Here is a 57671-nt window from a genome sequence, read left to right on the forward strand (position 1 = left end):
AGTCCGGCGATGCGCCCATGTTTCCGCACCTGATGGATCACCTGAAGGTCTCCCGGCCAGGGTCGGGACCGGCCCGCGCCCGACCGGAGAAAGTCCGCGGCGATAAGGCCTACTCATCACGGGCCATCCGGACCAGCCTGCGAAACCGCAACATCAAAGCCGTCATAGCCGAACCGGCCGATCAGGCCGGCCACCGCCGCCGTAAAGGCCGCAAAGGAGGTCGACCTCCCGCCTTCGATGCCGAGGACTACAAGCGCCGCAACGTCGTCGAACGAGCCTTCAACGTCTACAAACAATGGCGCGGATTAGCCACTCGCTACGACAAACTCGCCCTGACCTACCGCGGCGGCACCATACTCAGAGCCATCACCATGTGGACCAACTTATTGGGAGACACGCCCTAGCGCCGGCTTGCTCGCCTGCTGCCGAGAGGCCTTGCAACAACCGGCACAAGACGAGCAGCACTGGTGCCCACCAGCCAATGACATCAAAGCTGGGCAGGCAACCAATCAGGAACGTGGACCCGCCCATCATGACCAGGGTGAGCATCAGAATCTTCTGCCGGCCAATGCGGTCGCCGAAATGTCCCAGGATCACCGCGCCAACCGGCCGGGCCACGTAGGCAAAGCCGAACGTCGCCAGCGACATGACGCTGGCCTGGGCGCCGGCCGACGGAAAGAAGATGTGGGGAAAGATCAGCGCGGCGGCAGAACCGAAAATGAAGAAGTCATAATACTCCACGGCGCTGCCCATGAAGCTGGCCAGGGCGGCTCCTGTGGGTCTTTGAAGGTCATGACTTCCCGTCAAAGGCCCAACAGGAGGAATTCGGAAAACGCTGTGCACTATGCGTACATATGTGCATAAAACGAACGACTGGAGTAACGTAGCTCAGGTCACAAGCTATTCGCAACATGAGGGCTGCCCTGAAAGACACAATTCGCCGCCGGTGGCCGGCTGAAAGGAAGCTGACCTTTGAGTACCGTTTCCGAATCACATCTGGTGGGCCTCATCGGCGAGGGGATCACCCGGTCCCTGACTCCGCCGATGCACGAACGCGAGGCCGACCAGCACGGGTTGCGGTATCTGTACCGGCCGGTTGATCTGACAGAGATCAGCCGTGACGGCTCCGCAGTGGGGGAGTTGCTCCAAGCGGGTAGGGACCTGGGATTCAACGCGTTTAACATTACCCATCCCTGCAAACAGCTGGTGATGGATCACCTCGATGCCATCTCCGATGACGCGCGGCGGCTGGGCGCGGTTAACACGGTGCTGGTCCGCGATGGTTCGTTCATCGGCGACAACACCGATTTCTCCGGCTTCGGCACCGCAATGTCCCAGGGGCTGCCGGACGCGGGTCTTGACTCGGTGGTCCAGCTCGGCACGGGAGGCGCCGGTGCCGCCGTGGCCTATGCCCTGCTCAAAGCCGGCGTGCAGACCCTGTCGCTGATGGATTTGAATGCCGGACGGGCAGCCGAACGGGTGGCCACGCTGGAAGGCTACTTCCCCGACCGGCAGATCACCGCCATCGGACAAACAGAGTTGCCGCAGGCCCTTGCCGGTGCGGACGGCTTGGTTAATGCAACCCCGGTGGGCATGCATCTGCACCCCGGCCTGCCGCTCGATGCCGGACTGCTGCGGCCCGGCCATTGGGTTGCCGACGTCGTCTACCGGCCGGTTGAAACTGAACTGATCCGCACCGCGGACTCGTTGGGGTGCCGGGTGCTGGATGGCGGATACATGGCGGTGGGGCAGGCGGTCGATGCGTTTGGCCTGATCACCGGCCGCACAGCGGATGCTGACCGCATGCGTGAACATTTCCTTGAACTGATTGCCCAGGGCCGCTAGGCGGCCCGGATGGAAAGGTGGCCGGCATGAGAACGTCGATCGCGACGGTGTGCCTCAGCGGCACGCTTGAGGAGAAAATGCGTGCCTGCGCCGAGGCGGGTTTCGACGGCATCGAGATCTTCGAGCAGGACCTGGTGGTCTGCCCCAAGAGCCCGGACGAAATCAGGACTCTGGCGTCGGAGCTGGGCCTGAGCCTCGACCTGTACCAGCCGTTCCGCGACTTCGAGGGCGTCACCGAGGAAGAGCTCCAGGCCAACCTGCACCGCGCCGAAGCCAAGTTCCGGCTGATGCGGACGCTGGGTATCGACATGATTCTGGTCTGCAGCAACGCCGGTACAGCCAGTATTGATGACGACGACGTCGCGGCGGCCCAGCTGCATCGGCTCGGCATCCTCGCGAACCAGTACGGGATCCGCATCGCCTATGAAGCGTTGGCGTGGGGTCGGTTCGTCAATGACTTTGAGCATGCCTGCCGGATCGTGGAGCAGGTGGACCTGCCCAATGTCGGTACCTGCCTGGACAGTTTCCACATCCTGTCCCGGAAGTGGGATCCGGCAGGTATCGAGGACATCCCGGCCGGGAAGATCTTTTTCGTCCAGCTGGCCGATGCTCCGACCATGAGCATGGACATTCTGTCCTGGAGCCGCCACCACCGCCTCTTCCCCGGGGAGGGCGACTTCGAGCTGGCCAAGTTCATGGGGCATCTGGTCCGCGCCGGATACGCCGGCCCGGTCTCGCTGGAGATCTTCAATGACGTGTTCCGCCAGAGCGACGAGGTGCGCACCGCCGTCGACGGGATGCGGTCACTGGTCTGGCTGGAGGAACTGACATCGCTGCACCTGCAGGAGCTCGACCAGCAGGGCGACCCGCAGAGCGCCAGCTACCCGATGCAGCTGGCCACGCTGCCGCAGGTCGACCAGCCGAGCGGGTTCAACTTCACGGAGATCCGGGCCGAAAACACCGATCACATCCAGGAGCTGTTGTACCAGCTCGGGTTCGTCTACGAGGGACGGCACCGGACCAAGGACGTCCAGCTGTGGACCCAGGGCCAGACACGGGTGATCGTCAACGAACAGGACGCCCAAAGCCAGGAACCGTTCATTGCGGCGCTGGGGTTCGACGTCGAAAACCCCCAGGCTGCCGCGTCCCGGGCAATTCAATTGTGCGCCGACGCTGTCCCGCGGCGCACCCAAGCCAACGAGGAAGTGCTGCAGGCCGTCTCCGCCCCGGACTCCACCGAGATCTTCCTCTGCCAGGCAACCCCGGACGGAACGTCGGCCTGGACCTCGGAATTCAGCCTGAGCCCGGAACTGCCAGACACCACCACTGTGACGGTCGACGACGCCGCGAACCTGATCACGCAGGTGGACCACGTGAACCTGGCGCAGCCGTGGCAGGTCTTTGACGAGGCGGTGCTGTTCTACGAGAGCACATTGTCGCTGCAGCGCCAACCCTCCACCGACGTTCCAAGCCCCATCGGCCTGGTCCGTAGCCAGGTGATGCGGACCAGTGGGGGCGACATCCGCCTCGCCCTCAACGTGGCGCCGCAGGCGCTGGAGCAGGCCGGAATGCCGGTCTCAAGCTATCCGGCACACGTCGCTTTCTCCTGCACGGACCTGATTGCCGTGGCCCGCAAGGCGCTGGCCAGGGGGCTGAAGTTCCTGCCGATTCCGGCCAACTACTATGCTGACCTGCAGGCGCGGTTCAGGCTGGATCCGTCGTTGCTGCGGACATTGCAGGACTACAACCTGCTCTATGACCGTGACGACAACGGCGATTTCCTGCACTTCTATACCGCCACGGTGGGTAGTGTCTTCTTTGAGGTGGTTGAACGCCGCAATGGATACGAAGGCTACGGGGCGCCGAATGCTCCGGTACGCCTGGCCGCCCAATACCAACGCCCGGACCAATAGACAGGAGCCGACGTGGACCCCCACGTGGACGAGGGACAGCCGGCCCATTATGTGAAATCTGCCGAGAAGACCCTGGCCGTGCTGCTCGCATTCACCAACGACCAGCCGCGGCAGACCGTGTCCAGCGTGGCTGCCAGTACGGTGTTGAGCCGGGCGGCAGCTCGCCGGTTCCTGCTGACGCTGACCGACCTGGGCTACCTGCGCAACGATGGAACCCACTTCGAGCTCGCACCGCGTTGCCTCGACATCGGCGCCTCCTTCCTGGCCAATCTGACGCTGCCGCAGATCGCCGAACCGCACCTGAAGCAGCTTTCCATCGACCTGAACGAGACCACGTCGTTGTGCATCCTGGACGGCACCGACATCGTCTACGTGGCCCGCGTTGCCTCGCCCCGGCTGCTCAGCGTTTCCATTAACGTTGGCACCCGGTTCCCGGCATGGGCCACATCAATGGGGCGGGTGCTGATTGGTGGATTGCCGCGGCAGCAGCGCGAAGAGTTCTTCGAAGCCGTGCAGCTGCAGCAATTCACCGAGCGGTCCATCAGTTCGGTGGAGGAGCTGCGGGCGGAAGTCGACCGGGCGGATCACCGTGGCTGGTCAATGGTCACCCAGGAACTCGAGGACGGGCTGCGGGGGATCGCGGTGCCGGTGGTGCGGCGTGGAGAAGTCATCGCTGCCGTCAACGTATCGCTGCAGACCCACCGGGCGCCGGAGGAAACGATCGAACGGACCATCGTGCCGCTGCTGACGGATGCGGCAAAGCAGATTGCCGACGACTATGGTGGCCGCCACAACAGTGCGTCATAAGTGTCACTGAAGGGCCGTACGCTGGTCTCATGACCCGGACAGTTCTCATTACCGGCGCGACGTCGGGACTCGGCGCGGAATTCGCCCGACAGCTGGCTGCCAAGGGGGCAGACCTCGTGCTGGTGGGCCGAAACTCTGCGCGGCTGGAACACAATGCGGCGCAACTGCGGACCGCCCATGGCATTCACGTCGAGGTGCTGGTGGCCGATTTGCACACCGAGGCGGGGACCAAGGACGTCGTTGCCCGGCTGGATGATGCCGGCCGGCCTGTCACGACGCTGATCAACAACGCCGGCTACGGATTGGTGGAACCGTTCGCGGACAGCCCGATTGAAACGGAGCTGGACCATCTGCGGATCCATGTCACGGTCCCGTTGGTACTGTCCCATGCTGCGCTGCGCGGAATGCGGACGCGCGGCGGCGGACATATCATCAACCTCGCCAGCGTCGCCGGTTTCACCCCGCGGGGTACGTACGGCGCGGTGAAGGCTGCGATCATCAGCTTCAGCCGGTGGGCCAACATCAAGTACGGTCCCGAGGGCATCAACGTGACGGCAGTGTGTCCGGGCTTCGTGCACACCGAATTTCACCAGCGGATGAAGGTGGACAAAAGGTCGGTGCCGCGGTGGATGTGGCTGAACGCTGACGATGTGGTGGCGCAGGGACTGAATGACGCCGCCCGCGGCAAGGGAGTCTCGATCCCCAGCCTGCGGTACAAAGTCCTGGCCGCAATCGCCCGGTTCGCACCACCATCGATAGTGGCCCGCTTCGCCTGGCGCGGGCGGTAGCTGCTTTTGCGCAGGGCGCGGGCGGTGGCGGCTGTTGCGCAGGCTTTAACACCAACAGCCGACTGATCCGGCGTGTCGGCAGACGACTCGCCGGGGTTCCGCCGTCGCCGCCGGGTGTTGGTGTTTTTCCGTGTTGACCGTGTTTTCCGTACTGACCGAAGCTACCGGCGCGGAACCTTCGCCAGGGCAGACTCCTTATGCATGGCAATGTGCCCGGTTTTGAGGCTTTCCAACTCGTACTGTGGGTCTTCCGGGCTGCACCGCCGCGTTCGTCCGCGGAATTCGACGTCCTCGGTGTGGACTTTCAGCACCCTGCCGTCAATGGGCCCGGCCTCGGAATTCCACCGTACGTGCTCGCCTGCCTTGAACGCGCTCACAGCCGCCTCCTTTCGACTCCCGGTTCCAGGCTCCGGCCTGCCGGGTTACGGATTCAATCCCCGGGACCCGGGCGCCGGCGCCGGCGCCGTGCCGGATATCCGTTTGCTCAGGCTACCCCTTGTGGTTCCGCTTGGCCGTGAGCAGTCCGGCGTCGTCATAGTAGGCCCATTCCCCGGACTTCCTGCCATTGATGTACCTGCCGATGTCCATCAACTCGCCTGTGGAGTGATACCGCTTCCAGAGGCCGGTCTGCAGGCCTTGGTCGTAATCACCGGCCTGCAATAGTCCGCCGCTTTCCCGGTACCACACCCAGGGACCGTCCAACTCTCCGGCGGCGTACCGTCCAAAAGCTTTCACATCGCCGCTGCGGAAGAAGAACGTCCAGTCGCCGTCGCGCTCGCCGTCAACATACCCGCCCGAACCTGAAAGCGTTCCATCCTTGAAGCGTTCCTCGCCCGGGCCGGTGGTTGTTCCTGCTCCATCGTGTTGGCTGTGGGTCATGGTTCCTCCTTGGTGATGGGACGTCTGTGATGGCGGTATGGCACCGTCGGCCGGTTATCTCCCTACTGAAAATGAAGTGGACACCCTGAGGTGTCGGGACGTATAAGCTCGTCCCATGATCATACGGAGGCTGGGTTCGCCCGTCACCTGTTATTGGCGTGGAAGCCGAAGATGACAGCCGAAACGTTACCGCCGATCGAGGATGCCGAGGCTTTCAAGCTGGAGTACGACGACGTTTCCCTCGCCGGCTATGCCTGGTGGGCCGAACAGCAGGCCCCAGCCTTGCTGATGCTGCATGGTTGGGGCGAAGACGCCTCGACCCTGGCACCGGTGGCTCGGCTCATCCGCAGCCGGAGATGGCATGCAGTATCGATTTCGATGCGCGGCTGGCGCGGCTCCACTGGTACTGACGATTACGGGTTAAGCGCGCCCAAAGATCTGGGACGGGTGCTGGACTGGCTGCGGAACCAGCCGCGGGTGGGCGGCACGGTGCTGCTCGGGTTCTCCATGGGCGGGGTGATGGCCTCGCTGGCCGCGGCCCGGCAAACCGACCTGACGGGCATCGTCGTCGTGGGCGCGCCGTCGCACTTGCCAACGGTGTACAGCGAAACCGCCTATGGCGGTGTGCGCCGCTATTTCGACGCGACCTTGCAGCCGCAGCAATGGGAACAATCCTCACCGTTGACACACGCCGCCAGGATCGGCGCTCCGATGGTGATCGTCACCGGTGGCCAGGACCAGATGTGTCCGCCGGCGCAGGGAGCGGCGATGGCGAAGCTGGTGCCGAAGAGCAGATTGTTCCATGATCCGGCGATGGGGCACCATCCCGACCAGGAGCAATGGCAGCGCGTCCTCGACGTGGCGGCGGAGCACATCGGGTTGGGAGTTCCGGGCGGGGGCCTGGAGCGCGGGCAGTGAAGCAGGCCCCCTTTCACCAGGGGCGGGATCAGACCTAATGTGGCAGTACTGGCCCCGTTTCAAGAGGGGCGGCGCGAGCAGCTTCCAAGGAGGCCGAGGATATGAGCAACGGGGACGAGGACCGCGACCAAGGCATTGAGGCCGCTGCAGAGAGGATCTTCCGGAATCTGTCGGAAAGCCGGCGGGGCGGGGGTACTGAGGATGGACGTGTTCCCTCCGACCCCAATGAGGACGATGAGGAAGTGCCGGCCCATTCGAGCATCAGTGAAGGCTTGAACTCAACCAGTGCCGATCCGGTGGTCGACGACGAGGACGACGACGGCCAGACAGGCAAGGGCAGCCAGTGATGTGTCCGAACGGGAAGGCTGGTCCGGCCCGGGGCAGGCTGGACGCGGGAACTGTGGACCCGGCGGGCTGAGCGGTTTGGCCCAAGACGGTGGTTTTACAGGGGCCAGTGGCCCATACAGGCGACCGGCACCGTCACAGGCGAACGGTCCCGTCCAATGCTGGACGGGACCATTCGTACGAAGCGCCGGTGCCCGCTGAACCCGGTCGCGGGCAGGACTACTTCTTGGCAGCCTTGGTGCGGCTATCCAGGACCATGGACAGGCCGATGCCGAGCATCCAGACATCCTTGGCGACAGCGGTGCCGTCCGCGCTGGGGCGGACCCCGTCATCCTGCGTCATCCCCGGGGTCTTCAAATACATCATTATGAGGCCCGCGGAGAAGGCGGTGAGCCCCAGTCCTGCCAGCCGGCTGGGGATGAACGGAGCCAGCAGGGCCGCACCCAATGCGGTCTCCGCGTAGCTCAGGTACTTGCCGAACTCCTTGGGATCCAGGTTCCCGACCTGCGGGACGGCGTTTTTGGCCATCTGTTGCATGCCCGCCGCGCTATCGGCGTCAAGCTGCATCTTCCCCAGTCCGGAGTTGAGGATAAAGCTGCCGGTCGCAAGGCGCAGGGGGATGTGGCTCAGTTTCATGAAAACCTCCGTTGTGTTGTCCAACCATCCCGATCCTACAAACGGGAACCGGCATCAACAACTGTTGGCGTAACGCATGCCGGCCGGCAGTGGTGCACCGCCGCCCGCCAAGTCGTGGTGCGCGGCGGCCGGCCGTGCTGCGATAGAGCTCGTGGACGGCGGATACCGGATCCCGCTATTCCAGCGACGTAACGATCCCCGGGCTCTCTTCCCGTGCGGGGGCCAAGGCGATTGTCGCGATCTCCGCGCGCGATAAATTCGCGGCGGCAGCAACCTCATCCACGGGAAAACCCGCGGCAATAGCCTCAATGATGGCGGCTCTTCTGGCCTGTCCTGCCCTGTCCATTTCGGCCTCAAGGTCTTCGACTCTTGCTGAAGCGATCCACAGCTTTCTTAAATGAGAAGTCATGACCATCCCAGGAACTAAATACTGCGCCTGCCCCGTCCTTCTACAGGGAAAATAGAGCACGCCGTATGACTTCAGGCCTTACGAAGTGCTCTGACGATAAACGTTACGGCAGGTATGCCGCACATATCCAGTAGCGATTTTGCCAGCCATTACCCGGGGGCATGACGGGGTCGAAATCCTCGCCATGGCAGCGATCCAATCGGGGCACGGGATACCCGGGGCGGGGTGGAATGTGATCTGGAACACGGGGTTTCTTGGATTCTTGAGCCTCAAGTCGTTACTGTTATGTAGGCGCAGCAACGAGGCGTCGATGAGGCACGGTTGTCGATAAGTGGAACGGGGAGGAACATTATGTGGGAGTTTCTGGTGGACAGATTCAACCAAATCCTCTTTTCCAGCTGGCAGCATTTTTCCCTCGTCGTCCAATGCCTGATCCTGGCGACTCTTATCGCCGTCGGCATTGCCGCGTTGGTCTACCGCAGCAAAGGGTTGACGGGGGTCGCCAACGGTATTTCCGCCGTCGGATTGACCATTCCATCGTTCGCCTTGATCGGTATTCTGATTGCCCCCTTTGGATTTGGCGTGACCCCTGCGGTCATTGTTGTCACGTTTTTCGCCGCACTGCCCATCCTTCGCAACGCCATTGTCGGATTGACCGGAGTTGAACGTTCACTGGTTGAGTCCGCCCGCGGCATCGGCATGAGCAGGATAAGCACCTTGCTGCGGGTGGAGCTGCCGATGGCGTGGCCGGTCATCCTGACTGGAGTGCGGGTGTCTGCCCAGATGGTGATGGGAATTGCAGCCATCACCGCCTATTCCCTCGGGCCGGGTCTTGGCGGCTTCATCTTTACGGGACTGTCCCGGCTCGGCGGTGCCAACGCGCTCAATTCCGTCGTCGTCGGGGTCGTAGCTGTCATCATCATTGCCATCATTCTCGACCTGTTGCTCCTGGTTCTTGGGCGACTCACAACCCCGCGAGGTATCCGTGTCTGAAATTACGCAAACCACTCCCGGCGCTCCAGACGACTCCTCGGTCAGCGGGACAAGTATCCTGCTGGACCAAGTCACTAAGCGGTACCCCGGCCAGCCGGATCCGGCGGTCGACGGACTGACGCTGGAGATCCCCGCCGGAAGAATCGTGATGCTGGTGGGACCATCCGGCTGCGGCAAAACGACCACGCTGAAGATGATCAACCGGCTCATTGAGCCCAGCGAAGGGCGGATTGTCCTCGGTGGCGACGATGTTACGGATATGGATGGCGACAAGCTGCGGCGCCGGATCGGGTACGTGATCCAGGCCGGCGGGCTGTTCCCCCACATGACAGTGGAAAACAACGTCGCCATGGTGCCGAAGATGCTCGGCTGGAGCAAGGACCGTATTTCAAAGCGCGTGGACGAGCTGCTGGAGCTGGTCTCCCTTGATCCGGCGTTGTACCGCGCACGCTATCCCAAGGAGCTCTCGGGCGGGCAACAGCAGAGGGTCGGCGTGGCACGGGCCCTGGCGGCCGATCCGCCGGTGCTGTTGATGGATGAGCCGTTTGGCGCCGTCGATCCCATCACCCGGCAGCGGCTGCAGGATGAGCTGCTGCGGATCCAGGACGAAGTCCAGAAGACCATCGTCTGCGTCACACACGACTTTGACGAGGCGGTCAAGCTCGGCGACTGGATCGCGATCTTCTCCAATGGCGCCCGTCTGGTGCAGTACGACTCGCCGGAGCGTATCCTGGCCGACCCGGCCAGCAGTTTCGTGGAAGATTTCATCGGCTCGGGTGCAGGCCTCAAACAGCTCACCCTCGCACGCGTCAACGACGTCACACTGGCGGAGGCGGTCGTGGCCCGTTTCGGCGACGACGCGAAGCAGGTGCTGGACCGGATGGACAAGGCGTCCCACGATCATGCGGTCGTCGTCGATGACCGCGACAGACCCCAGGATTGGCTCTCCCGTCGCCAGCTGGGCCGGATGGAGACGATCCCTTCCGAGGCGGACCCGCATTTGCCGGTGGTCGGGGAGCGGGCCACCCTCAACGATGCCCTGGACACGATGTTGGTTTCCAGCGCCGGCGCCGCGCTGGTGGTGGGCCGCAGGGACGTCTTCCGTGGCGTGATCGATGTGCAGACCATCATGGACGCCATCACCGCCGCGCACGAAGCCGCAATCCAGGACACAGGACATGATGCACCGGTGGGTATTAACACCGGGTCCATGGAACAGGTCGCCGGAAATGGCAAGGCTGCGGGGAACGGCCAGGAACCCGACGGCGGCCCGGCACCTGACGGCCAGGAACCCGACGGCGGCCGGTCACCTAACGGCCAGGAACCCGACGGCGGCCGGGCACCTGACGGCCAGGAAGCCGACGGCGGCCGGTCATGACGACGGCGGCAGCTCCCCTCACCCGGGGCAATGAATGGTGGCGCGAATGGCGACCGCTGATCATCCAACCGGTAGTGATTTTCGCGGTCCTTGCAGCGCTGTTGATCTGGCTGCGGTCGATTGAACTGACCAGCGTTGAGCGGTCGACACTGCAGCCTGACAGGCTGTGGGGCTACACCCTGGAGCACTTGGCGCTGACCTTCCTGGCGGCCGCCATCGTGCTGGCGATCGCTATCCCGCTGGGCATCCTGCTGACGCGGGGTCCCTTCAGGTTCCTCACCGGGCCGGTGCTTGCCGTTGCCAACATTGGCCAGGCGGCACCGGCGATCGGGCTGATTGTGCTGCTGGCCATGGGAATGGGATTCGGCTTTTGGGCAGCGATCATTTCCCTGGTCATCTACGCGGCGCTTCCCGTGCTGCGCAACACCATGGTCGGCATTGAACAGGTTGATTCGCGTCTTGTTGAAGCGGGACGGGGTATGGGAATGAGCTCCGCGGCGGTGCTGTTCCGCATCGAGCTGCCGCTGGCCGTGCCGGTGATGCTGGCCGGTATCCGCACTGCCCTGGTGCTGCTGGTGGGAACTGCCACGCTGGCGACCTTCATCAGCGGTGGCGGACTGGGCATCCTGATTACCAGCGGAGTGAACCTGAGCTTGAATGTCGTACTGATTGTGGGGGCGCTGCTGGTCGCGTTGCTGGCCTTGTTAATTGACTGGGTGGGACGCGTCGTCGAGCAGTTGGCCCGCCCGAAGGGACTGTAATGGACGTGGACGCAACACAGCCCACCGCAGGCAGGCCGGTCAGCCCGGGCAGGCCGGGCAGGCGCCGGCGCGGCTCGCTGGCCGCCATCTTCGCTTCGCTGGCGCTGATCCTGACCGGTTGCGGGTTGCAGCCGGCCACGTCCTTCGTCCCGGCGGCCGGTCCCGGCTCCATCGAGGAGATCCCGAGCGCGGACGGTGAAACCATCACCGTGACCTCGAAGAACTTCACCGAGCAGCTGATCCTGGGCAAGATTGCCGTGTTGGCGATGCAGGCGGCCGGTTTCGACGTCAAGGACCTCACCAATGTCCCGGGCAGCCAGCCGGTGCGGGAGCTGATGCTCTCCGGCCAGGCGGATGTGACATGGGAATACACCGGCACCGCTTGGCTGACGTACCTGGGCAAGAAGCAGGGCATTCCCGACCAGCAGAAGCAGTACAAGGCGGTCAGGAAGGCTGACAAGAAGAACGGCCTGACCTGGCTGCCGCCGGCACCGTTGAATAACACCTACGCGATGGCCGTACGCTCTGAGGCAGTGGACGACCTCGGCGGTATCTCGAAACTGTCCGAGATCAAGGATCTGCCGGTCAAGGAACGGACATTCTGTGTTGAGTCCGAGTTCAATTCGCGCTCGGACGGGCTGAACCCCATGTTGAAGCATTACGGGATGAAACGTGGATCTCCGCAGGGCGTGCCGAACGACAACATCGGAATTTACGACACCGGAGCCGTCTACTCGGCCACCGATAACGGTGCCTGCAATTTCGGCGAGGTCTTCACCACCGACGGCCGTATCGAAGCGCTCGACCTGACCGTGCTTGAGGATGACAAGCACTTCTTCCCCGCCTATAACGGCGCGGCCGTGGTGCGCACCGAGGTGCTCAAGGAGTTCCCGCAGATCGCCGATGTGTTCGCGCAGATCAGCCCGGAACTGACCAGCGACGTGATGAGGAAACTGAACGGCAAGGTTGATGTACAGGGCATGCAGCCCGCCCAGGTTGCCTTTGACTGGATGGTCAAGGAAGGGTTCATCAGCGAGGCCGACGGCGTGCTTGGCAGTCAGTGAGGGTCGAGGGGCTGTAGAGACCTGTACCAACGTAGGGTGGAGTGGTGACCCCGCTGCTCCTCGTCCTGACCCTGGCCGCCGTCGTCATCTCGGCGATCGCGCAACGGGTGGCCGGACTCGGCTTCGCCATGCTGCTGGCTCCGTTCCTGGTACTGATTTTCGGCCCGTACAGCGGCATTCTGCTGGTCAATCTGCTGGGGGCGACGTCGGCAGGAATCATGTTCATCCGGGTGCGTTCCTTCGTCGACTGGGGCATGTACTGGCGGCTGGCCGTCCCGGCCGTGGTCATGTCGGTGCCGTTTTCCATCCTGGCCCTCGCGCTGCCGGCCGCCCCGCTGGAGGCCGGCGTCGGATTCCTGCTGGTGCTTGCCCTGGCCGTATCCGTGGTGCTGCACCGCGGCCCGCGGACCATCGACGGCCCGGGTGTCCGGACCGCCACCGGGCTGTCGTCGGGCATCACCAACGCCCTCGCCGGAGTGGGAGGACCGACGGTCAGTGTCTACGCCGTCATCAGCCGGTGGGACCAGCGCAAGTTCGCCGCCACCGTGCAGCCGTACTTTATGACCATCGGGCTGGCCGCCATGGCGACCAAATCCGTCGTCGACCCCGGCGAGTGGCCGGTCCTTTCCGGATGGACCTGGGCGGCATTGTTGGGCATGATTCTGCTGGGCATGTACGTTGGCGAACGGGTGGCCCGTTTCATCGATGACCGCACGGCCCGCAAGGCGGTCATCATCATCGCCTTCCTTGGCGCCGTCTCCACTATGGTCAAAGGTCTGATAAACCTGATGTAGAAGTTCTTCGGCATTGGCCGGTATCCGACGTGAAGGAGCATTATTGATGGACCCTATTCGTGACATTCTCCCGGTACCGGAACGCCGGGATACGCCCCCGACCGCGATGGACCGTGAGAACCAGGCTGAGGCGTTCACCCCGGTGCAGCCGCTGCGTCCGCCGCAGGGCGCCCCCAACGTGGTGCTCGTGCTGGTGGACGATATGGGGTACGGGGCCTCCAGCGCCTATGGCGGCCCATGCGAGATGCCCACGGCCGAGCGGCTTTCCTCGACCGGACTGCGGTACAACCGTTTCCACGTCAATGCCCTCTGCTCGCCCACCCGCCAGTCCCTGATGACGGGGCGGAACCACCATTCGGTGGGCATGGGCGTCACCAGTGAGATGGCGACTTCCGCGCCCGGCTACACCGGATTCCGCCCGGACAGCGCTGCCACCATCGCCCAGACCTTGAGCGGCAACGGGTACAGCACAGCCGCCTTTGGCAAGTGGCACCAGACACCACCGCGCGAAGTCAGCGCCGCCGGCCCGTTCGGCCGCTGGCCCACCGGCGAAGGGTTCGACAAGTTCTACGGCTTCATGGGTGCGGAGATGAACCACTGGTACCCGCAGCTCTACGACGGGACAACCCCGGTGGAGCCTGAGCAGCGGCCGGAGGACGGCTACCACCTCTCCGAGGACCTCGTGGACCAGGCCATCGACTGGATCCACACCCAGCAGACACTCACACCCGACAAGCCGTTCTTCAGCTACCTGGCCTTGGGCGCCACCCACGCACCCTTCCACGTCAGGCAGGAATGGAAGGAGAAATACGCCGGAAGGTTCGACGCCGGGTGGGACGCCCAGCGCGAAGCCACCTTGGCGCGGCAAAAAGAGTTGGGAATCGTGCCCGAATCGGCCGAGCTCGCGCCCTGGGCGGAGAGCGTGCCGCACTGGGACGAACTGAACGAGGACGAACGCCGCATGGCCTGCGGTTTTATGGAGACCTACGCAGCATTCGCCGAACATGCCGACACCCAGGTGGGGCGCCTGGTCGATGAACTCGATGCAATGGGCGAACTCGACAACACACTGTTCGTCTACATCATGGGAGATAACGGAGCGTCCGGCGAGGGCGGCATCGAAGGAACCACTCGCGAACACCTGGTGGGCCACGGATTCGGTGACCGCACCGAAGAAATGATCAGCCAGCTGGACGCGTTGGGCGACCCCAGCACCTACGCCATTTACCCGGTGGGATGGGCGCTGGCGATGAACACCCCGTACCAGTGGACCAAGCAGGTCGCCTCGCATTATGGCGGCACCCGTAACGGAATGATCATGCACTGGGGTGACGGGATCGACGGCGGCGGCATCCGCGACCAGTGGCATCACGTCATCGACATCGCCCCGACCATCTTCGAAGCCGCCGGCGTGCCCCAGCCGGTTGAGGTCAACGGCGTCGCGCAGCAGCCGATCGAGGGCACCAGCATGGTCTATTCGTTCAATGCCCCCGAGGCGCCGGACCGCCGTCGTACCCAGTACTTCGAGATGTGCGGTAACCGCGGGATCTACCACGAGGGTTGGACGGCAGTGACCCGCCATGGCACTCCCTGGAAGATGGTTCCCGAAGGGCTGCCGCGCTTCGCCGACGATGTCTGGGAGCTGTACGACACCAGCACCGACTGGTCCCAGGCCCACGACCTGGCCGACAAGTACCCGGACAAGCTGGCCGAATTGCAGAACCTGTTCCTGATCGAGGCCGCCAAGTACAACGTGTTCCCGCTGGACGACCGTGTCACCGAACGAGAGAACCCCACCGTCGCCGGGCGCCTCGACCTGATGGGCGACCGCCGCTCAGTCACCTTCCGGGCGGGAATGGGCCGCTTCACCGAAGAGACTGTGCCCAATGTGAAGAACCGTTCCCATTCCATCACCGCGCACGTCGAGATTCCCGATGGCGGCGCGGACGGGGTCCTCATCGCCCAGGGCGGCCGTTTCGGCGGGTGGTCGCTGTACATCCATGAAGGCCGCCTCTGCTACGCCTACAACTGCTACGGCCGCGACCATTACAGCGTCCGTTCGAGTGACGTGCCGGCCCCCGGTGAACATGAGCTCCGGCTCGAGTTCAGCTACGACGGCGGCGGCATCGGCAAGGGCGGAACCGCCTCACTGGTGGTCGACGGCGCCGCGGCCGGATCGGGCAGGGTGGAGGTCACCACCTCCTACTACTTCTCCTTCGACGAGACGCTGAACATCGGCGTCGACCGCGGTACTCCTGTCTCGGAGGATTACCCGGAGGTGGACAATGCCTTCACCGGAACCATCCACACCGTGAGGATCGACCTGGAAGGGGAGGACCCGCAACTGAGCGAGAGCGACGAGGACCGGCAGCGACGGATGCTGGCCCACCAGTAGCATGAAGGCATCACAATCATCGCCGGGACAGCCGGCAGGCGGGGACCGGCCCCGCCGCCACCGGGTCACCGACCGGGTGCTCGGTGGCGGCGAAGAGCCGGATCCGCGGTTCACCCTGGCTAACGAGCGGACTTTCCTGGCCTGGATTCGCACTGCGTTGGCGCTGCTGGCCGGCGGTATCGCGGTGGAGGCGTTCACCACGGAGGTCTTCAGCCCGGAGATCCGCAAGACCGTGGCCGTGCTGCTGCTGTTACTGGCGATGTTCATCGCCGGCGGTGCCTGTTTCCGCTGGCTGAATGTGGAGCGGGCCATGCGGAATAAGACGCCGCTGCCGCTGCCGCTGATCATTCCGGTGCTGGCGCTGGGCGGCGCGGTGGTCAGCGCCGTGTTTATCGTCTTCGTGCTGCTCCGGGATGGATGACCGTGGCGCAGGTTCGATACCATGCGGATCCCGGGCTGCAACCGGAGCGCACGTCGCTGGCCTGGGGCCGGACGATGTTCGCCCTGGTGACAGTCAGCCTGCTGTTCCTGCGCTGGTTGCCTGTTTACGGCTGGCTGCCCGCCGTGTTGATCGTGTTGACCCTGCTGACTGCCGGCGGAGTCTACTTCAGCCAGCGCAGTCGATATGTGCATGGCGGACGAGGCATTGCCGAGGGACGGGTGAGGCCGGACATCGGCGCAGTGATGGTCACCGGCGGCGCCATCGGCGTGCTGGCCCTGCTGGGGATGGTCGTCATCATCGCTTCGCCCTTGGACTGAGCCGGTTGGATGGGCCGGTGGACCTGGGCCGGTGGGGGCGAGCCGGTGGATATAAAGCCGGTGGATATAAGCCGGTGGACTGATTGAAGGTGGATAAGTGAACGAGCCGCACCAAGGACACAGTGGTTGTTGCGCCCCGTCGCGGGACGCTGCGCGGACGAACGGAGATGTACGGACAGACGGCGGGAGCCATGCAGCCGCCGCGCCTGTACCGCGGCAGGGCGCTGCCGCCGTCGTCCATTCCCCCGCTGTCCACGACGATATTGCCCTGCCCGGCGGGACCTTTTCGATGGGCGATCCATTTGGCGAGGGGTATCCGGCCGACGGAGAACACCCGGTCCACGACGTTGATCTGAGCAGCTTCGCTATCGACGCCACCGCCGTCACCAATCGCCAGTTCGCAGCCTTCATCGACGCCACGGGGTACCGGACCGAGGCCGAACAATACGGAACGTCGGCCGTCTTCCACCTGGCCGCGGCCGCCCCCGCCGCAGATGTGCTCGGCGAGGCGGAAGGCGCGCCCTGGTGGTTGAATGTGCGCGGCGCTGACTGGGCCCACCCCGGCGGCCGCAACTCCAGCTGGCGGGAGCTCGCCGACCATCCCGCCGTGCACGTTTCCCACCATGACGCGCTGGCGTATTGCTCCTGGGCCGGCCGGCGGCTGCCCACGGAAGCGGAGTGGGAATTCGCCGCCAGGGGAGGGCTCGACGGCCACCGCTATCCGTGGGGCAATGAACTGCTCGGCGACGACGGGTCCCACCTGTGCAATATCTGGCAGGGGACGTTCCCGACGTCGAACACCACCGCCGACGGATACTTGGCGACCGCGCCGGTGCAGTCCTTTGGCCCCAACGGGTACGGGCTCTATGAGACCAGCGGCAATGTCTGGGAGTGGTGCGCCGACTGGTTCCTGCCCAAGTACTACCGCAACTCGCCGCGGGAGGATCCGCCCGGGCCCACTATCGGCCATGGCAGGGTGATGCGCGGCGGCTCGTACCTGTGCCACGACTCCTACTGCAACCGGTACCGCGTGGCCGCCAGGACCTTCAACACCGCCGAGTCGTCCATGGGCAACTGCGGTTTCCGGACCGTGGCACTGGCGAACCAGGGATAACGTGCGTTATACTAACAAGCGTTAACCTATGAAGGAGTCGCACATGCTCGCCCAACTCGCTTCCGGACTCGAGGCGGCCGACGCCGCCACGGTGCTGGCAACTATGACCGACGACGTCACGCTCAGAGTCGCAGTGCACGACCAGCCTTTCGAGGGGCGGGAGGTGACCGGGCAGATTCTCACGGCCGTGCTGGACGGGGCGCTCCACGATGTCGAGGTGACTGAGACTATCCGGCAGGCCGCGGGGCAAGCCGGCGCGGAGACCGCCGGACAAGCCGGCGCACAGCCCGCCGGGCAACCCGGCGCGCAGACCGCGATACTGATGTTCACGGTGCAGGTCGCGGATCACCCCGGCACGGCCGACGGCCTGCTGGTGGTCCGCTGCGACCCGGACCGCGACAACCGGATCTTCGACATTACAGTCTTCCTGCGTCCGCTGGCCGCCTTGCAGGCCCTGGCCGACGACATGGGCAGGCGCCTCGGGGGACCGCGACCCGGCGACGGGGCTTGATTCCGCAGGATCCGGCGAAACACCAAGGGCCGAGCTCCTCCTCCCGGCGCCGGAAGCGCGGCACCGGCCACGAGTTGCGCGGGGTCGTCATCCGCGTGGCCACGGACTTGCTCGCTCGGAGCGGCGATGTGGACGCGCTGACGATGCGCGATGTAGCGGCCGACGCCGGCGTCACGGCACCATCGGTCTACCGCCACTTTCCCGACAAGCAAGCCCTCGTCCGCGCCGTCATCACGGAACGGTTCGCCGATTTCACCGCTGTGCTGAACCAGGCGGCTGAGGGCCGTGAACACCCCGTGGCGCGGCTGGAAGCGATGAGCCGCGCCTATGTGTCCGCCGGGTTGGAGCAGCCGGGCCACTACAGGGTGTTGTTCAGCGCGGCCAACGCCGGTCCGGCCGGGTTGGGCCTGCCGGAAGGAACCGGGCATCCCGGCGCTGCTGCGTTCCAGGTCTTGGTGGATGCGGTCGCCGGCTGCCTTGCAGAGCGCGCCAGCTCACCGGCGGCGATGACGTTGGCCACCGGGTTGTGGGCGTCGTTGCACGGCATCGTTGACTTGCGCATTACCAAGCCGGAGATGGACTGGCCAGACACGGAATTACTTGTCGACCACGCGTTGGGTGCCATTCGCTCCGCCGCCGGCTGATCGTCCCGGCCAGTGCCGATGAATCGTTGTGCGGCGTTGTCTTGAGTCAACCTGTCGGCACCGCGTGACACTATAGAGACGATGAAATTGAACCAGGAGCGAAGGTTGCCGATGCCCCTGTGGCTGCAGGGTGCCTTCGAATTCGCGCAAGTGGCACTCGTGACGGCGCTGCTGGTGCTGATCCCGCTGGCGGGAGTCTGGTGGGCCGATGGCTTCTCCGACCGCTCCTTTGCCTCCCTCGCACGATTGGGAGGACATGCCTGGCTGCTGATCCACGGTGTCCCCCTGGAACTGCAGCTGGCGGGCGGGACCAGCTCGCGCGACATGCTGACCGGAGCCATCACGCTCACCCCGCTGGCCTTGACACTGGTGCCGTTCTTCCTCGCATGGCGGTCCGGCCGGCGGCTGGCCCGCGCCTCCTATACAGATCAACTCTGGCAGGCAGGCCTGGGCGCCGTCGTGGTTTATGCGGCTGCCAGTACGGGCACAGCGTTCATCAGCGAAACCAGCCAGGTATCCACGCCGGTTGCGGCGGCCATGCTGGTGCCCCTGATCCCCGTCGGCGCCGGACTCATCATCGGCGCCCGACGTGAAGCGGGGTCCTGGAGCCGGCTGATTGGCGTGGACGCTGCCGAATGGGTCGCGGCGACGAGCCAGCATTCCCGCTGGGCCGGGTCCTATGCCTGGTCAATTGTGCGCGCCTCCACACTGGCGTTCATGGCGTCGCTGTCCCTGTCCGCACTGCTGTTGACGGTCGCCATCGGCCTGCATTGGTCCGAAATCATCACGGTGTACGAGGGGCTGGCGCCCGGGATTGTGGGCGGGTCGGTGCTGACCATCGTCGAACTCGGCCTGCTGCCCAACTTCGCGATCTGGACGTTATCCTGGGCCTCCGGTGCTGGATTCCTCCTGGGCGAGGGTTCGCTGGTGGGGCCGCTGGGCACCCAAGTCGGCCCGCTGCCGTCGTTCCCTATGCTCGCGGCGCTGCCCACGGGGCAGCTGGACTTCGGCATTGCCGCACTGCTGATTCCGATCACTGCCGGGGCGCTGGCCGGATGGTGGTTCCTGCGCGAAGGCGAGAACCACCTCGACGAATGGCTGGAGATCAAGGTCCACGCCCGGTGGTTCACCTCCGCTGCCTCCACCCTGGCCCTCGGAGTTTTCATCGGTGCCATCGCCGGAATCGGCGCAGCGATTGCGGCGTGGATCGCCCGCGGGTCAATCGCGATCGGCCGGTTCACCGAACTTGGCCCCGACCCCTTGACGACTGCCGTCTGGGTGGCAGCCGAGGTGGCTATCGGCGTCGTCATTGGATACGCGCTGGCACCGTTGCTGGAAACCGACCCGGAAACTGTTGACGAAAGCACGACGTCGGACCGTTGAGTTGCGTGGGGGCCGGCCGGCAGTCGGGCAGCACCATGTCGCCGGCAGGATTCGCGTATCCGGCGGCGGCCTCGCCTACGGGGTCAACGGTTCGCTGAGTTCCTCCAGGGTTTTCTCGTAGTCCTGCTGGCACTCGACCTCGGCGCTGACCGTCAGCGCCTGGGACATGCACGTCTCGTACTCGGCGGTGATGGGCCACAACGCTACGAGCGCGGCCGATGAAATGGTCAACACCAGTGAGACTCCGATCCCCAACGCGAGCCCGACCCGCAATAGCCGCGGAAAACCGCACCTGACGGACTTCACCAAGCCAATGATGGAGAAGACGACGGCGGCCGCGGCGATCACGGGGGCAGCCGCCTTCCACGGCAGCTCCAGGTAGCTGGTCAGCAGTGCGAGGATGATCGAGAAGGCGAACAGCCGGATGAAGGTGCGCGCCGACTTCAACTCGTCGTCGGTCGGCTTGTGCCGGTGAGGCCTGTTGGGATCGCGCTGCGGTGGAGGTCCGTGAGTCCGCGTCGACTCTTGGTGCTGTGGTTGACCGTCGTCCATGATTCCAGCCTATGCCAGTCAGGCCCTTAAAGTGGTGTCCATGCGTATAGTCGTCCTGGTCTCCGGCAGCGGTTCGAACCTGCAAGCCGTTATCGATGCCGAGCGGGCCGGGCAGCTGCCTATTGAGGTTGCCGCTGTGGGGGCGGACCGGCATGGCACCTATGGGGTGGAGCGGTCCGCCGCGGCTGGTATCGACACCTTCGTGGTCAACTTCGGCGACTACGCCGACCGCCGCGACTGGGACGATGCGTTGCGCCAGAAAGCAGCCTCCTACCGCCCGGACCTTGTGTTGTCATCAGGATTCATGCGCATTGTCGATGAGCGCTTCATCAAACGATTCGAAGGCCGCTACATCAACACCCACCCTGCGCTGCTGCCGTCTTTCCCCGGGGCCCATGGTGTGCGGGATGCCTTGGCGTACGGCGTGAAGGTCACCGGTGCGACGGTGATGGTGGCCGACGCCGGTGTGGACACCGGGCCAATCCTGGCGCAGGCGCCAGTGGCAGTGCTCGACGACGATACCGAGGCGACGCTGCATGAGCGCATCAAGGTCGAGGAGCGCCGGTTGCTGATCGAAACACTGGCTGAACTGTCGCGCAAATACTGACCGGGAACGGACGGCTGTTCCGTGAGCACCTATCCGGCCGGTGATACTGATCACCAAGGTGATCTTTTTGTGAACCGGTGCACAGTGGTTTGAATAGGATGTGCAAGGGCAGCGATGGCTGCCCCGAAATTGCCAGTTGGCGTGACAGCCGGACCGCGGCCCGGGGAGACCGGGAGCTGCACGGGGAGTCACTGCGAATCACCTCGAGGATGGTAAATGAAGAATATGATGCAGATGGCCGCTGGCGCGGCGGTGGCCGCCCTGGCCCTGACAGGCTGCGGAACGGCGGCCTCCGAGTCCCAATCGGAATCGGGTCATGAGGTGCCGGTGGGGGCCAGCTCGGCCGGCCCGGCACGGAACGTCGATGCCCCGCAGGAATCGAAGCCGCTGACGGCTAAGTCGGCCGAGGGCCTGAAGACGTTCACCTACTTCTGGATCTCCTACAACAGCTACGCCCAGCAGACCGGTGAAACCGACAAGCTCGATGAACTGTCGTCCGACAAGTGCAATTACTGCAGCAACGAGATCGACATGATCAACAAGGTCTACGACGACGGCGGCTGGATGGCCGGCGGCGACCCGAGGGTGACCGATATTTTCCCGAAGCTCCCGGAGGGGAAATCGACGGGCACGGCGCTTGTCACATACTCGGAAACTGCCGGCACCATATTCAATTCCGAGGGTGAAGAGGCCTCGACCATCGAGCCGAAGAAGCCGACGGTGCTCACCGTAAAGGCTTCCTACATTGACGGCGAGTGGACGATGAGGTCCATTGAAGAGACACCGGACGCGGAATTGCCGGCCACGTAGGGCAGTCGCTGGTGAACTACACTGGTGTGCGGCCCCGTCCTGAAAACTCCTGGAGATTTGTGTGAGTCTGAAACAGCTTGACCGTGTTCCCATCCGCCGGGCCTTGATCTCGGTATACGACAAGACCGGGCTTGAGGAACTGGCTCAGGGCCTGCATCACGCGGGAGTGGCAATCGTGTCCACCGGTTCGACGGCGGGACGCATTTCGGCCGCCGGCGTGCCGGTCACTGAAGTGGCTGAGCTGACCGGCTTCCCGGAGACCCTCGATGGCCGGGTCAAGACGCTGCACCCGAAGGTCCATGCGGGAATCCTCGCGGACCGCCGCCGGTCCGAGCACGTTGATCAATTGTCCGACCTCGAGATCGAGGCATTCGACCTGGTCGTCGTCAATCTTTACCCCTTTGTCGACACCGTGAAGTCCGGCGCCGAACCGGACGACGTCGTCGAACAGATCGATATCGGCGGTCCGGCGATGGTGCGTTCCGCGGCGAAAAACCATGCGTCGGTTTCCGTCGTCGTCGACCCGGCACGCTATGCCGACGTCGTCGCCGCAGCCTCCGAGGGCGGATTCGACCTGAACGCACGACGGCGGCTGGCCGCCATGGCCTTCGCCCACACCGCCGGTTATGACAACGCGGTGGCCTCCTGGACGGCGGCGCAGTTCGGAGACGGAACCAGTGACAGCGGTCAGTGGCCGCTCTACGCCGGGCTGTCCCTGGAACGCAGTTCCGTATTGCGGTACGGCGAAAACCCGCACCAGCCGGCCGCACTGTATGTGGAGCAGGGCGCGACGCCGGGAATCGCGCAGGCGGACCTGCTGCATGGCAAGGCCATGTCGTACAACAACTACGTCGACGGTGACGCAGCGGTGCGGGCCGCTTTCGACTTCGACCAGCCGGCCGTCGCCGTCGTCAAGCATGCCAACCCCTGCGGCATCGCCGTCGCCACCGAAGGGGCGGCCGATCCGATCGCCGATGCCCACGCCAAGGCGCACGCCTGCGATCCCGTGTCGGCGTTTGGCGGGGTGATTGCCGCGAACCGTCCGGTCACCGCCGCCATGGCGCGCACCGTGTCGGGAATCTTCACCGAAGTCGTCATCGCACCTGGTTTCGAGCCCGAGGCCCGGGACATTCTGACCGGCAAGAAGAACATCCGGCTGCTCGCGCTTCCCGCCGGTTACCGTCGCGATCCGGCCGAGTTCAAGCAGGTCTCCGGCGGCATGCTGCTGCAGACGGTTGACACCCTCGGCGCCGACGGGGACGACCCGCGGAATTGGAAGCTGGTCGCCGGCGAGGCCGCGGACGGGAAGACCCTGGCGGATCTGGTGTTTGCCTGGGGCGCCTTGCGCGGCGTGAAGTCCAACGGCATTCTGCTCGCCCATGATGGCGCTACTGTCGGCATCGGCATGGGGCAAGTCAACCGGGTCGACTCCTGCAAGCTCGCCGTCGAGCGCGCCCGGACGCTCGGTGCGGCCGACGACGGCCAGGCGGACGGCACGTCGCCGGACCGTGCCGCGGGGTCGGTCGTGGCCTCGGACGCCTTCTTTCCTTTCGCCGACGGACTGCAGATCCTGCTCGATGCCGGCGTCCGCGCCGTCGTGCAACCCGGTGGCTCCGTGCGTGACGAAGAAGTAATCGCGGCGGCACAGGCAGCCGGTGTCACCATGTACCTCACCGGTGCGCGGCACTTTTTCCACTAGGCTCCGGTTAGGGACCAAAACCGGATCGAGGATTCAGTGAGCGAACCGCATGAGCCTGCCCCGGGGCGCGGCCGGGCCGGCACGGGACAGGGCCTGCTGCTGCGCCGATGGCGGTTCATCTGGTTTGCCCTCGCTGCACTCATTCTGGCCATGGTGCTGGCGGTGACGGCCAGTTTCCGGGTGACCGGTTTCGTGCTGGCGGCACTGTTGATGATCCTCGCCGTGCTGCGGGGAACCGGGCGTGAAGAGGGAATGCTGTTCGCCGCCCGCAGCCGCGCCTTCGACGCCGTCGTGCTTGCCGGGTGCGCCGTTGGCCTGGTGCTGTTTTCCGTTATCGCTCCGGCGTAAGGGCGGGCGGCTGAAGGTGGCACTGTCGGCGGCGTGCCGCCGTCGTGCCGGGGCTTCAAGGGTGCTCAACGTCAGCGATTCCAGTTCGTCCCGGCAACGGGCGTTGTGGCATTATTGAACCTGATTGTCCACGAGAAACACCTGGAAACAACAGGGGTCGACGACGAGACGCGGCCCCGAATCATAAGGAGACCGTGTGTCCAAGATTAAGGTAGCCGGCCCCGTCGTCGAGCTCGATGGCGATGAGATGACCCACATCATCTGGCAGTTCATTAAGGACCGCCTGATTCATCCCTATCTCGATGTGGATCTGAAATACTACGACCTGTCCATCCAGAACCGTGATGCCACGGACGACCAGGTCACAGTCGATGCCGCGAATGCCATCAAGGAGCACAACGTCGGCGTTAAGTGCGCCACCATCACCCCCGATGAGGCGCGGGTCGAAGAATTCGGCCTGAAGAAGATGTGGGTCTCGCCGAACGGAACTATCCGCAACATCCTCGGTGGGGTGGTCTTCCGCGAGCCGATCATTATCTCCAACATCCCGCGGCTGGTGCCGGGCTGGAACCAGCCGATCATCATTGGCCGCCACGCCCACGGCGACCAGTACAAGGCGACCAACTTCAAGGTCCCGGGTGCCGGCAAGGTCACTATGAGCTTCGAACCGGACGACGGCTCCGAGCCGATGAAGTTCGACGTCGTCACGATGCCTGAAGAGGGCGGCGTGGCCATGGGAATGTACAACTTCAACGAGTCCATCAAGGACTTCGCGCGTGCATCGTTCAGGTATGGCCTGATGCGCAACTACCCGGTCTACATGTCCACCAAGAACACCATCCTCAAGGCCTACGACGGTCAGTTCAAGGACCTGTTCCAGGAAGTCTTCGACAACGAGTTCAAGGACCAGTTCGCCCAGGCCGGCCTGACGTACGAGCACCGCCTGATCGATGACATGGTCGCTTCGGCCATGAAGTGGGAAGGCGGCTACGTCTGGGCCTGCAAGAACTACGACGGCGACGTCCAGTCCGATACGGTCGCTCAGGGCTTTGGTTCGCTGGGCCTGATGACGTCGGTGTTGATGACTCCGGATGGCAAGACAGTGGAGGCCGAAGCCGCGCACGGAACGGTCACCCGGCACTTCCGCCGCCACCAGGCCGGTGAGCCGACGTCGACCAACCCGATCGCGTCGATCTTCGCCTGGACCCGCGGGTTGATGCACCGCGGCGAGTTGGATGGAACCCCCGAGGTCGTGGAGTTCGCACAGACCCTCGAAGACGTGGTCGTGAAGACCGTCGAGTCCGGCAAGATGACCAAGGACCTGGCGCTGCTGGCCGAAGGCGAGCAGGGCCACCTCACCACAGAGGATTTCCTCGCCGCGCTGGATGAGAATCTGGCGGCCCGCCTGAACAAGTAACCAGCCCGGCCTGCCTGAACAAGTAGCCGGGCCGCGTGATGGACCGGACTGCTTTGAACGGTCCATTGGCTGAACTGCCATTGGCTGGACGCGGCATAGCGGCCCCGCACCCTCGCAGGTGCGGGGCCGCTGGTGCTAGGTGGAGAAGAAACGACGCATCGATGGCGGGAGCCACAGGAGGCCGAGCATAGCCACATGGATGACGTCTCCGGGGACCGCCCAGAGACCATACTGAAGGCCTGCCGCCATCGAAATAAAGCTGAACCCAGTGGCAGCAATCAGATAAATCGTCAGGGCGATGCGTGCCCACCTGCGTCCCCGGCGTGCCCTCAGGACGAACCAAACCACCAGCACAATGTTGATGGCATGCAAGGTCCAGGTGTAGAACAGGGCCGCGGCGACGGCGAAGTCCACATGTTCCGGAGCGAGGTCGGGGGTGTTCTGCACGATGGAAGTGGCCAGGTCACCGCGGTTGAGTGTCATCTGAAGCGGCAACCCGATGTACACGATCAGCAGGGGAAGCACTCCAACGCTGACCCACCGGAGTGGCGCCGGTGGATGCCCCGCGTGTGCAGGTGGGCGCGGGTCCGTCGTCGGACTTTGGTAGTGCGACCGTGATTCCACGCAGACAAGCGTACTGGCCGGCTGCCTGAATCATCAGGTGCCCACGGATCGGCCCATCTATTAGCCGAAATGGCGATGGCGTCCCGCACTTTTACCGGTGCGGGGATGCTGTCTTTTCCAGCCTCCGGACCGATCCATGGGCATGATCGTGTGGCTGCGCGGGAGGAGGGGAATGCGCAGCCACACGATGATATATCCCTATTTCTCCTTTCTCCCTGAGTTACAAGGCGGCCACACGACGCCCGATAGTAAGGGACAGCACGCCTGCCAGCGGCAGGAATCCGTCCCGGTAAGGCGGGCATAGCGGAACTGGTGCCGGTGCCCGCCGAGCGTGGTGGCCGGTCTCTTGAGGTTGAGAAGGGGCCGCTCTCTTTGGGGCAGAGAAGTGGCCGGCCTCTTGGATTGCGGCAATTCGTTGGAATTTATCGCGCGAGTCGCGGTGGCCTGGTTTTGCACCCAGGCGAAATGCGGGAGCAATCAGTCAGGCGAAAAGCCCGGATCGGGGGATATTGAAGTGGGTATTGCCCAGGGAGTATTCATGCTCCGTTGAAGCCCCGTGCACACCACTTCTATATGCGCACTGGCACAATCAGCGACGGCGGCCGTTCCGCCGCCTTGGGAGGATGTAACCGTCCCGGAGGGCCCGGGGACGGTGGCCATTCCAGCCGTACCGTCGGAGTCAGCCCGTTGAGCACTGGTGTCCGGGACGGGGACTGAGGCGTGTGCCGTTGTCTCGACTTCGTGGCCCCGCTGCGTGGATGCTGCTGCCTTGGCTGCGTGAAGTTCCGGCGCTGAGTCGTCGGCGATAATCATCGGGCCCTTGTCGAACACCAGGGACGTGGGGCCGGACGATGAGCTGGCGCCATGGACTGATTTAACGGATCCCGCAGCACTGTCCGAACCCGGGGTGCCCGCCACGGCCTCGTTTGCAGGCGCGGTACCGGATGTGGCGGAACGCGCCGGTTCAGTCGCAGCGACGGCCTCCTGTTCGGGTGCAGCGTCAGCTGCGGGCTCAGGCGTAGCGCCGCTTGCCGGTTCGAGGGCAGCGTCGGCTGAAGGCTCAGGCGTAGCGCCGCTTGCCGGTGCGGGCGCAGTACGGGTAACCGGCTCGACGACCCGCTCAGTAACGGACTCGGTGACATCGGCGATGGGCTTCACCGCGGACCTTGCTATTTCCTCAGCCGGTTGGGTGACCGGACGAATGATTTCGCGGACCGGGGTTACGACCGGTTCGACCACCTTGTCGAGGACGGGTTTGGCGACGTTGTCGACGACGGGCTCGGCGACATGGTCCACTGCCGGTTCGAGGGCCTTCTCCACGACGGGCTTCACCGCTTGATCCGCAATGGGCGCCGCAACATGAGCCGCCGTCTCAGCCACCGGTTTGGTTGCCCTCTTTACGGCGGTCGCCGCATCCTCCACAACGGGTGCCGCTGCTCGGTCCACTACGGCAGTCGCCGCATCCTCCACAACGGGTGCCGCCGCCTTATTCGCAACTGTCGTGGCGGTTTTCTTCACCGGTTGGGTCGCTTTTTCAACGACGGTTCCAAGGAGCGAATTGCCGTCGTCGCCGTCGTTCGCATGAGCGCTGGAAGCGCCGATAAGCATGAATCCCAAGGCCACGAACAGGCAGAGGAACATGGATCGCCAGGCAGTGTTTGCCCAGCTGGTAATGCGAGACTCCACCATGTTCACGTCCCCGGAAGGTGATTTGCGACACGTTCGACTTATCCTATTGTTAACCGTTGGCCCCGTCCACCGTTACTTCGAATATGTTCCTTCACGGGATTTTCAAGGGCGCAAAAACAGGCCGGTAAGACGTCATATTTTCCCCCGCCGGGGTCATCGGATGGGGCTGGCCGTTTAGTCCGTGGTAAGTCTTCACGTATGGCAGAACACGCACAGCACGATGAAACCCCCAGCGCACGGCCGAAGGCGGAGCGTAATGCGACGATTGCGGTGACGCTCTTCCCGCTGCTGATTCTCGCCGGCGGGGTGGCCGGAATGCTGTGGCCGACTGCCTTTACCGGGATCGCGCCGTGGATTTCACCGTTGCTGGGCATCATCATGTTCGGGATGGGGCTGACGTTGACCCCGCCCGACTTCTCCGTGATCGCCAAGCGTCCCATCCCGGTGGTCATCGGAGTGGTGGCGCAGTATGTGGTGATGCCGCTGACCGGGTGGTTGATCGGGGTGGCGCTGGGGCTGCCTCCGGAGCTTGCCGCAGGCGTCATCCTGGTGGGCTGCTGCCCCGGTGGAACGGCTTCGAATGTGGTCTCGTATCTGGCCAAGGGTGACGTGGCATTGTCGGTTGCGATGACGTCGGTGTCGACGGTGCTGGCGCCGTTGCTCACTCCGTTGCTGACGCTGTGGCTGGCGGGGACCTACATGCCCGTCGACGCTGGATCGATGGCGTTCTCGATCGTGCAGATCGTGCTCGTGCCAGTCGTGTTGGGTCTGGTGGTGCGGCTGCTGATGCCGAAGCTGGTGGCGAAGGCGCTTCCGGTTTTGCCGTGGATATCAGTGCTGGCGATTACCACCGTCGTGCTGGCCGTCGTGGCCGGAAGTGCGGAGAGCATCGCTTCGGCCGGGCTGATGATCTTCGCCGCCGTCGTGCTCCACAATGCGGCCGGCTACGCTGTCGGGTACGGTTTCGCGCGGATGTTCCGGCTCCCGACTGCGGCGAAGCGCACCACCTCTGTTGAGGTGGGGATGCAGAATTCAGGTTTGGCTGCGGGACTTGCGGCGCAATACCTCAGCCCGGCGGCGGCGCTGCCGGCGGCGATCTTCTCCGTCTGGCACAACGTCTCCGGCGCGGTGCTCGCGGCTTACTGGCGCCGCCGGGATGCGGGCACAACTGATGCAGGCGAGCAGGAGTTGGAGCAGAGCACCGCGAAGTAGCGGGGGACGTGGGCGCACTCCTGCTTGTACTTAGGCGGCGGGTTGCCAACAGCGGGTGCCCCACGTCTTAATCGTTGGGGTAGCGCACTCCCAGGTCGGCGCGGACGGCATCGAAGAATTTCATCGTCTCCAGCGAATCCTGCCGGGGCATCGTCGGGCTCTCGATGAGTCCTGCCTGGATGCAGCGGGTGGCCTCCCGCACTTCGTACACGTAGCCGTTTCCGATCTGTCCGATGGTCTCGGCCCGTGCACCGGCGTCCATGGTCTCGATGGTCAGCTCGGTTGGATTGTGCAGGGGAGCGTTGGTGCGCAGCCAGCCTTTGGCCCCGCAGATGGTGGCGGTCCGCGGGGAGCTGGCCGTCAACGACGACGTCAACTGGGCCTGGGCACCCGAGCTGTAGGTCAGTTGCAATGCGTTCTGCCGATCCACGCCATCGGAATTGAGCGAACCGGCGACGGTATACGATTCCGGCCGGCCGAGCACGCCGAACGCCCAGGTCAGGGGATAAACCGTCAGATCAAGCAGGGCTCCTCCGCCGTCGTCCAAGGCCCAGATGCGGGCCTTCGGATCGTAGGGCGCGGGGAAGCCGAGATCAGCCTGAACCCATTGGATCTCTCCCAGCTCGCCGGAGCGGACGATCTGCCAGGCCCGCTGCACACTCGGCATGAACCGGGTCCATACGGCTTCCATCAGGAACCGCTGGTTGGTTTCCGCCAGCTCGATCAGTTCCGCGGCTTCGCGGGCGTTGATGGTCAATGACTTTTCGCAGAGCACATGTTTGCCGGCTTGCAAGGCGGCTCCGGCCACGGTGCGATGCTGGCCATGGGGCGTGGCGACGTAGACGACATCGACGTCGGGATCAGCGAGCAGCTGTTCATAACCGGACAGCGGACTGTGGCCGCCGTCGTAATAGCTGGTGGTGAATCCGAACTTCGTGGCGAATTGCTCCGCGCGGCCCCGGGAGCGCGAGCTGACCGCATGCAGCCGGGCATCGGGCAGCAGGCCGATGTCGGCGGTGACGGAGGCAGCGATGTTTCCGGTGGCGATCACGCCCCAGTTCAAGGTGCGGCCGGTTGCCTCCAGCGGGCTGCTCCCGTCCTCACCGGTGCACGGCGGGACGACGATTAACGGTTCAGATCCAGGCTCTGTCATGAGTCCATCCTCGTATGTGCTGTGAAGACTTCCAAGCCTGCCGGTTCACGGTGCGGGGACGGCCTTGCGCTGCGAGAAGACGGGAACCATGCTCAGCACGCACGCCGCGGCCGTCGCCAGAACCAGGACCCGGTAGTCGATGAAGCCAACGATGGCGGCCGCCAGTACGGAGGTCATCACCTGGGGAACGTTGAAGGCCAGGTTTCCCGCAGCGGCGGCACGGCCCTGCAGCCGCATCGGCGTCACCGTTTGCCGCAGGGTCACGTAGGCGACGATCATCCAGGGGATGCCGAGGCCGCCCAGCGAGATACCGATCAGGAACAGGGCAATCGAGTTGGTGGCCAGCATGGAGATCCCGGCACCCAGCAGCAGCACGCCAGCGGTCATGGTGGCCGTCAGTGAGAAGCGTCGGATGACGCCGCTGGCGGTGAGCCCGCCCACCACCGACATCACGCCCTGGACACTGACCAGCACACTCATGAATTCAACGGGCATCCCGATTCCATCTTCAATGGCCGAGAAGTTGGTGACGTTCAAGACCCCGGTGGCGGCGATGCACATGAAGACGGTCAGGGTGCCGTTGCGGAGCAGCCGGTGGGTGGCAATGAAACGGAACCCTGCGGTGGTGCGGAGCCAAAAGGTGCCGTCCGGGTCCGGTTCCGCGTCAGGCTCGTTGACCTTGAGGGTGAGCAGAATCAGTGCCGTGGCCCCAAAGCAAACGGCGGTCAGTACGACGACGGAATCCATCCCCCAGAGCGCGAACAGACCGGCTCCGGCCAGCGGGGAAACGATCCGCAGGCCTTGGTCGATACTGCTCAACATTCCGTTGGCAGGTGCCAGCAGCCGGGTGGGGAGCATGGCCCGGATCAGTCCGGACTGGGCGGCGACGGTGATGTAGGAGGTATTGGCGTAGAGGAAGATCACCACGTAGATCAGCCACAGCATGCCGGTGTCCTGGACGAGGAGCAGCAGCAGTACGATGGCGCCGGCCAGTGCGTTGTTAACCACCAGCAGCATCTTGCGCGGAAAGTGGTCTGCGAGCTGGCCGGTCAATGGAGCGAACAATGCAGGCAGGCCGAGCGCGGCGAACACCAGGCCTGCGGCCGCGTCGCTGCCCGTCAGCTGCTTCACCCAGATCGCGGAGGTGATGAAGAGGGCGGAGTCTCCGAAATTGCTGACAATCCAGGCCAGTGCCAGCCGCAGGAAGCCGGGTTGGACCAAGGCCTCGCGGTTGGTTCCGACGTCGTGCTGCGCGTCCGGCTGGTCGTCTTGGGGGTGGTCTTGGTGCTGTGCCTGCTGTGCTTGCTGGGCACCGTGAGCAGCGGTCGCGTCGGTGGCGGTTCCGACGTCGGCCCCGGTGCCTTCGTGTTTCATGCGGGATCCTGCGGCTCGAAGTTGAGCACCGCGAACACTTTGGTTGGCTTGGAGCCCGGCGGACGCAGCTGGGGATTGGTCCAGCGCTGGACATAGCCGTCCGCCAGGTGCAGAATCTGTTCGCGCAATTGGCGCACTTCGTCCGGCGTGGCATAGAATCTGCCGCTGCTGATCACCGCCGCGTCGATGTCCTCCGCCGGCTGCGATGGGGCCGCAGTCAACCAATCCTGGATCCTGGCCATTTGCTCTTCCACTTGCAAGGCGGCGAGTGCGGACACTGCTTCGATGGAGCCGGGCCGGGTGTTGTCAATGGTGTGTTTGCGACGTCGCGAGTTGAGCTTCCACGGTTTGTCCCGTCCGGCGCGGGGCGCGGGCTCGACGTATCCGTGTTTGGCCAGGGTGCGCAGGTGGAAAGAACAGCTGGCCACCGACTCATCCAGCGCGGCCGCGCATTGTGTCGCTGTTGCCTGAACGACCTCCTGCAGGTGGTCCAGGAGACGCAGCCGCAATGGGTGCGCCAGGGCCCGGATCCGGACTGGATCCGAAATGACTTGCTCGTCCTGGTGGGGCTGATACGAGGAGCCAGAGGGCTGAGCCCGGTCTTCGGCACTGTGCATCCACTCAAGATACATTCTAAAGAACTCTTTACCAATAGCCCCCGTTGGCTCGATTCAGGATGCGCGAGGCGGGGAATCGGGGACAAAATCGGCGGGTGCGGCGGCGCTGTTCAGGTTTACAGCTGAAGAATGAAGAAGTTTCTGCGCGAGTATGCGGCCAACCTGGTCGTCTCGTTGGTGGTTGCCTTCATCGCGTTCGGCGCCTCCACCAGCTGGGGATGGCCCTTTGCCGGGTCCGTTGCCTTCGCCATTGTGGCCGGGCTGATAACGGCCGTGGTGATCCAGGGGCTTGTGGTGCTGTGGCATCGCAACCGGTCCGTCCCGGAGGAAGGGCGTCCGGGTGGCGGCGGAACCACGGCCGAAAAGGCCGCCGGAGCAGACACCGCGGCCGACGAGGGCGGCGGGCTTAGCGGGAGCAACCCCGGCGGGGACGACGGGTCCGCCTCCGGCACCGGCGCTGCGGAATCGGGACCGCGCGGACCGGTGCAACGTTCAGAAGGATACCGTTCGAGCCTGGAGGATCCGGGCTAGGAGAAACCACCGACGGCGGCGTAAATGATCAGCCCTTGACCGATCCACTCATCAAGCCGCCGATGAAGTATGTGCCGCCTGCACCCCTTCTTCAGTTGGCGGCTTTGTGCTTCCGGGCCAGCTCGACGTAGTGCGCGGCATTCTCCTTGACCGATTCGAATTCCTCGTCGCTCAGTTCGCGCCGGACCTTGGCCGGCACACCCGCCACCAGTGAGCGGGGAGGGATCTCGGTTCCTTCCAGGACCACGGCGCCTGCTGCCACCAGCGTCCCGGCGCCGATGACCGCGCCATTGAGGACGGTGGCGCTCATCCCGATCAGGCAATCGTCTTCAATGGTGCAGCCGTGGATCACCGCAGCATGCCCCACGCTGATCCGCTGGCCAACTGTCGTCGGGAATCCGGGGTCGGCGTGCAACACCACGTTATCCTGCAGGTTCGATCCATCGCCCACCTTGATGGGTGCGGTGTCCCCGCGCACGACGACGCCATAGAAGGCGCTCGCGTCCCGGCCCAAAACCGCGTCGCCGATGATGGTTGAAGTGGGCGCGGTGAAGGCGTCGGGATCGATCGTGGGGATAGTGCCATTGAACGGGATGATGTTTGCCATCCCACCAGCCTATGCGGCGAAGCGGCTCGCCTAAACATGAGGCGACGGCTCACTTAAACACAATGGTGCGGTGCCCATCCAGCAGCACCCGGTGTTCGGCGTGCCACTGCACCGCCTGGGCCAGCGTCCGGCCCTCGACATCCCGGCCGGTGGCAGCCAACTGCTCGGCGGTCTTGGTGTGCTCCACCCGGACGACATCTTGCTCGATGATGGGGCCTTCGTCGAGGTCGCCAGTGACATAGTGCGCCGTGGCACCGATCAATTTCACGCCGCGGGCGTGGGCCTGGGCATAGGGGCGGGCTCCCTTAAAAGAAGGGAGGAAGGAGTGGTGGATGTTGATCGCCCGCCCGGCCAGATCCCGGCATAGTTCATCGCTGAGGATCTGCATGTAGCGGGCCAGCACCACGAGGCCGACGTCGTAATCGGCGATCAGCGTACGCAACTGCGCTTCTGCCTCGGCTGTGTTCCCGGCAGTGCGTGGGATGTGGTGGAAGGTGACGCCGTAGAATTCCGCCAGCGGCCGGAGCTCCGGGTGGTTCGAAACGATCGCGGGGATTTCGATGGGCAGCGTTCCCGAGCGCTGGGCGAAGAGCAGGTTATTGAGGCAGTGCCCGTCTTTCGATGCCATGATCAGCGTGCGGACCGGCTGGTCGTGCGGGTGCACCGCCCATTCCATGTTGAACGATCCTGCCACCGGCTCAAGGTGGGATTCGAGCGCCGGCTGTGTCGCCGTCGTCGTCAAGGCCACCCGCATAAAGAACGTTCCGCTTTCATCGCTGCCATACTGCTGGGACTCGGTGATGTTGCAGCCGGCGGAGACCAGAGCTCCGGCCACGGAATGCACAATTCCGGGCTGGTCAGGGCAGGAGAGTGTCAGCGTGTAGCGGGCCGTGGTTGCGGCGTCGAAGACGTTGTCTGTATCCACGCATCCAACGCTACCGTCCACCGATTGGAGCCGGAATATCCGTTACGCGTCTTCGGCCTGTGCTCTGGGTTAGAGTGGAAGGGTCGCAACTGGCGCGGGTGGATAACCACCGGGGAGTGGCACAACTGCAGGACAACGGTCGTACGCCTGGGCCGACGTCACGAGAAGACCGGTGTGCCGGTAGCCTGACCTGTAGAACTTCGTATCTCACCAGGAGAAACTGTGAGCAAAACCGCCCAGTCCGTAGCAAACCTTCCGCTGTCCGACGTCGATCCGGAGATTTCCGCCGTCCTGGACCAGGAGCTGGACCGCCAACGTGGCACCTTGGAAATGATCGCCTCCGAGAACTTTGCGCCGCGGTCGGTGCTTGAAGCCCAGGGGTCGGTGCTGACCAACAAGTATGCCGAGGGGTATCCGGGGCGGCGCTATTACGGCGGTTGCGAATACGTCGACGTCGCCGAGAACCTGGCCCGCGACCGGGCCAAGGCACTGTTCGGGGCCGAACATGCCAACGTCCAGCCCCATGCGGGGGCGCAGGCGAACGCCGCTGCCTTGGCCGCGATGATCAAGCCGGACGATAAGATTATGGGCCTGGAGCTCGCCCACGGCGGCCACCTGACCCACGGCATGAAGCTGAATTTCTCCGGCAAGCTGTACAACGTTGCCGCCTATGGGGTGGATCCGGACTCGCTCCGCCTGGACATGGACAAGGTGCGTGAACAAGCCAAGGCCGAACGTCCCGATGTCATCATCGCCGGGTGGTCCGCCTACCCGCGACAGCTCGATTTCGGCGCCTTCGCCGAAATCGCCGACGAAGTCGGGGCCTACATGTGGACCGATATGGCTCACTTCGCAGGACTGGTGGCCGCCGGCCTGCATCCCAATCCGGTGCCGCATTCCGACGTCGTCACTTCCACGGTGCACAAGACACTGGCCGGTCCGCGCTCCGGTGTGATCTTGTCCCGCCAGGAGCTGGGCAAGAAGATGGACTCCGGGGTGTTCCCGGGACAGCAGGGCGGGCCGTTAATGCATGCCATCGCCGCCAAGGCCGTGGCGTTCAAAATCGCAGCTTCCGAAGAGTTCGCCGAACGCCAGCAACGCACCGTCGACGGTGCGCGCATCCTCGCCGACCGGCTGATGAGCCGGGACGTGGCCGAACACGGGGTGAGCGTGCTGACCGGCGGCACCGATGTGCATCTGGTGCTGGTGGACCTGCGCAACTCGGCTATGGACGGCAAAGAGGCCGAGGATCTGCTGCACGCAGCCGGCATCACGGTCAATCGAAATGCGGTTCCGTTTGATCCGCGGCCTCCGATGGTGACCTCCGGTCTGCGGATCGGAACACCGGCACTGGCCACCCGCGGTTTCGGTGAGGCAGAATTTGGCGAGGTGGCGGACATCATCGCTACGGCCCTCAAGCCCGGTGCCGACGTCGACAACCTGCGCAACCGGGTGGACCGGCTGGCTAGCGACTTCCCGCTGTACCCCGGATATGAGGAGTGGTGAACCGGTGACTGAACAAGACCAGAAGAGCGGACCGGAGGCCGGCGCCGGGACACCGGCCCCGGCTCGGACTCTGGATGGCAAGGCCACGGCGCGGCAGATCAAGTCCGAACTGGCAGAGCGGGTCCAGGTCCTCGCGGAACGAGGCATCACCCCCGGGCTGGGCACGGTGCTGGTGGGTGATGACCCGGCCAGCCATTCGTACGTTGCCGGCAAGCACCGCGACTGCGCCGAAATCGGCATCAACTCCATCCGCAAGGACCTGCCGGACGATATCAGCCAGCTGGATCTGGAAGCGGTGATCGATGAGCTGAACAGCGATCCCGCCACGACGGGCTATATCGTGCAGTTGCCGCTGCCGGCGCACATTAACGCCAACGCCATCCTGGAGCGGATGGACCCGGCCAAGGACGCCGACGGCCTGCACCCGGTGAACCTGGGACGGCTGACGCTGAACGTGTCAGGCGCAGCGGGCACGACCGGCGCCCCGCTGCCGTGTACGCCGAACGGCATCGTGGAACTGCTGGTTCGCCACGGCATCTCCTTGAAGGGCAAGGACGTACTGGTCATTGGACGCGGGATTACTGTGGGCCGCCCGCTGGGATTGCTGCTGACCCGCAAAGAAATCAACGCCACCGTCACGCTGGCACACACCGGCACGGTGGACCTGGCCGGGCACCTGGAACGGGCCAACGTCGTAATTGCAGCTGCCGGCTTCCCCTCGATGATCAAGGCGGACCAACTGAAGGAGGGGGCTATCGTCCTCGACGTCGGCGTCACCCGCACAGCCGACCCGGACACCGGCAAGACGAAACTCGCCGGAGACGTTGAACCTGCTGCGGCCAACGTGGCTTCCTGGATGTCCCCGAATCCGGGCGGTGTGGGGCCGATGACCCGTGCCATGCTGCTGGTCAACGTCGTCGAAGCGGCCGAACGCCAGGCGGGCATCACCTCCAACTGACAGCAGGCCGCCGACCGGCCTCCGGCTGACGGCGGCTTGGCCTCCGGCTGGCCGCCGGTTTTCCCGCTTCTTTCAGCCCGTTATTCGCGCCGAATAACGGGCTGAAGTCACGTGCGCCCATGTGTGGTGTAGATCTCACGGCGCGCCTCTTGTCTACAATAATGCGCGTATCTTACACTCAAAGCACAGGCGATGTTCCGTATTACGCAACAGGGCTCATAATACGAAACTTCTCCTCGTACAATGCAACACCGCTGCAGGCAGGGCTTCTGTCAACAAGTGGAACGCATCATGGGCAAAGGTGCCCAGCTCCATGGGCGATTCTCATCGGCAGGACACAGCCGGCGTCGGGCTGCAGATACCACGCGAGCTCAGGGAGCCGATGATGAATAAGAACGTCCCCTCCGTCGACCAATCCAACCGCACTGTGCCGATCAATCTTCGACAGTCCGGACCGACCCCCGTTGAAATGCTGATAGATACGCGTGTCCGAAAATCGCCTTACTGGGAACTGTCCCATCAGGAAGGTTGCTGGAAGGCGTCGATTTACAACCGCATGTACCACCCGCGGGGCTACGTGAAGCCTGAAGACGGCGGGATGATGGTCGAGTATGACGCGTTGGTCAACCACGTCACGCTCTGGAACGTCGCCGTGGAGCGGCAGATCCAGGTGAAAGGCCCCGATGCCGAGGCGTTCGTGAACTTCGTGATCACCCGCGACGCCGCCAAGATCCCGCCCATGCGGGCCCGGTATGTGATCCTCTGCAATGAAGACGGCGGCATCCTTAACGATCCGGTGCTGCTTCGCATCGCCGAGGACGAATTCTGGTTCAGCCTGTCCGACTCGGACCTGATGCTGTGGTTGCAGGGCGTCAACGTCGGCCACCGGTTCGATGTCGAGATCAAGGAGATCGACGTCGCCCCGGTGCAGATCCAGGGCCCCAAGTCCGAGGACCTGCTGGTCGATCTGGTGGGCCCGGCGGCGGCCGAGATTCCGTCGTACGGCTTGATGGCCTCGGCCGTGGGTGGCTGCGAGGTGATCATTTCCCAGACCGGCTTCACCGGCGAGAAGGGCTATGAAATCTACCTGCGCGATGCCACGCTCTACGCCGAGCAGATGTGGAACGCGGTGGTCGAAGCAGGCAAGAAGCACAACCTGATGGTTGTCGCTCCGGCACACCATCGCCGGATTGCCGCCGGCATCCTGTCCTGGGGCCAGGACATGGATGCCGAAACCCTGCCGTTCCAAGTGAATCTGGGGTACCAGGTGCCACGGAAGAAAACGGCAGACTACATTGGCAAGCAGGCACTGGAAGCGGCCCGAGACGCGATCAACGCCGACAAACCGCCGTACACTCACACGCTGGTGGGCATGAAGATGGACGGGCGGCCGATCGATGATTATGCCCCTGACTTCTGGCTCATTGCTCCGGACGCTGAGTCCGAGCCGTTCGGCTACGTGACGTCACCGTGGTACTCGCCGGAGCTGGGCGTCAACATCGCCATGGGGTTCGTGCCGGTGCACCGGGCGGAGCTGAGTACCGAACTGTGGGTGCATCTGCCGGACAAGTACTCGGACTTCGTCGGCACGCCGGTGCGTGCCGAAGTTGTGGAGATGCCCTTTCGACCGTCAGTGAACCCGAATCAGCGTGAGCGGCTGAAAGGCTACGGGCTGGACGCGGCGGTCTGACGGCGGGCCGAATACGCCCCTGACAGCGGACTGAACGTGCCGGCGCTCCCCGCGGGCGCCGGCACGTCACGCTCTCCAGATGGCGCCGACTTCTCCGCGCCCTGCAGCATCCTGCACTCTTGAAAAGCACCACCGCCAGGTCCAGACTGAAAGTGCGCATCCAATGGTGAACGCGCAGTTTGCAGTGCCCTTGGCGGCTTATGACCAGAAAGGCTCTATGACGACCATGCTGAGCAACCTCGAAATTTCCCGGGGCGCAAGCCTCCGCCCGCTGCAGGACCTCGCAGCCGACATGGGCATCGCCGAACATCTGATTGAACCGTATGGCCGCACCACGGCGAAAATCTCGCTTGAAACCATCGACGAACTGCAGGACAAACCCAGGGCCAAGTACGTCGTGGTCTCCTCGACCACTCCCACTCCGCTCGGTGCCGGCAAGACGACGACGTCGGTGGGGCTGGGGCAGGCATTCAGCCATGTGGGCAAGCGCGGGGTCATCGCCCTGCGACAGCCGTCGATGGGCCCGACATTCGGAATCAAGGGCGGAGCGGCCGGAGGCGGGCACTCGCAAGTGGTGCCGATGGAGTCGCTCAACCTCCACCTGACCGGCGACATGCACGCGGTCACGGCCGCGCATAACCTGCTGTCGGCCATGGTGGACAACCACCTGCACAAGGGCAATGCCCTCGACCTCGATCCGCAAGCGATTACGTGGCGGCGGGTGCTCGACGTTAACGACCGGGAACTGCGCCACATCGTCACCGGACTCGGGGGCAAGGCCGACGGCGCTCCCCGCCAGTCAGGTTTCGACATCACCGCCGCCAGCGAAGTGATGGCACTGCTGTCGCTGTCGACGTCGTTGCAGGATCTGCGCGAACGGTTGGGCCGGATTGTTGTCGGTTACGACCGCCAGGGCGACCCGGTGACGGCCGAGATGCTCAAGGCGGCCGGTGCCATGTGCGTGATCCTGAAGGAGGCAATCAAGCCGAACCTGATGCAGACGGTCGAGCAGACACCCGTGCTCATCCACTGCGGACCTTTCGGCAATATTGCCACCGGGAATTCGTCAATCATCGCCGACCAGATCGGCATCCGGGCCGGAGATTACCTGGTCACCGAGGCCGGGTTCGGAGCGGATATGGGCGCCGAACGGTTCTTCAATATCAAGTGCCGCAATTCGGGGCTGATTCCCGACGCCGCCGTCGTCGTCGCCACCGTCCGCGACCTGAAGACGCACTCGGGCAAGTACCGTGTGGTGGCAGGCAAGCCGTTGCCCGAGGAGATGCTTCAGGAGAACCCGGACGATGTCCTTGCCGGCGCGCCGAACCTGCGCAAGCAAATCGCCAACATCCGGCTCCACGGGGTGGAACCGGTGGTCGCGATCAACGCCTTCCCGTCGGACTACGACAGCGAGCACCAGGCGATTCTGGATATCGCCGCCGAGGAATCCACGCGGGCAGCGGTCTGCACCCACGTCGTCGACGGCGGCAAGGGGGCCGTGGAGTTGGCCCGCGCCGTGATGGAGGCCTGCGAAGAGCCGTCCGACTTCCGCCAGCTGTATGACGACTCGATGCCCCTGGTCGAAAAGATCGAGACAGTGGCGCGCAACGTCTACGGCGCCGACGGGATAGACCTCTCCGCCACGGCGAAGCGCCAGCTCGAAAACTACGAGCGCAGCGGGTTCGGGCACTTGCCGGTCTGCATTGCCAAGACGCATTTGTCGATATCCTCCGACCCGGCACTCAAGGGAGCGCCAACGGGGTGGCGGTTGCCGGTGCGCGAAGTCCGCGCCTCCGTGGGGGCCGGATTCATCTACCCGATCTGTGGAGACATGAGTACGATGCCCGGTTTGTCCTCCACCCCCGCGGCCGAGCGGATGGACATCGGCGAAGACGGCGAAATTATCGGGTTGGCCTGATCCATGGCGTCCGGGTGGACCGGTGGCGATTACCCGCAGCGGCCGTTCGACGACCTGCTGGCCGATGTCGCCGGAAGCGACCCCGCCCCGGCAGCCGGGTCGGTGACGGCGGCCAGCCTGTCGCTGGCGGCGGCGCTGACGGCGAAAGTCGCCCGCCGGTCCACCCGCCACATCTCCGACGCCGGCAGGTTGGCTGCCGCGGCGGATTCGTTGCGTGCCAGGGCAGTTCCTCTCATCAGCGGTGACGCAGCAGCGTACGCCGCCGTGTTGGCTGCTAAACGCAGTGGCCAGACGGGAGCCGGGCAGCGGCAGCCCGCCGGCGGGGAGGCAGCGGACGGCGAGGCCGCCGACGGGGAAGCCGCGGCCATGGCCGAAGCAATGCGGATTCCGGCCGAAATTGCCGTGACCGCTGCGGACGTGGTTGATCTCGCCGGCTACCTCGCGGCCCGAGGGAATCCGAACCTGTTGCATGACGCCATCGCCGCCGCAGATCTGGCATCCCAATGCTCTGCGGTCGCGGCGTCCCTGGCACGGGCCAATGCTTTGGACCCGGCATCCGGCCGGGACAGCGCCCGGTCAGACGCTGCTGATGCGGCCGCGTCGGCAGCGGAGCGCGCAGCCTCAGCCGCGGTCGCCATCGAACGCTGAATGTCAGCCGGTGTATCCCAGGTGGGCGCTGACCTGGTTGCCGGCATGGACCAGCTCGTCACAGAGCGCCGCGATTTCGTCGGACCGGAAGCGGAATGCGGGCCCCGACATGCTGATCGAACCAACCACGTCGCCCTGGTAGTCCCAAATGGGCACCGCGACGGCGTTGAGCCCGATCTCCAGCTCCTCGTAAACCGCTGAGTACCCGGTCTCGAGGACACGCTCCAGCTCCTGATCGAGGGCGGCCCGCGAGGTGATGGTTTTCGACGTCCGTGGCGGCTGGCCAGTGGCCTTGAGCACCTTGTCCCGCCCTTCAGCGTCGAGGTGCGCGAGGAAAATCTTGCCGCTCGCGGTGGCGTGCAACGGGGTCAGGTTTCCAATCCAGTCGTGAGTGGCGACCGCAGACGGACCCATGGCCTGGTCTACGTTGACCGCGACATTGGAGCGCAGCACGGCCAGATTCGTCGTCTCGCCGAACTCATCGGCCAGTGCCTGCAGGATAGGGCGCGCCTCCTGCACCAGGGACAACCGACCGGGAATGGCGGCCGCCATGCGCAGAATGCCAAACCCGAGCTGGTACTTGCCCCGCTCGTCGGTCTGCTGCACCATGCCGCGCCGTTCCAAGGCACTGATCAGCCGTGAGGCGGTGGACTTGTGAACCCCCATGGCCTCGGCGAGTTCGCCGACGAAGGAGCCGCCGGTCCTCGAGAGAATCTCCAGGACGGTGATGGCACGGTCCACCGACTGGACGCCAGGGCCGCTCGAGGCGCCGCCCTGTTCCGGATTGTGCTCAGTTCCTGCGGGAATGCGGGTATCAGATGCCATACCCGAATGGTACTTCGCACCGGAGTCAGCCGCGGATCTTCTCCATGGCCGGGTCAACGATCGGGTCGCCGACGGCGGTGGCCGCTATCCGCTTGCCGAAGTACTCGATCTCCACGCTGTCGCCTTCGGCCACCGACGCCGGCAACCACGCAAACGCGATCGGTGCGCCGACCGTGTATCCGTAGGCGGCACTGGTGATGTAACCGGCACACTCGTGATTGAAGTAGACAGGTTCCTTGCCCATCACCATTGACACGCCGTCGTCGACCTTCAGGCAGCGCAACCGGCGGGTGACCGTCTCAGCGCTGATGCCCTCCAGCGCATCGCGGCCCACGAAGTCGCCCTTGGCCGGACGGACTGCGAACCCGAGGCCCGCCTCGTAGGGGTTGTGCCCGGTGTCCATGTCGCTGCCCCAGGCGCGGTAGCCTTTCTCGAGGCGCATGCTGTTGAAGGCCGCCCGGCCGGCCGCTACGACGCCGAACTGCTCCCCGGCTTCCCACAGGATGTCCCACAGCTTCAGCCCGTGTTCGGCGCTGGTGTAGAGTTCCCAGCCGAGTTCGCCCACGTAGGACAGCCGCAGCGCGCGCACCGGAATCCCGCCGATGGAGGCCTGCTTGCCGCGGAAATACTTCAGCGCCTCGTTGGAGAAGTCCTGTTCCGTGAGCGGTTGCAGCAGATCGCGCGCCTTCGGCCCCCACAGGCCAACGCAGCAGGTCCCGCCGGTAATATCGCGCACCTGCACCCAGCGTGCCGGGTCCTCGGCGCTTTGCCGTTCGGCGGCGCGCGAGAAGTAATCGAGGTCGAGGGGGCCATTGACGCCGGCCTGGAACAGCTCCTGACCGATCCGGGCGACCGTGATATCGCTCTTCACCCCGCCGGCTTCATCGAGGGCCAGCGTGTAGGTGACGGCCCCGACGCTATTGTCCAGCTGGTTGGAAGTCAGCCGCTGCAGCAGGTCCAACGCTCCGGGGCCTGTCACTTCCAGCCGCTTCAGCGATGTCATATCGAACATGGCGACGCCGGTGCGGGTGGCGTAGGCTTCGGCGGCGGCGATGGGGGAGTCGTACCGCGCCGACCAGGAATCCCGCTCGGGCGGGCGCCACCCGTGAGGCAGCTGCTCCAGCAAGGCCGCGTTGGTCTCGTACCAGTGCGGCCGTTCCCAGCCGGAGGCTTCCAGGAAGTAGGCTCCCAACTCCCTCTGGCGCTCGAAGAACGGCGAGACGCGCAGGTTCCGGGGAGCGGGCCGCGGTTCCAACGGGTGCTTGATGTCGTAGACCTCGGTGAAGCTCTGCTGCGAGGTCTGGCGAACGTACTCGGGCTGCAGCTGCACGTCCTCGAAGCGGGCGGCATCGAGCTCGCGGATGTCGGTCGCCGGGCGGCCGTCGACCAGCAGCTCCGCCACCGCCTTGGCCACGCCGGCGGAATGGGTGATCCAGACCGCCTCGGCGATGAAGAATCCCTTCAGCTGCCGCGACTCACCCACCAGCGACCCGCCGTCGGGAGTGAAGGAGAAGATTCCATTGAACCCCTGTTCTATGCCGGCCGACTGCAGCGGCGGCAGCAGCCGCTGCGACTCGGCCCAGGACGATTCAAAGTCCTGTGGCGTGAAGGGCAGCTTGGAGGGCATGGAATCGGCGTTGACATGCTCGACGCCGGTGGGCGGCAGTTGCGTCATGTCGGCCGGCATCGGCCGGTGACCATAGGAACCGATGCCGAGCCGGTCGCCGTGTTCGCGGAAGTACAGGTCCTCGCCCTGATGCCTCAGCAGCGGCAGGCGGGCATTCGACCCGCTTCCGGCTCCGGCAGGCGCCGGGTCGGTGATCTCGGCAATGGGCGTGGTCTTAACGTACTGGTGTGCCAGCGGCTGAAGCGGAACGGTCATCCCGATCAAGTCGCCCACCGCCTGTCCCCAGAACCCGGCCGCGGAGACGACGATGTCGGCCGCGAAGGTGTCGTCACCGGCGCGCACTCCGGTGACGCGTCCGGCGTCGGAATCGATCCCTGTCACCGTGACGCCGGGAATGAACCGGGCTCCGCGCGACTGGGCACGCTTGCGCAGCAGTTCGACCGCAAGCACCGACGAGGCCAGCCCGTCGGAAGGTATATACAGCGAGCCGAGGATGTAGTCGCGGTCCACCAATGGATGCATCTTGGCCGTCTCGTCGGGATCCAGCATCCGGGATTCGAGTCCAAAGGACGTGGCGAGTCCGTGACGGCGTTTCAGCTCGGCCATCCGCGCCTCGGTGGTGGCTGTTTCGATTCCGCCCAGCTGGTTGAACGCTGCGGTTCCGTCCTTGGTCAACGACAGCAGTTTCTGCACCGTGTAATCGGCAAACTCCGTCATGGTTTTGGAAGCGTTGGTCTGGAACACCAGTCCCGGGGCGTGCGAGGTGGAACCGCCGGTGACGGGGATCGGCCCCTGATCCAGGACGGTGATATTGGTCCATCCGCGTGCGGTCAATTCGTCGGCTAGATTAGCCCCGACGATTCCGGCTCCGATGATGACGACACTGGGATTTTGAGATGCCATGATGTTCCGATCGCTCCGTTGCGCAGGTCATTCGAGTGACGGCTCTTCGATCAGTGCCGCCACTCGTATTCCGAACGGTAGCGGCGCCGCTGAGCGCCCGTCAATGGATGCTGTTACCCGGCCCTGAACCGGGAAGGCAACGCCATGCGCGCGCCATGGATTCGGGAGGTGTAGTTGGTTTGATGCAGGTGCACTAGAGTGATCTGGTGCACACAAACGTCTCAACGAAATCAGTCATCAGTGCCCGGAATCTTACAAAGGCGTACGGCGAATTCAAGGCAGTTGACGATATCTCGTTCGAAGTTCCAGCTGGGGAGTCCTTCGGTCTGCTGGGTCCAAATGGTGCGGGGAAATCCACCGCCATGCGGATGATCGGGGGAGTGTCCGGCCGCACTCTGGGCGAACTGGATATCATGGGCCTCGATCCCGAGCAGCATGGTCCCGAGGTGAGGGCCCATCTCGGCGTGGTGCCGCAGCAGGACAATCTGGACGAGGACCTCAAGGTCCGGGACAACCTGATTGTCTACGGGCGCTACTTCGGCCTGCCGCTGAGCTACCTGCGCCCCAAGGCCGACGAGCTGCTCGAGTTCGCGCAATTGAGCGACCGGGCCGGCGCCAAGGTGGACGCGCTTTCCGGGGGCATGAAGCGGCGGCTGACCATCGCCCGGTCGCTGATCAACGATCCGAAAATCCTGTTGCTGGACGAGCCCACCACCGGACTGGACCCGCAGGCCAGGCACACGCTGTGGGACCGGCTCTTCCGGCTGAAGGAGGCCGGGGTGACGCTGATCCTGACCACCCACTACATGGACGAGGCGGAGCAGCTGTGCGACCGGCTGATCGTGGTCGACTCCGGGTCCATCATGGCCGAGGGGTCGCCGTCGTCGTTGATTAAGCAGTATTCCACCCGCGAGGTGCTGGAACTGCGGTTCGGAGCCGAGCGGAATGCCGCCATGGCCGGGCGGCTCGAGGGCGTGGGCGAGCGGCTGGAAGCGTTGCCCGACAGGGTGCTGATATACACCAACGACGGCGAGAGTGCCCTGGAGGAGGTCACCGGCGCCGGGCTGCATCCCATCACTTCATTGGTGCGCCGCGCCAGCCTTGAGGATGTGTTCCTGCGGCTGACCGGCAGGAGCCTCATTGAGTAGCCGCGATACTGGCACCCGCAACACGGGGCTGTCGCCGTCAGGCCTGAAGGCGCACCCGCCGCCGGAGGCAGCGCGGCGGGCCCGCAGGTTCGGTTCCTTCTATTTCGCCGAGCATGTGCTGCGGTCGATGCGTGGGTACGGATGGACGATCGTCGCTTCCAGCGTCGGCACGCCGGTGGTGTACCTGTTCGCGATGGGGATCGGGCTTGCCTCGCTGGTGGACGCGCGGGCCGGCAACCAGGGCATCGGTGACGTTTCGTATCTGACGTTCGTCGCGCCGGCGCTGTTGGTGACGGCGGCAATCATGGTGGCCAACGAGGAATTCAGCTACCCGGTGATGGCCGGCTTCAAATGGCGGCGGATCTACCACGGACCCAATGCGTCGCCACTGTCCAGTTCCCAGATCGCCACGGGCCACCTGATGGCCGTGGCCGTGAGGCTGATCTTCACCTGCGGCATCTACTTCTTGATCATGATGCTGTTCGGGGCGGTGCCGGAAGCGACCGGATGGCTCGCCGCCGTCGTCGCCGTCGTATGCGGTTTGTCGTTCGGGCTGCCGTTGATGGCCTACGCGGCCGGCATCGAAGAAGAAAAAGGGCAGTTTCCGATGGTGATGCGCTTCGTCGTCACCCCCCTGTTCCTGTTCTCAGGTACCGTCTTTCCGCTCGACTCGCTGCCGATGGTGGTGCGGTGGATCGGCTGGCTGTCTCCGCTATGGCATGGCACCGAACTGGGCCGGGTGTTCAGCTACGACTATGCCGAACCGGTCTGGTTGTCCGTGGTGCATGTGGTCTACCTGGTCGCGCTGGCGCTCGCGGGCTGGGCCATCGCCAAGCGGCGGTACACGCGGAGGCTGGGTAAATGAGCACCACGATCAGGCAACAGGATCTGCAGCTGCAGGGGCAGAACCGCCTGCTCGGATCGCTCTACTCCCGGAACGCGCGGGCGGTGATCGGCCGCGGGCTGCTGGCGACCAAGAGCAGCAACTGGCTGGTGATGGTCAGCGGGTTCGTCGAACCGGTGCTCTACCTGGTCGCCATGGGGATCGGCCTCGGTGCGTTGGTGGGGCAGGTCGAAGGGCCCGGCGGCCAGCCCATCCAGTACGCGGCGTATATCGCTCCCGCCCTGCTGGCGGTGTCCGCGATGAACGGTGCGGTCTACGACTCCACCTGGAACGTCTTCTTCAAGATGAACTTCGCCAAGCTGTACGAGGGGATGCTCTACACCTCGCTGGGGCCGCTGGACGTGGCGCTGGGGGAGATTTTCCTGGCATTGCTGCGCGGAGCCATGTATGCCACCGGCTTCACCGCCGTGATGGGCATGATGGGACTGATTACGACGCCGTGGGCACTGTTGCTGATACCGGCCTCAGTGCTGATCGCCTTTGGCTTCGCCAGCTTCGGGATGGGGATCACCAGCTTCATGAAAACGTTCCAGCAGATGGACTGGATCAACTTCGTCATGCTGCCGATGTTCCTGTTTTCGGCCACGTTCTATCCGCTCAGCGTCTACCCGACAGCCGTGCAATGGATCATCCAGGCGCTGCCGCTGTGGCACGGCGTGGAGCTGCTGCGGCAGATCAGCGTCGGTGTCTTCACGGCGGCGACGGCGGTCCACGTGCTGTACTTCGTGGTGATGATCGTCCTGGGGATGCTGCTGACCACGGGCCGGCTGCGCACACTGTTCCTGAAGTAGCCGGTCCCGGCAGTGGCTCGGCGGTGGCCGCCACGACCAAGCATGATGTGTGACCAGGGCAACTTGTGGCAACCAGTCCATGTTCTGTGGTGATTGAGGTCATAGTGACAGTGTTGCCATTCGGCGCTGCTGTTGCTGCGGCCTCGAGTGGCACGTCCACTTAGTACCTTCACCAGGAGCTATTAGTTATGAAACGTTACTCCAAGCAGATGCGCAGGAGGGGGCTCGCCGTCACGGCCGCCGTCGTGCCGTTGACGCTGGCACTTGGTGCCAGTGCCATGGGCACCCCGCCGCCGCATGCCAATAACAGCGACACGGCGGAGACGGCCGCCAGCCGCGACCAGGGCAATCACGGCAAGCCGCCGGAAATTGAAGCCCGCGCCAAGGAGACCATCAAGGTCAAAGGACGGACCTTCAAGGACCTCAACGCCAACGGTCAGCTGGATCCGTATGAGGACTGGCGCCGTTCAGCCGATGAGCGGGTTGCCGACCTGGTGGACCGGATGACGCTGGAGGAAAAAGCCGGCATGATGCTGATCGACACACTCAATGCTGCCTGCGATACAGAAACCAAGACTCGCGGCACGCTCGCTCCGGAGGCCGATGACTACATCAAGAACCAGAAGATGCACCGGTTTATCTTCCGCAACACCGTCACGACCGCGGACAAGGCTGTATGCGGCGAAAGCACCGGCGGCTTCGGCGCCAGCACCAGCGTGACGCCGCAGGAGACGGCCGAGTACATGAACACAATCCAGAAGATGGGCGAAGCAACACGGCTTGGCATTCCGATGCTGTATAAGTCGAACGCGCGGAACCACATTGATCCCGACGCCCGCGAAGGCATCAACGAGTCCGCCGGAGCGATGACGGCCTTCCCGAAGGAAGCCGGCATCGCCGCCGCAGCCCTGGGCGCCGAATCGGCCAAGACCGGCGAGGCGCCGACCACCGGAGACATGTCGGTGGTGGATGATTTCACGTCCGTGATGGGCGACGAATGGGAAGCCATCGGCCTGCGAGGCATGTATGGCTACATGGCTGACTTGTCGACTGAGCCGCGCTGGTACCGTGCCCACGAAACGTTCACCGAGGACGCCGATCTGGCCGCAAACATTATGGAGTCGCTGGTGCAAGGCCTCCAGGGCCCGGTCAACGAGAAGGGCATATCGCTGAATCCCGACAGCTCCGTGGCCCTGACCATGAAGCACTTCCCGGGCGGCGGGCCGCAGGAGCTGGGTCTCGATCCGCACTACTCGTTCGGTAAGACGCAGGTGTACCCGGGTAATGGCTTCGGCTATGCCCTGAAGCCCTTCAAAGCGGCGATCGACGCGGGCGTATCAGCGATCATGCCGTACTACGGAGTGCCGATGAACGTCGCCTATGAAGGCGTCACCTACAAGCAGAAGGGCTTTGCCTTCTCCGAGCAGATCATCAATGACCTGCTGCGCGACAAGCTCGGATTCAAGGGATACGTCAATTCAGACACCGGGATTGTCCAGGACCGTGCGTGGGGCCTGGAAGAACAATCAGTGCCGGAGCGGGTGGCCGCGGCCATCAACAGCGGCACCGATACGTTGTCGGGTTTCCACGACGTGCAGACCATTATCGACCTGGTCGAGGACGGTCTGGTGACCAAGGAGCGGGTGACAACGGCGGCCGAGCGTCTGCTTAAGCCAATGTTCCTGATGGGGCTGTTCGAGAACCCCTACGTGGACGCGTCGAAGGCCAATGAGGTCGTCGGCAGCGACGAACATGAGCAGACAGCGATGGAGATCCAGCGCAAGTCCGCCGTGCTGTTGCAGAATGAAAAGACACCCGACGGTGGCAAGGCGCTGCCGCTTCAGGATGGCTCCGACGTCTACATCCTGGGCAACATCGACGAGGAGACCGTTGAGAGCTACGGCTACGACGTCACCAACGGCAACACCAAAGATCCTGCCGACCGGCCAAGCGCCGCCGGCAGCGACCGGGTGATCATCTCGATGACCGCCAAGAACGTCAACACCGGTGAGTACAAGAGCGACGATCCGGCGACGGGCCTCAATCCGGGCCACATCAACCCCATTGAATTCCCCGGGGTGAAGGGTCTGGACGGCGAGAGCCCGTACGGCGCTGCTGACGCGTGCAATGCCTACGGTGCCGAAGAGTGCACCGACGACGGCCTGGTGTACGGCGGCTCGCTGCCGTGGGAATCCAGCATCCTGGACTTCACCGGAATGTCCAAGGCCGAGTCCTGGAAGGTGACACCGTCGCTGGACACCATCCAGCAGGTCATGAAGGAGGTTGACGATCCGTCCAAGGTAGTGCTGCAAATCTACTTCCGGCAGCCGTTCGTCCTCGATAAGGCCAGCGGACTGCGCGACGCCGGAGCCATCGTGGCCGGGTTCGGGATGAGCGACAAGGCGCTGATGGATGTGTTGTCCGGCAAGGTCAGCCCGCAGGGCAAGATGCCATTCGCGCTCGCCGGGACCCGCAAGGCGATCAAGGAGCAGTACAGCGACCTGCCGGGGTACAAGGAAACCACGGACGGGGCATTGTTCCCGTTCGGTCACGGGTTGACGTACTGACCCGTCGCTAAGCCGGGTTCCGGCTCCGGGTGGAAGCCCGGGAATGGAAGTCCGCAAAAACGCGCGCTTCCTGCGTGGCGCCACAACGAGAGCCCGTCCCCATCAGGGGCGGGCTCTCGTTGTGGCATCGTCTTAGACGTGCAGCGCCGGATCCAGGGTGCGTGGCGCGAGCCTGGTCAGCTGCGTGACGTGTTCGGGGCCCAATTCATCGACGGTGTTCACCTCCAGCAGCTGCATGGTGCGTGTGACCTGTTCGGCCAGGATCGAAATCGCACGGTCGACGCCGGCTCGGCCGCCGGCCATTAAGCCGTAGAGGTATGCCCGGCCAATGAGGGTGAACCTGGCACCGAGGGCGAGGGAGGCGACGATGTCCGCGCCATTCATGATGCCGGTGTCGACCATGATCTCGGTGTCGGCGCCCACCTCCCGGGCCACGGTGGGCAGCAAGTGGAAGGGGACGGGCGCCCGGTCCAGTTGCCGACCTCCATGGTTGGACAGCACGATTCCATCCACGCCCAGATCCGTCAGTTTCCTGGCGTCGTCGAGGGTCTGTACGCCCTTGACGACGAGCTTGCCCGGCCACATCCGGCGGATGATTTCGAGGTCATCGAAGCTGATGGTCGGGTCCATGGCCGAATCCAGCAACTCTCCCACCGTCCCTCCGGTGGAGGACAGCGACGCGAATTCAAGCTTGCGCGTGGTCAGGAAGTCCCACCACCACCAGGGCCGCGGAATGGCGTCGAGCACGGTGCCCAGGGAGACCTGCGGCGGGATCGAGAATCCATTGCGTTTGTCCCGCAGGCGGGCTCCGGCCACCGGCGTGTCAACGGTGAAGAACAGGGTGTCGTATCCGGCGGCTGCGGCGCGTTCGACCAGCTGGTAGGAAATTTCGCGCTGCCGCATCACATAGAGCTGGAACCAATTCCGCCCGGCAGGATTGGCATCCCGGACGTCCTCAATGGACGTGGTGCCGAGCGTGGACAGCGAGAACGGGATTCCGGCCGCACCTGCTGCCGAAGCGCCGGCGATTTCGCCTTCGGTCTGCATCAGCCGGGTGAATCCCGTCGGCGCGATGCCGAAGGGCAGCGCAGAGCCGTCACCGAGGATGGTGGTTGAGGGGTCGATGGCCGAAACGTCGTTAAGGATGGACGGATGGAATTCGACGTCCTCGAAGGCCTGCCGTGCACGGGCCAGCGATAGTTCACCCTCTGCGCCGCCGTCGGTGTAGTCGAAGGCGGCGGCAGGGGTTCGGCGCTTGGCAATGGCGCGCAGATCATCGATCGTCAAGGCAGAGTCGAGCCGGCGTTTGCGCGGGTCGAGTTCCGGCCTCTTGAACTGCACCAGGTCGAATATTTCGGAAGGCTTGGGCATTTGCCGTGTGGTCATAATGGTTCTCCTTGCCAATGCTGTGGTGGTTGCATGCGTGCCGATCAGGGGATCATCCACGACAGGACGGTGGATTGCAGCCCGACCAGCAGGCACATCGCGGCGAGCATGCCAATGCTCCACCAGATGAGCTTGCGGAAGATCTCCGATTCGCGGCCCACCAATCCGACAGCGGTGGCGGCGATGGTGAGGTTTTGCGGGCTGATCATCTTGCCCAGCACGCCGCCGCTGGTGTTGGCCGCAACGAGCAGGGTCGGATCGATCCCGGCGCGCATGGCAGCGGTCTGTTGCAGGGTGGCAAAGAGCGCGTTCGCACTGGTGTCGGACCCGGTCACTGCCGTGCCCAGCCAGCCCAGGATGGGGGAGAGGAAGGCGAATGCAGCGCCGGCGCCGGCGATCCAGGCGCCGATGGTGATCGTTTGCCCCGACAGGTTCATCACATAGGCCAACGCAAGAACGGACGCAACGGTGAGCATTGAGTACCGCAATTTGAGCAGGTTGCGCCAGTAGATCATCGCCGCATCTCCGAGTGCGACACGGTAGACCAGTGCAACGATGATGCCGCTGATCAGCAGCAGTGTTCCCGGAGAGGAGAGCCAGCCAAAGGTGTACACCGTGGAGCTGGAGACCTCACCGGCGGCAGTGTAGATGTTTCCGTCGAGCCCGGGCCACGGGATGCTGATATTTGTGGCGGCCAGGGCATTCTTCAGCAGCGGCCACAGTTTTGCGAAGGAGAAGATGACAATCACCAGCAGGTAGGGGAAAAGCGCCAGCAGAACCCGTTTTCCGGTGAGCGCAGTGGCAGCCGGAGCCGCTGCCTCAGCGGTGCGGGTGGTCACGGCCGCGCCCCCGTGCGGCCCTGTTCCGGCGGTGCCGTCCTCTTGATCCAACTGAGACGCTTCATGGAACAGACGCTGGCGCGCCTCTTCGCCTCCCTTGGGTTTCCAGAACCGGAGGGTGAGCACCGCTGCGGCCAGACCCGCCAGCGAGGCGATGATATCGGTGAGCGCAACGGAGATCCACGTGGCGGAGACGAACTGGGCCAGGCCGAAGACCGCACCGATGATCAGGGCAACCGGCCAAACATCCTTCAGGCCACGCCAGCCGTCGGCGAGCAATACCAGGAACATGGGCACGAACAGCGCAATCAATGGGGTTTGCCGGCCCACGACGGCGCCGATCTCCTGGTACGGGATGCCTGTGAGGTTGCCCGCGGTGATGATCGGGATGGCCATGGCACCGAACGCCACTGGGGCGGTATTGGCCAGCAACACGACTGTGGCGGCACGAATTGCACTGAAGCCGACAGCCATCAGCATCACGCCCGTGATGGCGACCGGCGCGCCGAACCCGGCGAGCGCCTCGAGCAGTCCGCCAAAACAGAACCCGATGATGATCGCCTGGATACGCGGGTCGTCCGAGATTCTGTTGATCACCAGACGGAGGTCCTCGAACCGTCCGCTCTTGACCGTCAGGTCATAGAGCCAAATGGCGTTGATGACAATCCACATGATCGGGAAGAGGCCGAAGACGAATCCCTCGGAGGCCGCAAGGCCGACGAGGTGCACGGGCATCCGGTACGCCAGCACAGCCACGATGGCGGCCACCGCCAGACCGGACAGGCCGGCCCAGTGGGCTTTCCAACGCAGCAGGCCAAGGGTGACGAAGACTGTGGCGAGCGGCAGCAGCGCGATGAGCGACGACCACAGCAGGCTGTCGGCTATCGGCGCCAAGTCTGGTGTGTACATAGTGATTTCTCCGGGTTGGTCGTCATCGCCTCGGTGGGCCCTTGGCGTGACTGCGGAAACGGGAGGGGCGTTGACCTTTTAGTGGTCTGACCACCAAATCGATAGTAGAGGTGCGATGTGATCTACGTCAACACTTTGCACGCGCGGCTGCGTGACATTATGGGCCTATGAGCGAAAATCTCCCTGAAACATGGCAGGGCGGTCCATCATGGCGCCCCGTGGCACGCAGCCGCGCTCATGAGTTGGTGATCGAAGCCATCGAGGACCAGATCATGGTCGGTGCCCTGAAGGTGGGCGATCCGCTGCCGCCGGAGCGCGACCTGGCTTCCCGGCTTCAGGTCAGCCGGGCCGGAGTGCGGGAGGCGATCCGGGTGCTTGAGGGCCAAGGAGTGCTGCGATCCAACGTGGGGGCGGGGGCAGACGCAGGCACGTTCATCGCCGCGATGCCCAGCGAGGCACTCACACGGTTTCTGCGGCTGCATGTGGCGCTGTCGAATTTCCGGCTCGACGATGTGGTTGACGCGCGGGTGATGCTGGAGCGATCCAGCGCCTCCCTGGCCGCCGCGAACTCGGACCAGCGGGCACGCGAGGCTATCCGCGGCCCGTTGGAGCAAATGGACGTCGAAGGGATCTCGCGGGAGGAATTCAATGACGCCGATACTGCCTTCCACGTCGCGATAGCCGAGGCAGGCGGAAACCAGCTGGTCGCGGATATGACGATTGCCATCCGGGCTTCGCTGCGCGCCCCTATTCTGGAAGCCTTCCGGCAGCTGGAGGACTGGTCGCAGGTCTCTGCGATGCTGCGGGAACAACACCACGGCATCATTGAGGCCATCGCGGCGGGCGACGGGGAACGTGCTGCCCGCTTGACCGAAGAGCACATCCGCGCCGCATCAGCCGCCCTGCCGGCGTTGCGCAGTCCCGGTGGATGAGCTAAGCGGAGCGTAAAGAATGCGGGTGGCAGTTGCAATCAGCGCCACCCGCATTCTCCCGATGATCCCGCTCTTTGGTGGTGTCGGCGGACCACCGCAGCGTTACTCGATCAGCCCCAGTGACGTGGGCAGCCACATGCTGACCTGCGGTATGAACACGACCACGAAGAGCATCGCGATCAGGGCGAATAGGAACGGCAGCAGTTTCGCCACCACCGGCTCGACCCGCAACCCGGCCACCCTCGCACCGACGAACAGTACGTTGCCGACCGGAGGCGTGATCGTCCCTACGCAGAGATTCATCACGATCATCGCGCCGAAATGGATGGGCGAGATCCCGAACTCAGTGACGATGGGCAGGAAGATCGGGGTGAAAATCAGGATCGCCGGGGTGGGGTCCATGAACGTTCCGACCACCAGCAGGATCGCCATCATGATAATCAGGATGACGGTCGGGTTCTCGCTGATCCCCAGCAGCACTTCGGAGATCAAATCCGGAATCAGCGCGAATGACATCACCCACGCCATCGCCGTCGACACCCCGACCAGCAGCATCACGATCGACGTCGTCCGGGTTGCATCCAGCAGGATCGCCGGCAAATGCTTGATCCTGATGTTCCGGTACACGAAGCCGAGCACCAGGCAATAGACGACGGCGATGGCAGCCGACTCGGTTGGAGTGAACACGCCGGTGAGAATGCCGCCGATGACGATGATGATCATCAGCAGTGAAGGCAGCGCCCGCAGCAGCGTCACCACGGCAACCGGAAAGGTCACCCGTTCGGTCGACTTCAGCTCGGGACGCTTGCGCGCATACAGGAAGACGATGGCGAAGCAGGCCAGCGCCCACAGCAGACCCGGGCCGACGCCGGCCATAAACAGTGCCGCAATCGAGCTGCTGGACACCAGCGCGTAGACAATGAAGGTGTTGCTCGGCGGAATCAGCATTCCGGACGGCGCCGACGCGACGTTGACGGCGGCAGAGAAGTTCCGGTCGTAGCCTTCTTTTTCCTGCCGGGGACCCATCACCGTCCCAATGGCGGCCGCGGCCGCAACGGCGGCACCGCTGACGGAACCGAACATGGCGTTGGCCACCACATTGGTCTGGGCCAGCGAGCCGGGCATCCGACCCACCAGCACCTTGCCGGCGTCGATCAGCCGTTCGGCGATCCCGCCGTTGTTCATTAATACGCCTGCGAGCACGAAAAACGGGATCGCCAACAGGGTGAACGAATTAATCCCCGCAAACAGCTGCTGGGAGCTGGTCAACACGGCCTGATCGAATTCGATCACCGACATCGTGGCGAAGACGGCACCGAGGCCGATCGACACCGCGATCGGAACACCGAGCAGGATGCCGATAGCGATACTGAAGAACAGGATGAGACCTGCGACAACTGCCATATCCATGAGGTCCTCCTATACCGCTTCAGGCTCGTCGTGCGCGACGGGTGGCTCGTGCCTGCGCAGCACCTCAATCGAGTGGTACAGCGCGTAGATGATGATCAACACGCCGGCCACCGGCATGGCCAGGTAGAGGGGACCCACGGATAGCGGCAGACCGGACAGCGCCTGCTCCCACGATTGCAGCGCCACCCGGTAACCACCCCAGACCAGGATGATCGCGGAGAACACCGCAATGATGACTTGCACCAGCACAGCAATGGCCTTCTCCAGAGAGTCGGGCAGTTTGCGCACCACGAAGTCAACGGCTATGTGACCGCGTTCCCCGAACACCAGGGCGGCCCCGCCCAGGCCCAGCCATACGAATATGTACCGGGCCAGGGTCGAGGACCACGAACTGGGCTGATCGAGCACCTGCCGCGTGAAGACCTGCCAGACGACGACGAGGACCAGGGCCGCGAACAACACGACACAAATGACCTCCAACGTCCGGTCGAGGAGTTTCTTTGAACTTTCCATAGGGCCTGAATCGACTACTTTCGTCAGCGGGGACGGTTTACTCTGCGGTTTACTCTGCTGCGGCCTTGGTGGCTTCGTACAGCTCGCGCTGCTTCTTGTTGTCGAGGTTCTTGTCAATGATGGGAGCCAAGGCCTTCTCGAAGGCTGCCTTGTCGACCTGGTTGAACTTGACGCCTTCCGCCTTCAACTTGTCGTGGGCTTCCTTGGTCTCCTTCTTCCACATCGCGGTGAAGTCCTTGACCGTCTGCTCCCACTCCTGCTGGAAGGCCTTGCGATCCGCATCAGACATTGACTTCAGCGTGTCGGTGTTGATGATCAGGTAATCAATGCCGATGAGGTGCTCGGTGTAGGAGAAGTACTTGGCGACCTCGTTGTGCTTCTGCGTGAGGTAGGAGATCTCATTGTTCTCGGCTCCGTCAATGACGCCCGACTGCAGCGCTGAATACACCTCGCCGTAGGCCATCGGGGCCGGTGAACCGCCCATCAGCCGGATCATGGACTGGGCAATGTCCGACTCCTGCACGCGGAACTTGAGTCCATTCATGTCCTTGGGGGTCTTGATGGGGTGCTTGGAGTTGTAGACGCTGCGCGCACCCTGGGTGAAGCCGCCGGAGAGCACGGTGATGTTTTCGTCTTCCAGGGAGGAGAACAGATCCCCAACGATCTTCTCATCGTTCAAGACCTTCATCTGGTGGTCGATGCTCTTGAACACGCCCGGCAGGTTGAACACCTTGAAATTCGGGTTCAGGTTCTCCAGCTGGGTGCCCGAGACGATGGCCATCTCCACAGAGCCATCGCTGACCAGCTGCAGCGCTTCCTGCTGGGCACCGAGTGTCTCGTTCGGGTATACCTTGATGTCCCAGCGGTCATCGGTGGCCTTGGCCAGACGCTCGCTGAAATCGGTCAGGGTGATGTAGGACGGGTGCTCCTTGGTCTGGTTCAGGGCCAGCCGCATGGTGCCCCCGGAGTCACCGCCTCCGGAGTCGCCGCCTCCGGAGTCGCCGCCGGCCTCGTTGCCGCCGGTCCCACCGCCACAGGCGGTAAGGGTCAGCGCCAGGGCGCTGGCAGCTGCCAGAAATGAAAAATTCTTCTTACGGCTCATGCTTACCTCTCATCGCTCCGCGGCCGCGGAGCTTGCTCGTGATGGCCGTCCCAACGTGTGGCGGGCAGGCGCGAACGGAGGCCAGCCGTCGTCGTGCATGTGAGCACGGGCACGTGAAGGACGTATTAGTCGATTCAGGCAGAGGTTAAGCCCGGTGTGCAATCAATTGCCATTAGTTGCCTTCGCGCCATAGCATCAAATGATGATCAGGGGCGGCTCCACCGGGACCAGTGGGGGCAAGGGGGATGAAAAGAAGGCCCCCACAATTTACGACGTCGCGCGCGCGGCCGGCGTCGCTTCATCGACGGTGTCGAGGGCCTTCGCCCGTCCGGGACGCGTTAGCTTTGAAACGGCCCAGCGGATTCACGCCGCCGCCGAACAACTCGGCTACCGGTCCAAGTCAATGGACCACAGCGCGGCTGGCTCGCGATCGAAAATGATTGCGCTGGTGATCGCCGATATCGCCAACCCCGTCTATTTCGAGATGATCCGCGGCGCCGAAGCGGCCGCCAGCGACGCCGGGTACACGATGCTGTTGTTCAACTCGCAGGAGTCCGACACGCGGGAACGGCAGGCGCTGGAGCGTGCCATGTC

At 64.2% G+C, this 57671-nt stretch carries 56 protein-coding genes, 1 pseudogene and 1 riboswitch (1 of these 58 running past the window's edge); of the genes and pseudogenes, 37 read left to right on the forward strand and 20 right to left on the reverse strand.

The window, feature by feature from the left end:
* Positions 1-404: IS5/IS1182 family transposase (locus H535_RS0108140; RefSeq protein WP_026819160.1), on the forward strand; the 404-nt coding region annotated here is incomplete at its 5' end.
* Here the strand turns inward: H535_RS0108140 and H535_RS0108145 are convergent.
* Positions 403-753, reverse strand: a pseudogene (locus H535_RS0108145) (MFS transporter); the annotation flags it as partial. The gene H535_RS0108140 and the pseudogene H535_RS0108145 sit on opposite strands and share 2 nt — an antisense overlap.
* Before the next feature lie 219 nt (positions 754-972).
* On the opposite strand from H535_RS0108145, the gene H535_RS0108150 reads away from it, so the two are divergent.
* Genes H535_RS0108150 through H535_RS0108165 form a run of 4 tightly spaced genes read left to right on the forward strand, consistent with a single transcriptional unit; the run spans position 973 to position 5353 of the window.
* Entirely contained in the window at positions 973-1845 is an 873-nt protein-coding gene (locus H535_RS0108150) for a shikimate dehydrogenase (RefSeq protein WP_026819162.1), read from the forward strand.
* A gap of 26 nt (positions 1846-1871) precedes the next feature.
* Positions 1872-3758 (forward strand): bifunctional sugar phosphate isomerase/epimerase/4-hydroxyphenylpyruvate dioxygenase family protein, encoded by a 1887-nt coding sequence (locus H535_RS0108155; protein ID WP_026819163.1) that lies wholly within the window; start codon positions 1872-1874, stop codon positions 3756-3758.
* A 12-nt stretch (positions 3759-3770) separates the two neighbouring features.
* Positions 3771-4565 carry an IclR family transcriptional regulator domain-containing protein gene (locus H535_RS0108160; protein ID WP_035768850.1) on the forward strand — a complete coding sequence of 265 codons (795 nt, stop codon included), beginning with the start codon at positions 3771-3773 and terminating at the stop codon, positions 4563-4565.
* Positions 4566-4594: 29 nt separating this feature from the next.
* Positions 4595-5353 carry an SDR family NAD(P)-dependent oxidoreductase gene (locus H535_RS0108165; RefSeq protein ID WP_026819165.1) on the forward strand — a complete coding sequence of 253 codons (759 nt, stop codon included), beginning with the start codon at positions 4595-4597 and terminating at the stop codon, positions 5351-5353.
* A 161-nt stretch (positions 5354-5514) separates the two neighbouring features.
* On the opposite strand, the gene H535_RS0108170 is transcribed toward H535_RS0108165, so the two are convergent.
* Both H535_RS0108170 and H535_RS24250 read right to left on the reverse strand, forming a co-directional pair.
* Complete coding sequence (locus tag H535_RS0108170; RefSeq protein WP_026819166.1) at positions 5515-5730, reverse strand: hypervirulence associated TUDOR domain-containing protein; 216 nt, start codon at positions 5728-5730, stop codon at positions 5515-5517.
* Between the two features lie 112 nt (positions 5731-5842).
* Complete coding sequence (locus H535_RS24250; RefSeq protein WP_051298824.1) at positions 5843-6232, reverse strand: toxin-antitoxin system YwqK family antitoxin; 390 nt, start codon at positions 6230-6232, stop codon at positions 5843-5845.
* Between the two features lie 171 nt (positions 6233-6403).
* On the opposite strand from H535_RS24250, the gene H535_RS24255 reads away from it, so the two are divergent.
* Positions 6404-7150, forward strand: a complete 747-nt coding sequence (locus H535_RS24255) for an alpha/beta hydrolase family protein (RefSeq protein ID WP_051298827.1) — start codon at positions 6404-6406, stop codon at positions 7148-7150.
* Between the two features lie 101 nt (positions 7151-7251).
* Positions 7252-7497 (forward strand): hypothetical protein, encoded by a 246-nt coding sequence (locus tag H535_RS0108185; protein ID WP_026819167.1) that lies wholly within the window; start codon positions 7252-7254, stop codon positions 7495-7497.
* A gap of 217 nt (positions 7498-7714) precedes the next feature.
* Here H535_RS0108185 and H535_RS0108190 read toward each other — a convergent pair whose 3' ends face one another.
* Positions 7715-8131, reverse strand: coding sequence for a DoxX family membrane protein (locus H535_RS0108190; RefSeq protein WP_026819168.1), 417 nt, complete (start codon positions 8129-8131; stop codon positions 7715-7717).
* 175 nt (positions 8132-8306) lie between these two features.
* Positions 8307-8540, reverse strand: coding sequence for a hypothetical protein (locus H535_RS0108195; protein ID WP_155838619.1), 234 nt, complete (start codon positions 8538-8540; stop codon positions 8307-8309).
* A gap of 351 nt (positions 8541-8891) precedes the next feature.
* Here H535_RS0108195 and H535_RS0108200 point away from each other — a divergent pair, with 351 nt between their 5' ends.
* The 12 genes from H535_RS0108200 (at position 8892) to H535_RS24270 (ending at position 20336) form a co-directional block, all read left to right on the forward strand.
* On the forward strand, positions 8892-9533 hold the full coding sequence (locus H535_RS0108200; protein WP_026819170.1) for an ABC transporter permease: 642 nt from the start codon (positions 8892-8894) through the stop codon (positions 9531-9533).
* The gene (locus tag H535_RS24260) at positions 9526-10911 is read left to right on the forward strand and encodes an ATP-binding cassette domain-containing protein (protein ID WP_081416530.1); all 1386 of its coding nucleotides are present in this window, start codon (positions 9526-9528) and stop codon (positions 10909-10911) included. Before H535_RS0108200 ends, H535_RS24260 begins: the two co-directional genes overlap by 8 nt.
* On the forward strand, positions 10908-11672 hold the full coding sequence (locus H535_RS0108210; protein ID WP_026819171.1) for an ABC transporter permease: 765 nt from the start codon (positions 10908-10910) through the stop codon (positions 11670-11672). The genes H535_RS24260 and H535_RS0108210 overlap by 4 nt, the downstream gene beginning before the upstream one ends.
* Positions 11672-12736 (forward strand): glycine betaine ABC transporter substrate-binding protein, encoded by a 1065-nt coding sequence (locus H535_RS0108215; protein WP_081416531.1) that lies wholly within the window; start codon positions 11672-11674, stop codon positions 12734-12736. The genes H535_RS0108210 and H535_RS0108215 overlap by 1 nt, the downstream gene beginning before the upstream one ends.
* 44 nt (positions 12737-12780) lie before the next feature.
* A complete protein-coding gene (locus tag H535_RS0108220; protein ID WP_035768852.1) occupies positions 12781-13530 on the forward strand; it encodes a sulfite exporter TauE/SafE family protein in 750 nt (249 codons plus the stop codon).
* A gap of 46 nt (positions 13531-13576) precedes the next feature.
* Entirely contained in the window at positions 13577-15925 is a 2349-nt protein-coding gene (locus tag H535_RS0108225; RefSeq protein ID WP_035768853.1) for an arylsulfatase, read from the forward strand.
* Between the two features lies 1 nt (position 15926).
* Entirely contained in the window at positions 15927-16346 is a 420-nt protein-coding gene (locus tag H535_RS0108230; RefSeq protein ID WP_026819175.1) for a YidH family protein, read from the forward strand.
* A 2-nt stretch (positions 16347-16348) separates the two neighbouring features.
* Positions 16349-16684, forward strand: a complete 336-nt coding sequence (locus H535_RS0108235; protein WP_425387266.1) for a DUF202 domain-containing protein — start codon at positions 16349-16351, stop codon at positions 16682-16684.
* A gap of 97 nt (positions 16685-16781) precedes the next feature.
* Positions 16782-17798: a formylglycine-generating enzyme family protein gene (locus tag H535_RS0108240; RefSeq protein WP_026819177.1), complete on the forward strand. Its 1017-nt coding sequence runs from the start codon at positions 16782-16784 to the stop codon at positions 17796-17798.
* A 28-nt stretch (positions 17799-17826) separates the two neighbouring features.
* A complete protein-coding gene (locus tag H535_RS0108245) occupies positions 17827-18309 on the forward strand; it encodes a hypothetical protein (protein WP_155838620.1) in 483 nt (160 codons plus the stop codon).
* A complete protein-coding gene (locus H535_RS24265; protein WP_051298829.1) occupies positions 18306-18953 on the forward strand; it encodes a TetR/AcrR family transcriptional regulator in 648 nt (215 codons plus the stop codon). The genes H535_RS0108245 and H535_RS24265 overlap by 4 nt, the downstream gene beginning before the upstream one ends.
* 81 nt (positions 18954-19034) lie before the next feature.
* Positions 19035-20336, forward strand: coding sequence for a cell division protein PerM (locus H535_RS24270; protein ID WP_051298830.1), 1302 nt, complete (start codon positions 19035-19037; stop codon positions 20334-20336).
* A 75-nt stretch (positions 20337-20411) separates the two neighbouring features.
* Here H535_RS24270 and H535_RS0108260 read toward each other — a convergent pair whose 3' ends face one another.
* On the reverse strand, positions 20412-20888 hold the full coding sequence (locus tag H535_RS0108260) for a hypothetical protein (protein WP_026819179.1): 477 nt from the start codon (positions 20886-20888) through the stop codon (positions 20412-20414).
* Positions 20889-20928: 40 nt separating this feature from the next.
* Here H535_RS0108260 and purN point away from each other — a divergent pair, with 40 nt between their 5' ends.
* The 5 genes from purN to H535_RS0108285 all read left to right on the forward strand — a co-directional run bounded on the left by purN (position 20929) and on the right by H535_RS0108285 (position 25769).
* Complete coding sequence (gene purN, locus H535_RS0108265) at positions 20929-21495, forward strand: phosphoribosylglycinamide formyltransferase (RefSeq protein WP_026819180.1); 567 nt, start codon at positions 20929-20931, stop codon at positions 21493-21495.
* A 216-nt stretch (positions 21496-21711) separates the two neighbouring features.
* A complete protein-coding gene (locus H535_RS0108270) occupies positions 21712-22305 on the forward strand; it encodes a DUF6318 family protein (protein ID WP_026819181.1) in 594 nt (197 codons plus the stop codon).
* Positions 22306-22366: 61 nt separating this feature from the next.
* Entirely contained in the window at positions 22367-24004 is a 1638-nt protein-coding gene (purH, locus tag H535_RS0108275) for a bifunctional phosphoribosylaminoimidazolecarboxamide formyltransferase/IMP cyclohydrolase (RefSeq protein ID WP_026819182.1), read from the forward strand.
* A gap of 36 nt (positions 24005-24040) precedes the next feature.
* On the forward strand, positions 24041-24352 hold the full coding sequence (locus tag H535_RS0108280) for a DUF3017 domain-containing protein (protein ID WP_035768857.1): 312 nt from the start codon (positions 24041-24043) through the stop codon (positions 24350-24352).
* A gap of 196 nt (positions 24353-24548) precedes the next feature.
* Positions 24549-25769 carry an NADP-dependent isocitrate dehydrogenase gene (locus H535_RS0108285; RefSeq protein WP_026819184.1) on the forward strand — a complete coding sequence of 407 codons (1221 nt, stop codon included), beginning with the start codon at positions 24549-24551 and terminating at the stop codon, positions 25767-25769.
* A 135-nt stretch (positions 25770-25904) separates the two neighbouring features.
* Here the strand turns inward: H535_RS0108285 and H535_RS0108290 are convergent, their stop codons facing one another.
* Together H535_RS0108290 and H535_RS0108295 are read right to left on the reverse strand one after the other, a co-directional pair.
* Complete coding sequence (locus H535_RS0108290; protein ID WP_155838621.1) at positions 25905-26252, reverse strand: hypothetical protein; 348 nt, start codon at positions 26250-26252, stop codon at positions 25905-25907.
* Positions 26253-26870: 618 nt separating this feature from the next.
* Entirely contained in the window at positions 26871-28082 is a 1212-nt protein-coding gene (locus tag H535_RS0108295) for a hypothetical protein (RefSeq protein ID WP_155838622.1), read from the reverse strand.
* Positions 28083-28280: 198 nt separating this feature from the next.
* On the opposite strand from H535_RS0108295, the gene H535_RS24275 reads away from it, so the two are divergent.
* The gene (locus H535_RS24275) at positions 28281-29294 is read left to right on the forward strand and encodes a bile acid:sodium symporter family protein (RefSeq protein WP_051298831.1); all 1014 of its coding nucleotides are present in this window, start codon (positions 28281-28283) and stop codon (positions 29292-29294) included.
* Positions 29295-29361: 67 nt separating this feature from the next.
* Here the strand turns inward: H535_RS24275 and H535_RS0108305 are convergent, their stop codons facing one another.
* Genes H535_RS0108305 through H535_RS0108315 form a run of 3 tightly spaced genes read right to left on the reverse strand, consistent with a single transcriptional unit; the run spans position 29362 to position 32438 of the window.
* Complete coding sequence (locus H535_RS0108305) at positions 29362-30447, reverse strand: Gfo/Idh/MocA family protein (protein ID WP_026819187.1); 1086 nt, start codon at positions 30445-30447, stop codon at positions 29362-29364.
* Between the two features lie 45 nt (positions 30448-30492).
* A complete protein-coding gene (locus tag H535_RS0108310; protein WP_026819188.1) occupies positions 30493-31821 on the reverse strand; it encodes an MFS transporter in 1329 nt (442 codons plus the stop codon).
* The gene (locus tag H535_RS0108315) at positions 31818-32438 is read right to left on the reverse strand and encodes a winged helix-turn-helix domain-containing protein (RefSeq protein ID WP_035768860.1); all 621 of its coding nucleotides are present in this window, start codon (positions 32436-32438) and stop codon (positions 31818-31820) included. Before H535_RS0108315 ends, H535_RS0108310 begins: the two co-directional genes overlap by 4 nt.
* A gap of 129 nt (positions 32439-32567) precedes the next feature.
* Between H535_RS0108315 and H535_RS24280 the strand changes: the two genes are divergently transcribed.
* Positions 32568-32969, forward strand: a complete 402-nt coding sequence (locus H535_RS24280; RefSeq protein WP_035768862.1) for a magnesium transporter — start codon at positions 32568-32570, stop codon at positions 32967-32969.
* A 91-nt stretch (positions 32970-33060) separates the two neighbouring features.
* On the opposite strand, the gene H535_RS0108325 is transcribed toward H535_RS24280, so the two are convergent.
* Together H535_RS0108325 and purU are read right to left on the reverse strand one after the other, a co-directional pair.
* Positions 33061-33576, reverse strand: coding sequence for a gamma carbonic anhydrase family protein (locus tag H535_RS0108325; protein WP_026819190.1), 516 nt, complete (start codon positions 33574-33576; stop codon positions 33061-33063).
* Between the two features lie 49 nt (positions 33577-33625).
* Positions 33626-34501 (reverse strand): formyltetrahydrofolate deformylase, encoded by an 876-nt coding sequence (purU, locus tag H535_RS0108330; RefSeq protein ID WP_051298832.1) that lies wholly within the window; start codon positions 34499-34501, stop codon positions 33626-33628.
* Between the two features lie 75 nt (positions 34502-34576).
* A riboswitch (ZMP/ZTP riboswitch) is annotated at positions 34577-34661 on the forward strand.
* 62 nt (positions 34662-34723) lie between these two features.
* Between purU and glyA the strand changes: the two genes are divergently transcribed.
* The 5 genes from glyA (at position 34724) to H535_RS24285 (ending at position 41221) form a co-directional block, all read left to right on the forward strand.
* Positions 34724-36007: a serine hydroxymethyltransferase gene (glyA, locus tag H535_RS0108335; protein ID WP_026819192.1), complete on the forward strand. Its 1284-nt coding sequence runs from the start codon at positions 34724-34726 to the stop codon at positions 36005-36007.
* A 4-nt stretch (positions 36008-36011) separates the two neighbouring features.
* Positions 36012-36965 (forward strand): bifunctional methylenetetrahydrofolate dehydrogenase/methenyltetrahydrofolate cyclohydrolase, encoded by a 954-nt coding sequence (locus H535_RS0108340; protein ID WP_051298834.1) that lies wholly within the window; start codon positions 36012-36014, stop codon positions 36963-36965.
* Positions 36966-37278: 313 nt separating this feature from the next.
* Complete coding sequence (locus H535_RS0108345; RefSeq protein ID WP_245580230.1) at positions 37279-38655, forward strand: glycine cleavage T C-terminal barrel domain-containing protein; 1377 nt, start codon at positions 37279-37281, stop codon at positions 38653-38655.
* Positions 38656-38872: 217 nt separating this feature from the next.
* A complete protein-coding gene (locus tag H535_RS0108350; protein WP_211236558.1) occupies positions 38873-40573 on the forward strand; it encodes a formate--tetrahydrofolate ligase in 1701 nt (566 codons plus the stop codon).
* Positions 40574-40576: 3 nt separating this feature from the next.
* Positions 40577-41221 carry a cyclodeaminase/cyclohydrolase family protein gene (locus H535_RS24285; RefSeq protein WP_051298835.1) on the forward strand — a complete coding sequence of 215 codons (645 nt, stop codon included), beginning with the start codon at positions 40577-40579 and terminating at the stop codon, positions 41219-41221.
* Between the two features lie 3 nt (positions 41222-41224).
* Here the strand turns inward: H535_RS24285 and H535_RS0108360 are convergent, their stop codons facing one another.
* On the reverse strand, positions 41225-42046 hold the full coding sequence (locus H535_RS0108360; RefSeq protein WP_026819196.1) for an IclR family transcriptional regulator: 822 nt from the start codon (positions 42044-42046) through the stop codon (positions 41225-41227).
* Positions 42047-42071: 25 nt separating this feature from the next.
* The gene (locus H535_RS0108365) at positions 42072-44576 is read right to left on the reverse strand and encodes a GcvT family protein (protein WP_026819197.1); all 2505 of its coding nucleotides are present in this window, start codon (positions 44574-44576) and stop codon (positions 42072-42074) included.
* Between the two features lie 206 nt (positions 44577-44782).
* On the opposite strand from H535_RS0108365, the gene H535_RS0108370 reads away from it, so the two are divergent.
* The 4 genes from H535_RS0108370 (at position 44783) to H535_RS0108385 (ending at position 49986) form a co-directional block, all read left to right on the forward strand.
* Positions 44783-45724, forward strand: coding sequence for an ABC transporter ATP-binding protein (locus tag H535_RS0108370; protein ID WP_155838623.1), 942 nt, complete (start codon positions 44783-44785; stop codon positions 45722-45724).
* Positions 45717-46589 carry an ABC transporter permease gene (locus H535_RS0108375; RefSeq protein ID WP_081416533.1) on the forward strand — a complete coding sequence of 291 codons (873 nt, stop codon included), beginning with the start codon at positions 45717-45719 and terminating at the stop codon, positions 46587-46589. Before H535_RS0108370 ends, H535_RS0108375 begins: the two co-directional genes overlap by 8 nt.
* Positions 46586-47419: an ABC transporter permease gene (locus tag H535_RS0108380; protein ID WP_051298836.1), complete on the forward strand. Its 834-nt coding sequence runs from the start codon at positions 46586-46588 to the stop codon at positions 47417-47419. The genes H535_RS0108375 and H535_RS0108380 overlap by 4 nt, the downstream gene beginning before the upstream one ends.
* Before the next feature lie 188 nt (positions 47420-47607).
* Positions 47608-49986, forward strand: a complete 2379-nt coding sequence (locus H535_RS0108385; protein WP_026819201.1) for a glycoside hydrolase family 3 protein — start codon at positions 47608-47610, stop codon at positions 49984-49986.
* 132 nt (positions 49987-50118) lie between these two features.
* Here the strand turns inward: H535_RS0108385 and H535_RS0108390 are convergent, their stop codons facing one another.
* On the reverse strand, positions 50119-51372 hold the full coding sequence (locus tag H535_RS0108390; RefSeq protein WP_026819202.1) for an alpha-hydroxy acid oxidase: 1254 nt from the start codon (positions 51370-51372) through the stop codon (positions 50119-50121).
* A gap of 44 nt (positions 51373-51416) precedes the next feature.
* A complete protein-coding gene (locus H535_RS0108395; protein ID WP_026819203.1) occupies positions 51417-53120 on the reverse strand; it encodes an L-lactate permease in 1704 nt (567 codons plus the stop codon).
* Between the two features lie 167 nt (positions 53121-53287).
* Between H535_RS0108395 and H535_RS0108400 the strand changes: the two genes are divergently transcribed.
* Entirely contained in the window at positions 53288-54052 is a 765-nt protein-coding gene (locus H535_RS0108400) for a FadR/GntR family transcriptional regulator (protein ID WP_026819204.1), read from the forward strand.
* 102 nt (positions 54053-54154) lie between these two features.
* Here the strand turns inward: H535_RS0108400 and H535_RS0108405 are convergent, their stop codons facing one another.
* From H535_RS0108405 to H535_RS0108415, 3 genes are read right to left on the reverse strand one after another with little or no spacing between them, the layout of a single operon-like run.
* Complete coding sequence (locus H535_RS0108405) at positions 54155-55462, reverse strand: TRAP transporter large permease (protein WP_026819205.1); 1308 nt, start codon at positions 55460-55462, stop codon at positions 54155-54157.
* Between the two features lie 9 nt (positions 55463-55471).
* Entirely contained in the window at positions 55472-55975 is a 504-nt protein-coding gene (locus H535_RS0108410) for a TRAP transporter small permease (RefSeq protein WP_026819206.1), read from the reverse strand.
* A gap of 49 nt (positions 55976-56024) precedes the next feature.
* Complete coding sequence (locus tag H535_RS0108415; RefSeq protein WP_051298837.1) at positions 56025-57077, reverse strand: TRAP transporter substrate-binding protein; 1053 nt, start codon at positions 57075-57077, stop codon at positions 56025-56027.
* A 202-nt stretch (positions 57078-57279) separates the two neighbouring features.
* Here H535_RS0108415 and H535_RS0108420 point away from each other — a divergent pair, with 202 nt between their 5' ends.
* Positions 57280-57671, forward strand: partial view of a LacI family DNA-binding transcriptional regulator gene (locus H535_RS0108420; RefSeq protein ID WP_155838638.1) — the start only. 667 nt of this gene lie beyond the right edge of the window; 392 of the gene's 1059 nt are visible here — the first part of the coding sequence; its start codon is at positions 57280-57282; the stop codon falls past the right edge of the window.

This window comes from Arthrobacter castelli DSM 16402 (assembly GCF_000430705.1).
GTDB lineage: Bacteria > Actinomycetota > Actinomycetes > Actinomycetales > Micrococcaceae > Arthrobacter_C > Arthrobacter_C castelli.

Coding starts and splice junctions, on each gene's coding strand:
- H535_RS0108200 (WP_026819170.1), top strand. CDS start 8,892: ATGTGGGAGTTTCTGGTGGACAGATTCAACCAAATCCTCTTTTCCAGC.
- H535_RS0108225 (WP_035768853.1), top strand. CDS start 13,577: ATGGACCCTATTCGTGACATTCTCCCGGTACCGGAACGCCGGGATACG.
- H535_RS0108195 (WP_155838619.1), bottom strand. CDS start 8,540: ATGACTTCTCATTTAAGAAAGCTGTGGATCGCTTCAGCAAGAGTCGAA.
- H535_RS0108360 (WP_026819196.1), bottom strand. CDS start 42,046: ATGGCATCTGATACCCGCATTCCCGCAGGAACTGAGCACAATCCGGAA.
- H535_RS0108165 (WP_026819165.1), top strand. CDS start 4,595: ATGACCCGGACAGTTCTCATTACCGGCGCGACGTCGGGACTCGGCGCG.
- H535_RS0108390 (WP_026819202.1), bottom strand. CDS start 51,372: ATGACCACACGGCAAATGCCCAAGCCTTCCGAAATATTCGACCTGGTG.
- H535_RS0108405 (WP_026819205.1), bottom strand. CDS start 55,462: ATGGATATGGCAGTTGTCGCAGGTCTCATCCTGTTCTTCAGTATCGCT.
- H535_RS0108185 (WP_026819167.1), top strand. CDS start 7,252: ATGAGCAACGGGGACGAGGACCGCGACCAAGGCATTGAGGCCGCTGCA.
- H535_RS0108290 (WP_155838621.1), bottom strand. CDS start 26,252: ATGACACTCAACCGCGGTGACCTGGCCACTTCCATCGTGCAGAACACC.
- H535_RS0108380 (WP_051298836.1), top strand. CDS start 46,586: ATGAGCACCACGATCAGGCAACAGGATCTGCAGCTGCAGGGGCAGAAC.
- H535_RS0108230 (WP_026819175.1), top strand. CDS start 15,927: ATGAAGGCATCACAATCATCGCCGGGACAGCCGGCAGGCGGGGACCGG.
- H535_RS0108295 (WP_155838622.1), bottom strand. CDS start 28,082: ATGGTGGAGTCTCGCATTACCAGCTGGGCAAACACTGCCTGGCGATCC.
- H535_RS0108385 (WP_026819201.1), top strand. CDS start 47,608: ATGAAACGTTACTCCAAGCAGATGCGCAGGAGGGGGCTCGCCGTCACG.
- H535_RS0108210 (WP_026819171.1), top strand. CDS start 10,908: ATGACGACGGCGGCAGCTCCCCTCACCCGGGGCAATGAATGGTGGCGC.
- H535_RS0108310 (WP_026819188.1), bottom strand. CDS start 31,821: ATGAAACACGAAGGCACCGGGGCCGACGTCGGAACCGCCACCGACGCG.
- H535_RS24250 (WP_051298824.1), bottom strand. CDS start 6,232: ATGACCCACAGCCAACACGATGGAGCAGGAACAACCACCGGCCCGGGC.
- H535_RS0108270 (WP_026819181.1), top strand. CDS start 21,712: ATGAAGAATATGATGCAGATGGCCGCTGGCGCGGCGGTGGCCGCCCTG.
- H535_RS0108395 (WP_026819203.1), bottom strand. CDS start 53,120: ATGTACACACCAGACTTGGCGCCGATAGCCGACAGCCTGCTGTGGTCG.
- H535_RS0108410 (WP_026819206.1), bottom strand. CDS start 55,975: ATGGAAAGTTCAAAGAAACTCCTCGACCGGACGTTGGAGGTCATTTGT.
- H535_RS24275 (WP_051298831.1), top strand. CDS start 28,281: ATGGCAGAACACGCACAGCACGATGAAACCCCCAGCGCACGGCCGAAG.
- H535_RS0108190 (WP_026819168.1), bottom strand. CDS start 8,131: ATGAAACTGAGCCACATCCCCCTGCGCCTTGCGACCGGCAGCTTTATC.
- H535_RS24285 (WP_051298835.1), top strand. CDS start 40,577: ATGGCGTCCGGGTGGACCGGTGGCGATTACCCGCAGCGGCCGTTCGAC.
- H535_RS0108260 (WP_026819179.1), bottom strand. CDS start 20,888: ATGGACGACGGTCAACCACAGCACCAAGAGTCGACGCGGACTCACGGA.
- H535_RS0108350 (WP_211236558.1), top strand. CDS start 38,873: ATGACGACCATGCTGAGCAACCTCGAAATTTCCCGGGGCGCAAGCCTC.
- H535_RS0108305 (WP_026819187.1), bottom strand. CDS start 30,447: ATGACAGAGCCTGGATCTGAACCGTTAATCGTCGTCCCGCCGTGCACC.
- H535_RS0108365 (WP_026819197.1), bottom strand. CDS start 44,576: ATGGCATCTCAAAATCCCAGTGTCGTCATCATCGGAGCCGGAATCGTC.
- H535_RS0108315 (WP_035768860.1), bottom strand. CDS start 32,438: ATGCACAGTGCCGAAGACCGGGCTCAGCCCTCTGGCTCCTCGTATCAG.
- H535_RS24280 (WP_035768862.1), top strand. CDS start 32,568: ATGAAGAAGTTTCTGCGCGAGTATGCGGCCAACCTGGTCGTCTCGTTG.
- H535_RS0108325 (WP_026819190.1), bottom strand. CDS start 33,576: ATGGCAAACATCATCCCGTTCAATGGCACTATCCCCACGATCGATCCC.
- H535_RS0108400 (WP_026819204.1), top strand. CDS start 53,288: ATGAGCGAAAATCTCCCTGAAACATGGCAGGGCGGTCCATCATGGCGC.
- H535_RS0108415 (WP_051298837.1), bottom strand. CDS start 57,077: ATGAGCCGTAAGAAGAATTTTTCATTTCTGGCAGCTGCCAGCGCCCTG.
- H535_RS0108345 (WP_245580230.1), top strand. CDS start 37,279: ATGGGCGATTCTCATCGGCAGGACACAGCCGGCGTCGGGCTGCAGATA.
- H535_RS0108215 (WP_081416531.1), top strand. CDS start 11,672: ATGGACGTGGACGCAACACAGCCCACCGCAGGCAGGCCGGTCAGCCCG.
- H535_RS0108155 (WP_026819163.1), top strand. CDS start 1,872: ATGAGAACGTCGATCGCGACGGTGTGCCTCAGCGGCACGCTTGAGGAG.
- purN (WP_026819180.1), top strand. CDS start 20,929: ATGCGTATAGTCGTCCTGGTCTCCGGCAGCGGTTCGAACCTGCAAGCC.
- H535_RS24270 (WP_051298830.1), top strand. CDS start 19,035: ATGAAATTGAACCAGGAGCGAAGGTTGCCGATGCCCCTGTGGCTGCAG.
- H535_RS0108245 (WP_155838620.1), top strand. CDS start 17,827: ATGAAGGAGTCGCACATGCTCGCCCAACTCGCTTCCGGACTCGAGGCG.
- H535_RS24255 (WP_051298827.1), top strand. CDS start 6,404: ATGACAGCCGAAACGTTACCGCCGATCGAGGATGCCGAGGCTTTCAAG.